The 54,598-nt window shown below is 59.7% G+C and carries 57 protein-coding genes and 1 pseudogene; 29 read left to right on the top strand and 29 right to left on the bottom strand.

Annotation, left to right across the window (positions count from 1 at the left end):
* Positions 1 to 12: 12 nt before the first annotated feature.
* The 4 genes from ACIOMO_RS00290 to ACIOMO_RS00275 all read left to right on the top strand — a co-directional run bounded on the left by ACIOMO_RS00290 (position 13) and on the right by ACIOMO_RS00275 (position 4,900).
* Complete coding sequence (locus ACIOMO_RS00290) at positions 13 to 615, top strand: LemA family protein (RefSeq protein WP_256218868.1); 603 nt, start codon at positions 13 to 15, stop codon at positions 613 to 615.
* A gap of 24 nt (positions 616 to 639) precedes the next feature.
* The gene (locus ACIOMO_RS00285) at positions 640 to 2,502 is read left to right on the top strand and encodes a M48 family metallopeptidase (RefSeq protein ID WP_053121468.1); all 1,863 of its coding nucleotides are present in this window, start codon (positions 640 to 642) and stop codon (positions 2,500 to 2,502) included.
* A 325-nt stretch (positions 2,503 to 2,827) separates the two neighbouring features.
* On the top strand, positions 2,828 to 4,120 hold the full coding sequence (locus ACIOMO_RS00280; protein ID WP_053121470.1) for an MFS transporter: 1,293 nt from the start codon (positions 2,828 to 2,830) through the stop codon (positions 4,118 to 4,120).
* Between the two features lie 12 nt (positions 4,121 to 4,132).
* Positions 4,133 to 4,900, top strand: a complete 768-nt coding sequence (locus ACIOMO_RS00275; protein ID WP_053121472.1) for a substrate-binding domain-containing protein — start codon at positions 4,133 to 4,135, stop codon at positions 4,898 to 4,900.
* Here ACIOMO_RS00275 and ACIOMO_RS00270 read toward each other — a convergent pair.
* Positions 4,890 to 5,804 (bottom strand): LysR family transcriptional regulator, encoded by a 915-nt coding sequence (locus ACIOMO_RS00270; RefSeq protein ID WP_212544650.1) that lies wholly within the window; start codon positions 5,802 to 5,804, stop codon positions 4,890 to 4,892. The genes ACIOMO_RS00275 and ACIOMO_RS00270 overlap by 11 nt on opposite strands.
* Before the next feature lie 285 nt (positions 5,805 to 6,089).
* On the opposite strand from ACIOMO_RS00270, the gene ACIOMO_RS00265 reads away from it, so the two are divergent.
* Positions 6,090 to 7,898, top strand: coding sequence for a monovalent cation:proton antiporter-2 (CPA2) family protein (locus ACIOMO_RS00265; protein ID WP_401237411.1), 1,809 nt, complete (start codon positions 6,090 to 6,092; stop codon positions 7,896 to 7,898).
* A gap of 135 nt (positions 7,899 to 8,033) precedes the next feature.
* Here ACIOMO_RS00265 and hcnC read toward each other — a convergent pair whose 3' ends face one another.
* From hcnC to ACIOMO_RS00245, 4 genes are all read right to left on the bottom strand, one after another.
* Positions 8,034 to 9,293 carry a cyanide-forming glycine dehydrogenase subunit HcnC gene (hcnC, locus tag ACIOMO_RS00260; RefSeq protein WP_401237409.1) on the bottom strand — a complete coding sequence of 420 codons (1,260 nt, stop codon included), beginning with the start codon at positions 9,291 to 9,293 and terminating at the stop codon, positions 8,034 to 8,036.
* Positions 9,286 to 10,695, bottom strand: a complete 1,410-nt coding sequence (hcnB, locus tag ACIOMO_RS00255) for a cyanide-forming glycine dehydrogenase subunit HcnB (protein ID WP_401237407.1) — start codon at positions 10,693 to 10,695, stop codon at positions 9,286 to 9,288. Before hcnB ends, hcnC begins: the two co-directional genes overlap by 8 nt.
* Positions 10,692 to 11,006 carry a cyanide-forming glycine dehydrogenase subunit HcnA gene (hcnA, locus tag ACIOMO_RS00250; protein ID WP_053121483.1) on the bottom strand — a complete coding sequence of 105 codons (315 nt, stop codon included), beginning with the start codon at positions 11,004 to 11,006 and terminating at the stop codon, positions 10,692 to 10,694. The genes hcnB and hcnA overlap by 4 nt, the downstream gene beginning before the upstream one ends.
* A 381-nt stretch (positions 11,007 to 11,387) precedes the next feature.
* Positions 11,388 to 12,320 carry a hypothetical protein gene (locus tag ACIOMO_RS00245; protein WP_053121485.1) on the bottom strand — a complete coding sequence of 311 codons (933 nt, stop codon included), beginning with the start codon at positions 12,318 to 12,320 and terminating at the stop codon, positions 11,388 to 11,390.
* A 309-nt stretch (positions 12,321 to 12,629) separates the two neighbouring features.
* Here ACIOMO_RS00245 and ACIOMO_RS00240 point away from each other — a divergent pair, with 309 nt between their 5' ends.
* Complete coding sequence (locus ACIOMO_RS00240; RefSeq protein ID WP_212544654.1) at positions 12,630 to 13,313, top strand: response regulator transcription factor; 684 nt, start codon at positions 12,630 to 12,632, stop codon at positions 13,311 to 13,313.
* Positions 13,291 to 14,685 (top strand): sensor histidine kinase, encoded by a 1,395-nt coding sequence (locus tag ACIOMO_RS00235; RefSeq protein ID WP_401237405.1) that lies wholly within the window; start codon positions 13,291 to 13,293, stop codon positions 14,683 to 14,685. Before ACIOMO_RS00240 ends, ACIOMO_RS00235 begins: the two co-directional genes overlap by 23 nt.
* 610 nt (positions 14,686 to 15,295) lie before the next feature.
* On the opposite strand, the gene ACIOMO_RS00230 is transcribed toward ACIOMO_RS00235, so the two are convergent.
* The 3 genes from ACIOMO_RS00230 to ACIOMO_RS00220 are packed head-to-tail and all read right to left on the bottom strand — an operon-like array spanning position 15,296 to position 17,546.
* Positions 15,296 to 15,706 (bottom strand): SRPBCC family protein, encoded by a 411-nt coding sequence (locus ACIOMO_RS00230; RefSeq protein ID WP_159814704.1) that lies wholly within the window; start codon positions 15,704 to 15,706, stop codon positions 15,296 to 15,298.
* A 23-nt stretch (positions 15,707 to 15,729) separates the two neighbouring features.
* On the bottom strand, positions 15,730 to 16,527 hold the full coding sequence (locus ACIOMO_RS00225; protein WP_053121494.1) for an SDR family NAD(P)-dependent oxidoreductase: 798 nt from the start codon (positions 16,525 to 16,527) through the stop codon (positions 15,730 to 15,732).
* Positions 16,524 to 17,546 carry an aldo/keto reductase gene (locus tag ACIOMO_RS00220; protein WP_159814705.1) on the bottom strand — a complete coding sequence of 341 codons (1,023 nt, stop codon included), beginning with the start codon at positions 17,544 to 17,546 and terminating at the stop codon, positions 16,524 to 16,526. The genes ACIOMO_RS00225 and ACIOMO_RS00220 overlap by 4 nt, the downstream gene beginning before the upstream one ends.
* 112 nt (positions 17,547 to 17,658) lie before the next feature.
* Between ACIOMO_RS00220 and ACIOMO_RS00215 the strand changes: the two genes are divergently transcribed.
* Positions 17,659 to 18,606 carry a LysR substrate-binding domain-containing protein gene (locus tag ACIOMO_RS00215; RefSeq protein ID WP_401237403.1) on the top strand — a complete coding sequence of 316 codons (948 nt, stop codon included), beginning with the start codon at positions 17,659 to 17,661 and terminating at the stop codon, positions 18,604 to 18,606.
* Positions 18,607 to 18,811: 205 nt separating this feature from the next.
* On the top strand, positions 18,812 to 19,471 hold the full coding sequence (locus tag ACIOMO_RS00210) for an isoprenylcysteine carboxylmethyltransferase family protein (RefSeq protein WP_053121509.1): 660 nt from the start codon (positions 18,812 to 18,814) through the stop codon (positions 19,469 to 19,471).
* Between the two features lie 111 nt (positions 19,472 to 19,582).
* Here the strand turns inward: ACIOMO_RS00210 and ACIOMO_RS00205 are convergent, their stop codons facing one another.
* Positions 19,583 to 20,248 carry an HAD family hydrolase gene (locus ACIOMO_RS00205; RefSeq protein ID WP_401237401.1) on the bottom strand — a complete coding sequence of 222 codons (666 nt, stop codon included), beginning with the start codon at positions 20,246 to 20,248 and terminating at the stop codon, positions 19,583 to 19,585.
* A gap of 55 nt (positions 20,249 to 20,303) precedes the next feature.
* On the bottom strand, positions 20,304 to 20,717 hold the full coding sequence (locus tag ACIOMO_RS00200) for a response regulator (RefSeq protein ID WP_053121513.1): 414 nt from the start codon (positions 20,715 to 20,717) through the stop codon (positions 20,304 to 20,306).
* Between the two features lie 199 nt (positions 20,718 to 20,916).
* Between ACIOMO_RS00200 and ACIOMO_RS00195 the strand changes: the two genes are divergently transcribed.
* The gene (locus ACIOMO_RS00195; RefSeq protein ID WP_053121515.1) at positions 20,917 to 21,858 is read left to right on the top strand and encodes a class I SAM-dependent methyltransferase; all 942 of its coding nucleotides are present in this window, start codon (positions 20,917 to 20,919) and stop codon (positions 21,856 to 21,858) included.
* Positions 21,859 to 21,972: 114 nt separating this feature from the next.
* Here the strand turns inward: ACIOMO_RS00195 and ACIOMO_RS00190 are convergent, their stop codons facing one another.
* Positions 21,973 to 22,746, bottom strand: coding sequence for a LuxR C-terminal-related transcriptional regulator (locus tag ACIOMO_RS00190; protein WP_401237399.1), 774 nt, complete (start codon positions 22,744 to 22,746; stop codon positions 21,973 to 21,975).
* 294 nt (positions 22,747 to 23,040) lie between these two features.
* Here ACIOMO_RS00190 and ACIOMO_RS00185 point away from each other — a divergent pair, with 294 nt between their 5' ends.
* The gene (locus ACIOMO_RS00185) at positions 23,041 to 24,159 is read left to right on the top strand and encodes a P1 family peptidase (RefSeq protein ID WP_401237398.1); all 1,119 of its coding nucleotides are present in this window, start codon (positions 23,041 to 23,043) and stop codon (positions 24,157 to 24,159) included.
* Positions 24,160 to 24,261: 102 nt separating this feature from the next.
* Here ACIOMO_RS00185 and ACIOMO_RS00180 read toward each other — a convergent pair whose 3' ends face one another.
* Positions 24,262 to 24,849, bottom strand: a complete 588-nt coding sequence (locus tag ACIOMO_RS00180; protein ID WP_401237396.1) for an NAD(P)H-dependent oxidoreductase — start codon at positions 24,847 to 24,849, stop codon at positions 24,262 to 24,264.
* Positions 24,850 to 24,934: 85 nt separating this feature from the next.
* Here ACIOMO_RS00180 and ACIOMO_RS00175 point away from each other — a divergent pair, with 85 nt between their 5' ends.
* On the top strand, positions 24,935 to 25,561 hold the full coding sequence (locus ACIOMO_RS00175; protein ID WP_401237394.1) for a TetR/AcrR family transcriptional regulator: 627 nt from the start codon (positions 24,935 to 24,937) through the stop codon (positions 25,559 to 25,561).
* On the opposite strand, the gene ACIOMO_RS00170 is transcribed toward ACIOMO_RS00175, so the two are convergent.
* From ACIOMO_RS00170 to ACIOMO_RS00160, 3 genes are all read right to left on the bottom strand, one after another.
* A complete protein-coding gene (locus ACIOMO_RS00170; RefSeq protein WP_053121525.1) occupies positions 25,558 to 26,244 on the bottom strand; it encodes a GNAT family N-acetyltransferase in 687 nt (228 codons plus the stop codon). The two genes, ACIOMO_RS00175 and ACIOMO_RS00170, sit on opposite strands and share 4 nt — an antisense overlap.
* Before the next feature lie 159 nt (positions 26,245 to 26,403).
* A complete protein-coding gene (locus ACIOMO_RS00165) occupies positions 26,404 to 26,961 on the bottom strand; it encodes a YceI family protein (RefSeq protein WP_401237392.1) in 558 nt (185 codons plus the stop codon).
* A 92-nt stretch (positions 26,962 to 27,053) separates the two neighbouring features.
* A complete protein-coding gene (locus ACIOMO_RS00160; RefSeq protein ID WP_053121529.1) occupies positions 27,054 to 28,412 on the bottom strand; it encodes an MATE family efflux transporter in 1,359 nt (452 codons plus the stop codon).
* Positions 28,413 to 28,582: 170 nt separating this feature from the next.
* Between ACIOMO_RS00160 and ACIOMO_RS00155 the strand changes: the two genes are divergently transcribed.
* Positions 28,583 to 29,149 carry a chorismate mutase gene (locus ACIOMO_RS00155; protein ID WP_401237390.1) on the top strand — a complete coding sequence of 189 codons (567 nt, stop codon included), beginning with the start codon at positions 28,583 to 28,585 and terminating at the stop codon, positions 29,147 to 29,149.
* A 144-nt stretch (positions 29,150 to 29,293) separates the two neighbouring features.
* Positions 29,294 to 30,938: pseudogene (locus ACIOMO_RS00150) on the top strand (diguanylate cyclase).
* Here ACIOMO_RS00150 and ACIOMO_RS00145 read toward each other — a convergent pair.
* The 3 genes from ACIOMO_RS00145 to ACIOMO_RS00135 form a co-directional block, all read right to left on the bottom strand.
* Complete coding sequence (locus tag ACIOMO_RS00145; protein ID WP_053121533.1) at positions 30,939 to 31,232, bottom strand: hypothetical protein; 294 nt, start codon at positions 31,230 to 31,232, stop codon at positions 30,939 to 30,941.
* An 89-nt stretch (positions 31,233 to 31,321) separates the two neighbouring features.
* Positions 31,322 to 32,410: a polyamine ABC transporter substrate-binding protein gene (locus ACIOMO_RS00140; protein WP_401237388.1), complete on the bottom strand. Its 1,089-nt coding sequence runs from the start codon at positions 32,408 to 32,410 to the stop codon at positions 31,322 to 31,324.
* A 52-nt stretch (positions 32,411 to 32,462) separates the two neighbouring features.
* Entirely contained in the window at positions 32,463 to 33,764 is a 1,302-nt protein-coding gene (locus ACIOMO_RS00135; RefSeq protein WP_212544671.1) for an FAD-binding oxidoreductase, read from the bottom strand.
* A gap of 160 nt (positions 33,765 to 33,924) precedes the next feature.
* Here ACIOMO_RS00135 and ACIOMO_RS00130 point away from each other — a divergent pair, with 160 nt between their 5' ends.
* Positions 33,925 to 34,815, top strand: a complete 891-nt coding sequence (locus ACIOMO_RS00130) for a LysR family transcriptional regulator (protein ID WP_401237386.1) — start codon at positions 33,925 to 33,927, stop codon at positions 34,813 to 34,815.
* 75 nt (positions 34,816 to 34,890) lie between these two features.
* Here ACIOMO_RS00130 and ACIOMO_RS00125 read toward each other — a convergent pair whose 3' ends face one another.
* Together ACIOMO_RS00125 and ACIOMO_RS00120 are read right to left on the bottom strand one after the other, a co-directional pair.
* Positions 34,891 to 35,277 carry a cytochrome c family protein gene (locus ACIOMO_RS00125; protein ID WP_159815215.1) on the bottom strand — a complete coding sequence of 129 codons (387 nt, stop codon included), beginning with the start codon at positions 35,275 to 35,277 and terminating at the stop codon, positions 34,891 to 34,893.
* 65 nt (positions 35,278 to 35,342) lie between these two features.
* A complete protein-coding gene (locus ACIOMO_RS00120; RefSeq protein WP_401237384.1) occupies positions 35,343 to 36,674 on the bottom strand; it encodes a PLP-dependent aminotransferase family protein in 1,332 nt (443 codons plus the stop codon).
* A 90-nt stretch (positions 36,675 to 36,764) separates the two neighbouring features.
* Between ACIOMO_RS00120 and ACIOMO_RS00115 the strand changes: the two genes are divergently transcribed.
* Positions 36,765 to 37,658, top strand: a complete 894-nt coding sequence (locus ACIOMO_RS00115) for a DMT family transporter (protein WP_401237382.1) — start codon at positions 36,765 to 36,767, stop codon at positions 37,656 to 37,658.
* Positions 37,659 to 37,661: 3 nt separating this feature from the next.
* Here the strand turns inward: ACIOMO_RS00115 and ACIOMO_RS00110 are convergent, their stop codons facing one another.
* On the bottom strand, positions 37,662 to 38,477 hold the full coding sequence (locus ACIOMO_RS00110) for an AraC family transcriptional regulator (protein ID WP_159815212.1): 816 nt from the start codon (positions 38,475 to 38,477) through the stop codon (positions 37,662 to 37,664).
* A 133-nt stretch (positions 38,478 to 38,610) separates the two neighbouring features.
* Between ACIOMO_RS00110 and ACIOMO_RS00105 the strand changes: the two genes are divergently transcribed.
* Positions 38,611 to 39,129: a carboxymuconolactone decarboxylase family protein gene (locus ACIOMO_RS00105; RefSeq protein ID WP_401237380.1), complete on the top strand. Its 519-nt coding sequence runs from the start codon at positions 38,611 to 38,613 to the stop codon at positions 39,127 to 39,129.
* A 178-nt stretch (positions 39,130 to 39,307) separates the two neighbouring features.
* On the opposite strand, the gene ACIOMO_RS00100 is transcribed toward ACIOMO_RS00105, so the two are convergent.
* The gene (locus ACIOMO_RS00100) at positions 39,308 to 40,753 is read right to left on the bottom strand and encodes a SulP family inorganic anion transporter (protein WP_401237378.1); all 1,446 of its coding nucleotides are present in this window, start codon (positions 40,751 to 40,753) and stop codon (positions 39,308 to 39,310) included.
* A 157-nt stretch (positions 40,754 to 40,910) separates the two neighbouring features.
* On the opposite strand from ACIOMO_RS00100, the gene ACIOMO_RS00095 reads away from it, so the two are divergent.
* Complete coding sequence (locus ACIOMO_RS00095; protein WP_401237376.1) at positions 40,911 to 41,219, top strand: hypothetical protein; 309 nt, start codon at positions 40,911 to 40,913, stop codon at positions 41,217 to 41,219.
* Here the strand turns inward: ACIOMO_RS00095 and ACIOMO_RS00090 are convergent.
* Entirely contained in the window at positions 41,210 to 41,668 is a 459-nt protein-coding gene (locus tag ACIOMO_RS00090) for a GNAT family N-acetyltransferase (RefSeq protein WP_401237375.1), read from the bottom strand. The genes ACIOMO_RS00095 and ACIOMO_RS00090 overlap by 10 nt on opposite strands.
* A 142-nt stretch (positions 41,669 to 41,810) precedes the next feature.
* Here ACIOMO_RS00090 and ACIOMO_RS00085 point away from each other — a divergent pair, with 142 nt between their 5' ends.
* Positions 41,811 to 42,452 carry a TetR/AcrR family transcriptional regulator gene (locus tag ACIOMO_RS00085; protein ID WP_401237373.1) on the top strand — a complete coding sequence of 214 codons (642 nt, stop codon included), beginning with the start codon at positions 41,811 to 41,813 and terminating at the stop codon, positions 42,450 to 42,452.
* Between the two features lie 140 nt (positions 42,453 to 42,592).
* Here ACIOMO_RS00085 and ACIOMO_RS00080 read toward each other — a convergent pair whose 3' ends face one another.
* Together ACIOMO_RS00080 and ggt are read right to left on the bottom strand one after the other, a co-directional pair.
* Entirely contained in the window at positions 42,593 to 43,126 is a 534-nt protein-coding gene (locus ACIOMO_RS00080; protein WP_401237371.1) for a cysteine hydrolase family protein, read from the bottom strand.
* A gap of 66 nt (positions 43,127 to 43,192) precedes the next feature.
* Complete coding sequence (ggt, locus tag ACIOMO_RS00075; protein ID WP_401237369.1) at positions 43,193 to 44,920, bottom strand: gamma-glutamyltransferase; 1,728 nt, start codon at positions 44,918 to 44,920, stop codon at positions 43,193 to 43,195.
* A 151-nt stretch (positions 44,921 to 45,071) separates the two neighbouring features.
* Here ggt and ACIOMO_RS00070 point away from each other — a divergent pair, with 151 nt between their 5' ends.
* On the top strand, positions 45,072 to 45,608 hold the full coding sequence (locus tag ACIOMO_RS00070; protein ID WP_053121563.1) for a methylated-DNA--[protein]-cysteine S-methyltransferase: 537 nt from the start codon (positions 45,072 to 45,074) through the stop codon (positions 45,606 to 45,608).
* 28 nt (positions 45,609 to 45,636) lie between these two features.
* Here ACIOMO_RS00070 and ACIOMO_RS00065 read toward each other — a convergent pair whose 3' ends face one another.
* A complete protein-coding gene (locus ACIOMO_RS00065) occupies positions 45,637 to 46,080 on the bottom strand; it encodes a hemerythrin domain-containing protein (protein WP_401237367.1) in 444 nt (147 codons plus the stop codon).
* Between the two features lie 149 nt (positions 46,081 to 46,229).
* On the opposite strand from ACIOMO_RS00065, the gene ACIOMO_RS00060 reads away from it, so the two are divergent.
* Positions 46,230 to 46,655, top strand: a complete 426-nt coding sequence (locus ACIOMO_RS00060; protein ID WP_212551472.1) for an N-acetyltransferase — start codon at positions 46,230 to 46,232, stop codon at positions 46,653 to 46,655.
* Positions 46,656 to 46,758: 103 nt separating this feature from the next.
* On the opposite strand, the gene ACIOMO_RS00055 is transcribed toward ACIOMO_RS00060, so the two are convergent.
* A complete protein-coding gene (locus ACIOMO_RS00055) occupies positions 46,759 to 47,109 on the bottom strand; it encodes a hypothetical protein (RefSeq protein ID WP_053121569.1) in 351 nt (116 codons plus the stop codon).
* 135 nt (positions 47,110 to 47,244) lie between these two features.
* Here ACIOMO_RS00055 and ACIOMO_RS00050 point away from each other — a divergent pair, with 135 nt between their 5' ends.
* The 8 genes from ACIOMO_RS00050 (at position 47,245) to ACIOMO_RS00015 (ending at position 51,952) form a co-directional block, all read left to right on the top strand.
* Complete coding sequence (locus tag ACIOMO_RS00050) at positions 47,245 to 47,574, top strand: DUF6388 family protein (RefSeq protein ID WP_401237365.1); 330 nt, start codon at positions 47,245 to 47,247, stop codon at positions 47,572 to 47,574.
* A 26-nt stretch (positions 47,575 to 47,600) separates the two neighbouring features.
* A complete protein-coding gene (locus ACIOMO_RS00045) occupies positions 47,601 to 48,305 on the top strand; it encodes a YoaK family protein (RefSeq protein ID WP_282358711.1) in 705 nt (234 codons plus the stop codon).
* A 180-nt stretch (positions 48,306 to 48,485) separates the two neighbouring features.
* Positions 48,486 to 48,878, top strand: coding sequence for a sulfurtransferase complex subunit TusD (gene tusD / locus ACIOMO_RS00040; protein WP_400647482.1), 393 nt, complete (start codon positions 48,486 to 48,488; stop codon positions 48,876 to 48,878).
* A gap of 1 nt (position 48,879) precedes the next feature.
* Positions 48,880 to 49,236 (top strand): sulfurtransferase complex subunit TusC, encoded by a 357-nt coding sequence (gene tusC / locus ACIOMO_RS00035; protein WP_212544686.1) that lies wholly within the window; start codon positions 48,880 to 48,882, stop codon positions 49,234 to 49,236.
* On the top strand, positions 49,236 to 49,529 hold the full coding sequence (tusB, locus tag ACIOMO_RS00030) for a sulfurtransferase complex subunit TusB (RefSeq protein WP_401237362.1): 294 nt from the start codon (positions 49,236 to 49,238) through the stop codon (positions 49,527 to 49,529). Before tusC ends, tusB begins: the two co-directional genes overlap by 1 nt.
* Entirely contained in the window at positions 49,526 to 49,861 is a 336-nt protein-coding gene (locus ACIOMO_RS00025; protein WP_401237360.1) for a TusE/DsrC/DsvC family sulfur relay protein, read from the top strand. Before tusB ends, ACIOMO_RS00025 begins: the two co-directional genes overlap by 4 nt.
* On the top strand, positions 49,858 to 50,859 hold the full coding sequence (locus ACIOMO_RS00020) for a glycosyl transferase family protein (protein ID WP_401237358.1): 1,002 nt from the start codon (positions 49,858 to 49,860) through the stop codon (positions 50,857 to 50,859). The genes ACIOMO_RS00025 and ACIOMO_RS00020 overlap by 4 nt, the downstream gene beginning before the upstream one ends.
* A gap of 91 nt (positions 50,860 to 50,950) precedes the next feature.
* On the top strand, positions 50,951 to 51,952 hold the full coding sequence (locus ACIOMO_RS00015) for a glutathione S-transferase family protein (protein ID WP_401237357.1): 1,002 nt from the start codon (positions 50,951 to 50,953) through the stop codon (positions 51,950 to 51,952).
* 94 nt (positions 51,953 to 52,046) lie between these two features.
* Here the strand turns inward: ACIOMO_RS00015 and cysG are convergent, their stop codons facing one another.
* Both cysG and serS read right to left on the bottom strand, forming a co-directional pair.
* Positions 52,047 to 53,441 carry a siroheme synthase CysG gene (gene cysG / locus ACIOMO_RS00010; protein ID WP_212551465.1) on the bottom strand — a complete coding sequence of 465 codons (1,395 nt, stop codon included), beginning with the start codon at positions 53,439 to 53,441 and terminating at the stop codon, positions 52,047 to 52,049.
* A partial coding sequence (serS, locus tag ACIOMO_RS00005; RefSeq protein WP_401237355.1) for a serine--tRNA ligase occupies positions 53,442 to 54,598 on the bottom strand: 1,157 nt, incomplete at its 5' end.

Genomic DNA, 54,598 nt, shown 5'->3' with positions numbered 1-54,598 from the left:
AGTGAAAAGGACATCACCGTGAACACCTATCTCGTCGTCAATCTGGTTTTGCTGGCGCTGTGCGCCCTCTACGCCATGCGCGTGTTCAACTCGCTGGTGGCGCGGCGCAACGAAATCAAGAACGCCTTCGCGCAAGTCGAAGTGCAGCTCAAACGTCGTTATGACCTGATCCCCAATCTGGTGGTCATCGCCAAAGGTGCGATGGCCAACGAACGCGAAACCCTCGAAGCCGTGATCGTCGCGCGCAATGCCGCAGTGGCGGTGCTTGCAGCCGCACAGTCGCAACCGGGCAAGGCGCAAAACATCGAACAATTGGGTCAGGCCGACAGCGCGCTCAACGGCGCCGTGGATCGTTTGACCGTGACGCTCGAGGCTTATCCGGATCTGAAAGCTTCGCAGAACATGCTGCAACTGAGTGAAGAGTTGAGCAGCACCGAGAACAGAGTGAGTTTCGCGCGCCAGGCTTACAACGATGCGGTGATGGCTTACAACACGCTCAAACAGAGTTTTCCGGCGGTGCTGCTGGCGACCAGTTTTGGCCACGGCACCGATGCCGCTCCCCTTAAATTCGCTGACACATTGGCCATCAAGGTCGCTCCAAAAGTGTCGTTCTGATCCTCTTTGCCAACGGATGGCTTCATGAATTTTTTTGAACAACAGCGTCAGGCTCGACATCAGACTGCGCGGCTGATCTTGCTGATGGTCATGGCAGTTGCCTGCCTGATTCTGCTCACCAGCCTGCCCTTCGTCATCGGCGCCTTTGATCGCCGACACAACAGCGACATGGGCGCCGCCTGGCGTGCGTTGGCGTTCACCGCAACATGGGTGTCGGGCATTGTGCTGGCGGGCAGTCTGTACAAATTCTTTCAACTGCGCGGTGGCGGCAAAGTCGTTGCGCAGACGCTTGGCGGGCGCTCTGTTAACGAAGACGTGCGCACGCTGGAAGAGCGCCAGTTAATGAACGTAGTCGAGGAAATGGCGCTGGCCTCTGGTGTCCCTGTACCGGCGGTTTACCTGCTGCCGGATGAGAGCATCAACGCTTTCGCCGCCGGATTCACGACCGAAGATGCAGCGATCGGTGTGACTCAGGGTGCAATAACACTGCTGACTCGCGATGAGTTGCAAGGCGTCATCGCTCATGAGTTCAGCCATATCTACAACGGCGATATGCGCCTCAACACGCGGTTGGTGGCAGTGGTTCACGGAATACTGGTGCTGGGTTTGGCAGGCGCTTCCTTACTCGCAGGGCTAGCCAATACCGGCAAGGGTGAAAAGCGTGATGGCCGGTTGGTTTTCGTACTGGCTTGTCTCGGACTGATACTGTGCGCGGCCGGTTTTGCCGGTAGTTACTTTGGCAATCTGATCAAGGCAGCGGTCAGTCGCCAACGCGAGTTTTTGGCGGATGCCAGTGCCGTGCAATTTACGCGCAACCCCCAGGGCCTTGCCGGTGCGCTGAAAAAGATTGCCAGTCAAGGTTCGTCCTTGAGTTCACCACGAGCCCAGCAGTTCAGTCATCTGTACTTCAGCGACGGCTCAGCAAAGCCGTTGAAAAACCAGCTAGCCACTCACCCTGATATTGGCGAGCGCATTCGGCGGATTGATCCTCTTTGGGATGGCAGTTTTACCAATATCCCGGGATCAATCCAAGCGCGAACCGAGCCTCGAACCTTTCCGCATCTGTCTGACGTCTTCAGCATGGTTCCTGATTCAGCCATGGCTGTGCTTTACGAGATGAATGCGGATCAGGCTCCCATTTCTACCATCGGCGTCATCCCCCAAACTCTTAAAGATGCCGCTCACAGCACCGGTGGCGCACAGGCCATCGTCTATGGATTGCTAATTTCCCGCTCGCCTTCACTCTCGGCAATTCAACTCGATGCACTGCGAGATGATATCGACACCACAATATTCGACACCCTCAACCAGCTACATGAACCGTTATCGACGCTCAATCCCGGACTGCGCGTACCGCTTCTGGATCTCGCTATCTCCAGCCTCAAGCACCTAGACAAGAAGCCCTTCGCGGCGATGAAGCAAACCATGAACCGGCTGATAAATGCCGACAACGAAACCGAGCTACTGGAGTGGACACTGCTGCGCATCGTCGAACGCAATGTCGAGGGCGCGCCTGCGGTTCAGTTCAAGTTCGGTTTGTTCCAATGCGCGGAACAATTGCTGGTTTTGCTCAACGCCATGGCCCGCGCCGGGCAGCAGAATCAACAGGCAGCCTTGCAGGCGCTGCATTTTGCCTGGGAAGGACTGACGTTCGAACCGCCGGAAGAACTGCCGATTGAACTGGAAGAACTGGCAGGACTGGAAGCGGCGATCAAGCGTCTGCGCCATCTTATGCCGGAAGAGCGGCCCGCCCTGCTCAACGCGATGACTCGTTGTGTGATGCATGACGGCGTAATCACCGTGGCTGAGGCGGAAATTTTCCGCGCGGTGGCTGATTTGCTCGATTGTCCGTTGCCACCGTTTCTGGTCGCAACTGCTGACGCGTAGACCGCCATCGCTGGCAAGCCAGACTCCCACAGGATTGCGGGGTGCTCGCAAAATCTGTGGTCACCCCGATCAACTGTGGGAGCGGGCTTGCTCGCGAATGCGGTAGCCCAGGCAATATATCTAGCGACTGACACACCGCTTTCGCGAGCAAGCCCGCTCCCACAGGGTTGTGCGATGTCGTTAAGGGTATTGATCCGCTTTACACATCAATGCATGCCAACAATGCAATTAACATATTGTTACACCTGCGCCACCATCCGCCCCAATAACATCCGTGCGCAGACTCTCCGTGGCGCACGTCATAAAAGCGGTGGAGTACTTTGCTATGACAGCCACAATCCCTCACGGCGGCTCGCGGGCCGGCGCCATTTTCCGGGTGACCTCGGGCAACTTCCTCGAACAGTTCGACTTCTTTCTGTTCGGCTTCTATGCCACACAAATCGCGTCGGTGTTTTTCCCGGCGAGCAGTGAATTCGCGTCCCTGATGATGACCTTCGCGGTGTTCGGCGCAGGCTTTTTGATGCGTCCGCTGGGGGCAATCGTGCTCGGTGCGTACATCGATGACGTCGGTCGCCGTAAGGGTTTGATCGTCACGTTGTCGATCATGGCCAGCGGCACGATATTGATTGTGTTGGTGCCCGGATACGAAACCATCGGCCTGTTTGCGCCGGCGCTGGTGCTGATCGGGCGTCTGTTACAAGGCTTCTCCGCCGGTGCGGAATTGGGCGGGGTTTCGGTGTATTTGTCCGAAATCGCTACGCCGGGCCGCAAGGGCTTTTTCACCGCGTGGCAGTCGGCCAGTCAGCAAGTGGCGATCATCGTTGCCGCTGCGTTGGGCTTCGCGCTGAACGCGTGGATGGCGCCGGACGTGATTGCCGATTGGGGCTGGCGCATTCCGTTTTTCGTCGGTTGCATGATCGTGCCGTTCATCTTTCTGTTGCGTCGTAATCTGGCGGAAACCGAAGAGTTTGCCGCGCGCAAACACCGTCCAAAGATGGGCGAAGTGTTCCGCACCCTTGGCCAGAACTGGGTGGTGGTGCTCGGCGGGATGTTGATGGTCGCCCTGACCACCACCGCGTTTTACCTGATCACCGTTTATGCGCCGACGTTCGGCAAAACCGTGCTGCACCTGAGTACCTCGGATGCGCTGCTGGTGACTTTGCTGGTCGGCGTGTCGAACTTCTTCTGGCTGCCAATCGGCGGCATGTTGTCGGATCGCATCGGCCGTCGCCCGGTGCTGATCGCGATGTCACTGCTGGCACTGGCTACGACTTATCCGGCGCTGTCGTATCTGGTGCAGGCGCCAAGCTTCAGCCACATGTTGCTGTCGCTGTTGTGGCTGTCGTTTATCTACGGCATGTACAACGGCGCGATGATTCCGGCGCTGACCGAGATCATGCCGGTCGAAGTGCGTGTGGCCGGTTTCTCCCTCGCGTATAGCCTGGCGACCGCAATTTTCGGCGGTTTCACCCCGGCCATGTCGACCTTCCTGATTCAGTACACCGGCGACAAAGCCGCGCCGGGTTACTGGATGAGCATCGGCGCGCTGTGCGCATTGTGCGCGACGCTGTACCTCTATCGCCGCGCGGGCGGCCGTCTGCAACCGGTTGCCGCATAAGGAATAATGACCATGAAAAAACTCTTCAACCTCACCGCCCTCGCCCTCTTCGCGTTCAGCGCTCTGGCACATGCCGAACAACTGAACGTGATGACGTCGGGGGGCTTCACCGCTGCCTACAAAATCCTCGGCCCGAAATTCGCTGCCGCCACCGGCAACACCCTCGACACCCAACTCGGCCCGTCGATGGGCAAGGCGCCGGAAGCGATCCCCAATCGCCTCGCGCGCGGTGAACACGCCGACGTGGTGATCATGGTCGGCTATGCCCTCGATGACTTGATCAAACAAGGCAAGGTCGACGCGGCTTCCCGCGTTGAACTGGCAGACTCGCGGATCGGCCTGGTGGTACGCGAAGGCGCGGCGAAACCGGACATCAGCAACGTCGACAACCTGAAGAAAACCCTGCTCGACGCACAGTCGGTGGCTTACTCCGACAGCGCCAGCGGCGTGTACATCGAGCAGCAGTTGTTCAAGAAACTCGGCATCGAAGATCAACTGAAACCGAAAGCGAAGATGATCCCGAAAGTCCCGGTGGGCTCGGTGGTTGCCACTGGCGACTATCAACTGGGCTTCCAGCAAGTCAGCGAATTGCTGCCGGTGCCGGGGGTGAGTTTTGTCGCGAAGATTCCGGAATCGGTGCAGTCGGTGACGCGTTTTGCTGCCGGTATTCCGGTGAACGCAGAACACCCGGCCGAGGCGAAAGCCTTGCTCGCTTATCTCGCCGCGCCCGCCGCCCAGGCTGACGTGCAAGCGACCGGGCTGGATTCGGTCAAGCGCTGACGGTCGGCGACACGACTTTCATTTCCACCACCAGCCGCTCCAGTTCCAATGCTGCCGGGGTCAACGTACGATCCCGGCGCTTGATGATGCCGACGCTGCGCATCACCTGCGGATCGGTCAGCGGCACCCGCGTCAGAATCGGATGATCCGGCCCCGGCATCGCCATCAACGGCACCGCCGCCACGCCCAACCCGGCCTCCACCAAACCGATCATCGTCGTCACATGCAGGGTTTCGCAGATACTTTGACGCTGCGGCACCACCCGGCTCAACGCTTGATCTAGCAAAAAGCGATTGCCCGAGGTCTTGTCCAGCGAGATGTAATCCTGCTGATAAAACTCGTCCCACGTCACGCTGCTGCGCCCGGCCAACGGGTGATCGCGGCGACAAGCGACCACGTAGCACTCCTGCACAAGCGGTTCGAAATCAACTTTGGCATCCTGCGTGCCCATAAAACTCAAACCGAAATCCGCCTCGCCGTTGACCACGGCGGTTAGGACATCGTGGGCGCTGGAGTCGAGGACTTTGACCTTGATTCGCGGAAATTGCTGGTGATAGCGGGCGACCACGCGCGGCATGAAGAAGTACGCGGCAGACGGCACGCAGGCGACGGTGACGTGGCCCAATCGGGTCGAGGCGACTTCGCTGATGCCGAGCAGCGCAACATCCAGATCATCCAGCAAACGCTCGACGCTGGGCAGAAACCCGCGTCCGGCCTGAGTCAGGCTGACTTTGCGAGTGGTGCGCTCGAACAGCTTTACCCCGAGGGCGTCTTCGAGCTTTTCGATGCGCCGGCTCAGGGCTGGTTGCGACAGTCGCACGGTGTCGGCGGCCTTGCGAAAACTGCCCTGCTCGACCACCGCGCGAAAGGCTTGCAGGTCGTTGAGGTCGAAGTTGATGGCCATGGCGGACTCGCAGGGATTGATACGCAGGGGTTATAAATGTAACCAATTGAAGCAAATTATTACAGAGCACATCTGGATCCCTGTAGGAGCTGCCGAAGGCTGCGATCTTTTGATCTTTCATTTTTGGAGGCGAAACAAAGATCAAAAGATCGTCCGATCGCGGCCCGAGCCTTCGGCAGCTCCTACAGGGTGTGTCCAAGGGATGCGATGCTCGGTTTTGTGGTGCGTCGAGCAGCCAGCCCTTATCCTTGCCGCATTCGCCGTACCGTTGTCAGGAGTAAACCCATGCCCCATGAAGGCAATTTGTTACAAGCCATCGTCGTCTTTCTATTGGCGGCGGTGCTTATCGTGCCTTTGGCCAAACGTCTGCAATTGGGCGCTGTGCTCGGTTATCTGTTTGCCGGGGTGATCATCGGCCCGTCCGTGCTGGGGCTGATCGGTAACCCGCAAAGCGTCAGCCATATTTCTGAATTGGGCGTGGTGTTGTTGCTGTTCATCATCGGCCTTGAGCTGTCGCCGCGACGGTTGTGGGTGATGCGTAAATCGGTGTTCGGCGTTGGCCTGGCGCAGGTGCTGCTGACGGCCTCGGTGATCGGTGTGTTGGCGTTGTTCGCCTTCGGCCAACCGCTCAACAGCGCGATTGTGCTCGGCCTCGGTCTGGCCTTGTCGTCAACGGCGTTCGGCCTGCAAAGCCTGGCCGAACGCAAGGAGCTGACCAGCCCTCACGGTCGGCTGGCGTTTGCGATTTTGCTGTTTCAGGACATTGCGGCGATCCCGTTGATTGCGCTGGTGCCAATGCTGGCCGGCGGCGATCACACCACCAGCGCCGCTCAAGACTTGAACCACGGTTTACAGGTGCTGGGCAGTATTGCCGTGGTCGTGGTCGGCGGCCGTTATCTGTTGCGCCCGGTGTTTCGTATTGTCGCGAAAACCGGACTGCCGGAAGTCTCGACCGCCACCGCGTTGCTGGTGGTGATCGGCACGGCGTGGCTGATGGATCTGGTCGGCGTGTCGATGGCACTGGGCGCGTTTCTCGCCGGCCTGCTGTTGGCGGATTCGGAATATCGCCATGAGCTGGAAGCGCAGATCGAACCGTTCAAAGGCTTGCTGCTCGGTCTGTTTTTCATCAGCGTCGGCATGGGCGCCAACCTCAGTTTGCTGCTCAGTGCGCCAATTACTGTACTGGGGCTGACGCTGCTGTTGATTGGTCTGAAACTGCCACTGTTGTTTATCGTGGGACGCTTGGCCGGCGGACTGAACAAGGTCAGTGCGATTCGTCTCGGTATCGTGTTGGCGGCTGGCGGTGAGTTTGCCTTTGTGGTGTTCAAGATCGGACGCGATCAGAACCTGTTCGATCCGCGCCTGTATGATTTGCTGGTACTGACCATCACCCTGTCGATGGCGGTGACCCCGCTGCTGTTGTTGATCTGCGCAAAAATGGTCAGCCCGAAAGTGCAGCCGGTGGAAGTACCGGAGAAATTCCGCGAGATTGATACCGACAGCCCGCGCGTGGTGATCGCTGGCATGGGACGGATGGGTCAGATAGTCGCGCGGATTTTGCGTGCGCAGAACATCAAGTTTGTCGCCCTCGACACGTCGGTGGAAACCATCGAACTGTCGCGCAGCTTCGGCGGTGTGCCGGTGTTCTACGGCGACCCGATGCGCGCGGAAATTCTCAACGCGGCGAAGGTTGGCGAGGCGGAATATTTCGTGATTGCCACGGACGATCCGGAGACCAACATCAAGACCGCCGAAGTGGTGCGCAAGCTGTATCCGCACATGAAAATCATCGCCCGGGCGCGTAACCGTCAGCATGTTCACCGCTTGGTGGATGTCGGCGCTGAGGCGATTCGTGAAACGTACTACTCAAGTCTGGAAATGAGCCGGCGCACGTTGGTGGGGCTTGGGTTGACGCAAGCGCAGGCTGATGCGCGGATCAAACGCTTCAAGCATCACGACGAACAGGTACTGGAAGCGCAACATGCGGTTTACGACGACATGGCCAAGGTGCTGCAAACCGCCCAGGAAGCCAGAGCGGAGCTGGCGCGGCTGTTTGAGTCGGATCAGTTGGAAGAGGAATCGCGTAAGCCCTGAGCCCGTGTTCAATACCGAAATAATGTGATCACCCAACCCTGTAGGAGCTGCCGAAGGCTGCGATCTTTTGACTCTGATTTTAAAGATCTAGATCAAAAGATCGCAGCCTTCGGCAGCTCCTACAGGAGGATTGTGTCAGGCCAGTTCGAGTTCCAGGGCTTGCTTGACCGGCACTGCTTCAAACCGATCAGCCAGAAACGGCGTGATGTCCAACGGCAACGGTTCATCATTGACCAGTTTGTCCAGCAACACGCCGGTGATCGCCGAGGTCAGAATGCCGGTGCGGAAGTGCCCGCAGGCATTCAAATACCCTTGCACGCCGCGCATCGGCCCCAGAATCGGCAACTCATCCGGCGAACCCGGGCGCAATCCCGCCCATGTGCGTTTCAGGTTCACATCCTTGAGCTCTGGCAAACAGCGCACCGCGCCCTGCACCAGCCCGGCTATTTCCGGATAGGTGGTGGTGACGTCGAAGCCTTTGTCTTCGGTGGTGCTGCCAATCAGGATTTCACCGTTGTCCTTTTGCACCACGTAGCAATCGCTGGTGGTCAGGCAGCCGTTGAGGATTTTCGGCAGGCGTTCGGTCAGCAGAATCTGGCCCTTCACCGGTTTTACCGGAATACGGATGCCGGTCGCCCACTCGCTCAAATCTGCCGCCCAGGCACCGCCCGCGTTGATCAGGGTTTTGCAGTGGAACACGCCTTCTTCCGCCGTTTGCACGCCGGTCACCCGCGAACCGTGATGCAACACGCCGGTCACGTTAGTGTTGACGTAGATATCGACGCCGTTCTGCCGCGCGCCTTCGGTGTAGGCATCGGCGAGACGGAACGGGCTGACCTGATGGTCGCAGAGAAACTCCAGCGCCCCGCGTGCTTCGTGACTGACGCTCGGTTCAGCTGCGCGCAACTCGGCCCGATCCAGCCAGCGCACTTGATCGGCCAGATGCGGAATGCAGCCGACGATATGCTCGGCGTACAACCGATCCTCATCGTCATAAATAACGAATTTCAGCCCGGTTTTTTCGAACTTGAAATCCATTCCGTGGTTGTCCTTCAACTCACGGTGCAGCGCCGGGTACAGCGCGTTGGATTGCAGGGCAAAGTCGAAGAATGACGGCGGCAGAATGTGCGGCGTGCTCGAGTCGACTGCAACAGCGGCGCCTTGGGTTTCGCGCTTGCGGTTGGCCGACATCATGCGAAAAAAGATCACCCCGCAACCGAGGCCGACCGACTCGCCGATCGCCCACAAACCGCCGGCCGAAGCACGCGTCGCATTACCCGGGCGCTTGGCGTCGATCAGCGCGACTTTAAGATTTTTGCGTTTTGATAATTGATAGGCGCAGGACGCGCCGATCACGCCACCGCCGGCGATGATCACGTCGTAGAACTTACTCATGGGAAACGGCCTCCGTGCCGACGGACTGAAACGCGGAAAAGGGAATCGGATCAATCGGGAAACGCGGGCGCAGCCAACCGACGTCCTTGCGCCCGGTGGCTTGGCGCAGCCTGTCGCTGCAATAGCCGACGCACATGCGCCCCTGACAATCGCCCATGCTCACGCGGGTGCGCATTTTCAGACTGGCGATGTCTTGCACGCCTTGCTCCAGCGCCAGATCGATGTCGGCACGGGTGGCGTGTTCGCAGCGGCAGATAACCGTGTCGGCCGCGGGCAATGCCGTTTGGCCAACCCCGCGTTCGGTGTAGCGATCGACCGCCGCGCGAAACCGCACAATGGCTTTGAGTTTGCTCAGAAAGCGGTCGCGGCGAATCTGCGCCAGTTCCTCTTCGAAGACGCCGCGTTGCAAGAGGATCGACGTGGCGGCAATTTTGCCGGCGAGCATCGCCGCTTCACCGCCGCGAATCCCGCCCATGTCACCGGCCAGATGCACGTGGGGCTGATTGCTTTGCTGCCAGATATTCGAATGGGCACGCAGATAACCGTCGTCACTGAAACCGTGATCCAGGCCCATTTGCTGACTGAGCTGCGTACGCGGGATAAAGCCGTAACCGACGGCCAATGTCTGCGCTTCAAAACGCTCGACGCTGGCCATGTCCGGCTCCCAAGTGGCCGAGTACGGCGCGACGCTGACGCTTTTCAGCCCGCCCTCGCCGTGGGCTTCGACCACGCCCCAGCCGTAGTGCATCGGAATGCCATGCAGTTTCAGATAGGCCAGCATGCTCAACCCGTCGAGAAAAAGCTGTGGTTTGTTCAGCAGCGCCAGACTCTCCCGGGCGATCTTGCCGAACGCACAGGCCTCATAAACGCCAGACACCTTGACGCCGGACGCATGCAGTTGCGTCGCCACCAACGGCAGCAGGGGCCCGGTGCCGGCAATGATCACGGGGCTTTGGGGTTTGACCACGCCACTTTTAATCTGCAACTGCAGGCCGCCGAGCATGATCACGCCCGGTAGCGTCCAGCCAGGAAACGGCACGCTGCGTTCGTGGCAACCGGCCGCGAGCAACAATTGTGGGTATTGGATTTCGTGCAACTGTTCGTCGCCATCAAGCACTACCAATGCTCGTGTACCCTCAGCGCCGACCACGCGGTGGTTGAGACGAACGTCGATCAACCCGGCATGCTGCTGAAATTCACCGTGCAATTTGCCCAGCGCTTCCGCGTACTGCGGCCCGAGGTAATCCAGTTGCACGCCGTCGCGCAATGGCCCGCGATAGACCACACCGCCCAGACGCGAAGCCTCTTCCAGCACCGTGCAGCGCACGCCGTGGCGAGCCAGTTCAATGGCCGCGGCCATGCCCGCCGGCCCACCGCCAACAATCACCGGATGCAGGTTCATACGACCTCCTGCGCAGTGATGCGGTTGACTTGAGTTTCAATTTGCATACCGTCGCGCACTACCGTCTGGCAGGCGCGGCGCTTGTGCCGGCCATCGATTTTCACCAGACAGCACTGGCACACGCCCATGCCGCAGTAGGCACCGCTGATCTGCTCATGGTCGTTGCGTGCGATCTGGCGCATGCCGAGGGCTTGAATGACGCTGAGGACGGTTTCGCCGATGGCGGCATCGACCGCCTGGCCGTTGATATGGACAGTCATATCCGCCTGCGCCAAGGGCTGGATATCGAAGGTTCTTACTAGGCAGTGCATTGCAATTCATCCGTGAAAAGTTCAGGGGAGTTGTGCGTCCGCTCCTTGCTGTACTACAGCGTGTCGACGTGTTCACTTCATTTGATTCGTGCGTCGCTTCGGCTACTACGTCAGCGCAGTACTTGCGCCTGTTGCACTGTAGCTCACGCCCAGCCAAGGTCTGGATCAAATACGTTAGTGAATATTCCAGAGGGAAATATTGACCCAGATCGGTAGCCGGTCATTCAGGCAGAAACGAAAAAGCCGCTTGCACCCGAAGGTGCAAGCGGCCGAGGCATAAGCCCCAATAGATCAGTGTACGAACAGCGCAATCAGGATGATGATCGGGATCGGTACGCCGAGAAAAAACAGTAGAAGTGAGCGCATGGTGATGCTCCTTGTTTAACGGACTGGAGTGGTCGTGGTGTAGGTATCGACTTCAACGTACTCGACTGCATCGCGACGACGACCGCCAAAGGTGGCCGCGAGGCTGGCGAAGAAGGCACCGGCCAGCAGCGCGATGAACATCCACAGCGAAGTCCAGGCAGCGACTTTCGCAGCGGTGTCAGCCGCTTGTTGAGCTTTGACTTTGGCGTCGGCGATGGCTTTCTGAGTGCGGGCATAGACTTCATCTACACGGCGCTCGGCATCAGCCTGCGACAAGTTAGTACGTTGAGCGACCAACTGCGCCAGGTAGGTACGGTCCTCGGCACTCAGCTGACCGTTGGCCAGGCTTTGCGCGAAGATGCGGGCCACGGCGCCGTGGGCAGCGTCATCGCTGACCGAAGCCGGGCGATCATCACGGAACAGGCTGTCGATGAAGTAACCGTACTGGTTGCTGTCGGTGTTCGCCGCAGCGGTACCGGCCGCCTGGGTCATGGCACTGGCTGCACCGCCCGCCACGCTGGCACCGGCCTGCACACCGCCGCTGACAATGCTGCTGACCGAGCCGACCACTAATGTTGCGGTGACCAACGTTGCCACACACCAGGCGAGGAAACCGTGCGCGGTGTCGCGGAAGTACACCTCGTCACCGTGCATGTTCGCCCACTTGACGCGCAGACGCCCGGCCACATAACCGCCCATGCCGGAAGCGATAATCTGCGTCGCCGCCAGCCACACGATTGTTGAAATACCCAGGCCCTTGGCACTCACGCCCTCCCCGGCCCACGGTGAAACAGCGGAGAAACCCAGACCGAAACCGAGCAGTACAAGGATCAACGACAATGCCGCAGCCGCCGCCGCGCCAGCGAAGATCGCGCCCCAGGACACCCCTGAGACGTTGCTCGAATCTCCTTCAAAGGCAGGATAAAACCCATCAGAGGATCTATTCATTGTTGTTCTGCTCCAGGCATGAAAAATGGTGTTACAACTCGTTCGAGAGAGGAATTGCAGCGACCGTGCCAGATGCAGATATTAAATAAATCGTTTATTTTCAATCGGTTACAAAGAATGAACTTCCTAAGACCATGCAAATTGCAACAAGCTGTGAATTACAGCGGGTTTTATGCATTAGTCTGCATTGATCCGCAGCAAGCGAATCTGCGTTTCTGACAGCCCCTACATGAAAGTTAATTTAAAGCGTCAGGCAAAAATCTTGGCAAAATGCTGCCATTCCGTTTCAACCGATCAGCAGGCCTGCCCATGACTCGCATTTTGACCATCGAAGACGACGCCGTGACCGCCCGGGAAATCGTTGCCGAACTGAGCAGCCATGGCCTCGACGTGGATTGGGTCGACAATGGCCGAGAAGGCCTGGACCGTGCCGTCAGCGGCAACTACGACCTGATCACACTTGATCGCATGCTGCCCGAACTGGATGGCCTGGCCATCGTCACAACGCTGCGCACCATGGGCGTGTCCACGCCGATTCTGATGATCAGCGCCCTCTCCGATGTCGATGAACGCGTGCGCGGTTTGCGCGCCGGTGGTGATGACTACCTGACCAAACCGTTCGCCACCGATGAGATGGCCGCGCGGGTTGAAGTGCTGTTGCGCCGCCAAAGCAGCGCCGATACGCCACCGACCACGTTGCAAGTCGCCGACCTTGAGCTGGATTTGATCAGCCACGAAGCACGCCGCGCCGAACAAGTGCTGACGCTGCTGCCGACCGAATATAAATTGCTCGAATTTCTGATGCGCAACAGCGGCCAGATTCTGTCGCGGATGATGATTTTCGAAGAGGTCTGGGGCTATCACTTCGACCCGGGCACCAACCTGATCGACGTGCACATCGGCCGCTTGCGCAAGAAAATCGACGCGGTGGGCAATGTTCCACTGATCCGCACGGTACGGGGCTCCGGTTATGTCATTGCCGAACCCGTCTGACGGCTGGCGCTCTTCCAGCAGCCGCTTGCTGGCGCTGTACAGTTCGTTGTTCGTGGCCTGGAGCGCGATCCTCATGGGGGTCATGTATTACGAGGTGTCCAGCTACCTCGATAACCTCGCCAAGCATTCGCTGATGCAACGTCAGCATCTGTTCTCGCACTTTCGCGGCGAACAATTGGAAGACGCCCTCGCCGCGAGCATGACTTTCGACATTCGTGGCATCGACGCTTATGGCCTGTTCGACGTCGAAGGCCGCTACCTTGGCGGCGCCCTGCAACAAATCCCCGAAGGTCTGCCGCTGGACGGCAAGATTCACATGCTCGCCGACTGCGCGGGCTCCGATGATCCGACCCTGCCCAACGACAGTTGCGATGCCGTCGCCACGCAGACCCGCGACGGCCGCTGGCTGGTGCTACTGCGCGACAACGGTTCGCTGTTCGCGGTGACGCGGATCATTTTGCATGCGTTGTTCTGGGGGGTGTCATTCACGATTCTGCCGGGGATCGCCGGTTGGCACTTGCTGCGACGCCGACCTTTGCGGCGGATCAGAGCGATTCAGGACAGCGCTCAGGCGATCGTCGCGGGCGACTTGACCCATCGCCTGCCACTGTCCAACCGCCGCGATGAACTGGACATGCTCGCCGCCATCGTCAACGCCATGCTTGAGCGCATCGAGCGTTTGATGAACGAGGTCAAGGGGGTTTGCGACAACATCGCCCATGACTTGCGCACACCGTTGACCCGCTTGCGCGCGCAGTTGTATCGCATGCAGCAACAGGCGGGTGAAGGCTCGCAGGAAGCAGCGCAACTGGATTTGGTACTGGCCGAAGCGGATACGCTGATGGCGCGGTTTCGTGGTTTGTTGCGGATTTCCGAACTGGAAGATCGCCAGCGCCGCTCCGGTTTTGTCGAGCTGGATCCGGTGCAATTGCTGCAGGAACTGCATGAGTTTTATCTGCCGCTGGCTGAAGAAGATGAGCTGCATTTCGAACTGAACATGCCGGAAACATTGCCGGCGCTGAATGGCGACCGGGCGTTGTTGTTTGAGGCGCTGGCGAACCTGTTGAGCAACTCGATCAAATTCACCCCGGCGGGTGGCACGGTGATTTTGCGCGGTGTGAATGACGCAGGGCATACGCGCATCGAAGTGCACGATTCGGGGCCGGGGATTGCCGAGTCAGAGCGTGAGGCGGTGTTCCAGCGTTTCTATCGCACCGAGGGTGGGCAGCCGCAGAGCGGGTTCGGATTAGGGCTTTCGATCGTTGCGGCGATTGTCAGCTTGCACGGCTTCAACCTTGAAGTCGGCACCAGCGACCTCGGCGGCGCGAAACTGGTGCTCGACTGCCGGCAGAGCCTGATCACCCATTCCTGAAGTTCATTTGGAATGCAATCAATGTGGGAGTGAGCCTGCTCGCGAAAGCGGTGTGTCAGGCAACAAATGTATCGTCTGATCCTCCGCTTTCGCGAGCAAGCTCGGCTCCTACAGGGTTCTTAGTCGCACAAAAAATCCCGTGCACACCACAAATCAATGTAGGAGCTGAGCTTGCTCGCGAAGGCGGTGTGTCAGGCAACAAATGTATCGTTTGATCCTCCGCTTTCGCGAGCAAGCTCGGCTCCTACAGGGTTCTTAGTCGCACAAAAAATCCCGGGCACAGCACAAATCAGTGTAGGAGCTGAGCTTGCTCGCGAAGGCGGTGTGTCAGGCAACAAATGTATCGTCTGACCCTCCGCTTTCGCGAGCAAGCTCGGCTCCTACAGGGTTCTTAGTCGCACAAAAAATCCCGTGCACACCACAAATCAGTGTAGGAGCTGAGCTTGCTCGCGATGGCGGTGTGTCAGGCAACAAATGTATCGTCTGACTCACCCCTATCGCGAGCAGGCTCACTCCTACAGGGATCTCGGCTGTACACATAATCCGGGGCGCACATGCGATCCATGTGGGAGCGGGCTTGCCCGCTCCCACAGGTTTTTATGGTGGATGATCAGGTTGGGTAGTTGGCCCGCAGGGCTTCGAGGCCGCCCTGGTAGATGCCGGTGAACAGCGCCACCACTTCTTCATCGCTCACGCCTTTGGCGGTGAAGCGCCCTGACCACGTGACCCGTGCGCCCTGCCCCTGAGCTTCAACCTTGATCGTCGCCAGATAATCCGTTGCCGGAAACGGTGCCTGTTCAATCGAGTAACTGTAGGTCTTGGCGGCGTTATCGAACGCTTGCAGGCGTTCGATCACCACGGCGCCGTCAGCGGTTTGCAAGGTGCGAACACGGCCGCCGTCGCTCAGTTCACTTTTGGGAATGAACGGCAGCCAGTCCGGCAGCGTGTTGAAGCCGCCGATCAATTGCCAGACCTGATCGGCCGAGGCCGGGATGTCGATATGTGCAGATGCAGATGCCATGGATAAACGTCTCTCTCAAGAATTCAAATAGTCAGGCTGTCGACCACGCCGCCATCGACGCGCAACGCAGCGCCCGTGGTAGCCGAGGACAACGGCGAAGCAATGTAAGTCACCAGGTGCGCGACTTCTTCAACATCCGCAACACGCTGAATGATCGAGGTCGGGCGAGCCTTGAGCACAAAGGCGTCGGCCTCATCGCGCAAGTTGCGGCCAGACTCGGCGGCGGCATCCTTGAGCATGTCTTGCAGGCCATCGGTGAACGTCGGCCCCGGCAAAATCGCGTTCACCGTGACACCAGTGCCCGCCAAGCGCTTGGCCAAACCGTGGGACACCGCGAGGTTGGCGCTTTTCGTCACGCCATAATTGATCATGTCGGCCGGCGTCGCCACCCCGGATTCCGAGGACAGAAAGATCACCCGCCCCCAGCCCTGCTCGACCATTGCCGGCACGTAATGCCGCGCCAGGCGCACGCCGGAAATCACGTTGACTTCATAGAAACGGGTCCACTCGCTGTCCGGCGCTTCGAAGAAATCGACGGCGTCGAAGATGCCAAGATTATTCACCAGAATGTCCGCGCGCGGTTCGGCGGCGAACAGTGTCTGCGCGCCCTCCGCCGTGCCGAGGTCGGCCGCCAGACCGCGTAATTGCGCGCCCGGCACTTTCTCGCGAATGCTCGCCAACGCCTGCTCGACCTTGCCGTTGTCGCGGCCGATCACCACCACCGTGGCGCCGGCTTCGGCCAGCGACTGGCTGATGCCCAGACCGATCCCAGCGGTGCTGCCGCTGACGATGGCCAGTTTTCCACTCAGATCAATCTTCATGCTTTCACCTCATCGATGGGTAATGGTGCGCGTTCAGAAACCAGTTTTGCCTCACGCATGGCCTGCCAGAAACCGGCAGGAATCACCGCCGACAACGCCGCGACATCTTCAGCGATGCGGCCGGGTTTGCTCGCGCCGGGAATCACCGCAGCAACGGCAGGATTGGCCAACGAAAATTGCAGCGCGGCGGCTTTCACATCAACGTTGTAAGCGGCGGCGATGCGTTTGATCTGTTCAACTTTAGCGATCACTTCCGGGCTGGCTTTCTGGTATTCAAAGTGCGAACCACCGGCCAGAATGCCCGAGCTGTATGGGCCGCCGACGACGATTTCGACATTCTGCGCCAGCGCCGAGTCCATCAAACGTTGCAACGGACGTTCGTGATCGAGCAGCGTGTAGCGCCCGGCCAGCAGGAAGCCATCAGGCTGCGCTTCGGTCAGATCAAGGGTCAACTCGCACGGTTCGACTTTGTTCACGCCCAGGCCCCAGCCCTTGATCACGCCTTCTTCGCGCAAACGGGTCAGCACTTTGAACGCGCCAGTACGAGCCTGATTGAAGTATTCCAGCCATTGATCGCCGTAAAAGTCCTGAGCGATGTCGTGTACCCAGACGATGTCGAGGCGATCGGTTTGCAGACGCTTGAGGCTGTCTTCAATCGAGCGCAGGGTCGCGTCGGCGCTGTAGTCATTGACGATTTTGTTCGGGCGACCGTGTTCGAACACGCCGCTTTTTTCGCCGAGATCGCGGGCTGCAGCGTCTTCGACTTCATCGAGAATCACCCGGCCAACCTTGCTGCTCAGCACATAGTCGTCGCGCTTGTATTGCTTCAAGGCTTCGCCGAGGCGAATTTCCGACAGGCCCGAGCCGTAAAACGGTGCGGTGTCGAAGTAACGCACGCCGGCATCCCACGCAGCATGCACAGTGGCCTGCGCTTCTGCTTCGGGAATGGCGCGGAACATGTTGCCCAGTGGTGCGGTGCCGAAGCCCAGTTGGCCGGGCAGTTTGTCTTTCAAACTCATCGGATTGTCCTCATTCGTTGGTGGTCTGCGTGACCGTTGAGCAGATCCTAGATTGCGACACCGAGACCGTCCAAGACATAATGCGCAGCACTTGAGTCCCTATAGGTCTGACATGATCGACATCCGCCAATTGCGCTACTTCGTCGCCGTCGCCGAGGAAGAACACGTCGGCCGCGCCGCCGAACGGCTGCATATTTCCCAGTCGCCACTGAGCCGGCAGATCGCTCAGCTTGAAGAGCGCCTCGGCCTGACGCTGTTCGAACGCAGCCAGCAGCGCATTCGCCTGACCCGCGATGGCCAGACCTTTCTCGCCGAAACCCGCGCACTGCTCACGCACGCCAATCGCCTCGAATCCCTCGGTAAACGCTTGGGTCGTGGCGAAGAAGGCGGTTTGTGCATCGGCTATATCGAGAACGCCATGCACGCCGGGGTTTTGCCCAATGCCTTGCGTGTGTTGCGGGTCGATCGGCCGAATGTCCACGTCGCGCTGTACAACTTGAGTTCCGCCGAGCAACTCGAAGGCCTGCGTCAGCGTAGTCTCGATATCGCATTGGTGAGTGAGCCGCCGACCGATGACGACGCGGATCTACTGGGTTTTCAGGTGCTGGATGATCCGATGCTGCTGGCGCTGCCGGAACAGCATCCGCTGGCGCAGCAGGCGGTGTTGAGCCCGCAGGATCTGGCGGATCAGGAATGGATCGGCGTGCAGCCACGTCAGGATGCGAGTGATGAGTTTGTCAGCGCCTGCATCCGCGCAGGGTTTACGCCGGATGTGCGCATGCAGGCGACTGAGCCATTTACCGCGCTGGGGCTGGTGGCATCGGGGCTGGGAATTGCGATGATTCAGAAAGGCCTGAGCCATAACGCGCCGCCGGGAGTGGTGCTGCGCGAGGTGCCGTGGCTGGCGTTTACCACACCGTTGTGGGCGGCTTGGCACCGGATCAATTTGCGGCCGTTGGTGGAAACTTTCCGCAAAGTCCTCACCGCCGCACAACCTGTCCCTTGTGGGAGCGAGCCTGCTCGCGAAAGCGGTCTGCCCGTTACCGGCAATATTGACTGAGCCACCGCATTCGCGAGCAGGCTCGCTCCCACAGGAATTGCCGGCATACGCAAATTCTGTGTGCACCGCCAATGACTGTAGGAGCTGCCGAAGGCTGCGATCTTTTGATCCTGTTCTTCTAAAAACAAGATCAAAAGATCGCAGCCTTCGGCAGCTCCTACGGGGATCTACACTGCAAGAGTGTGTATGCCGCCGTGAGAACGCCATGAGAATGTCAGCGCAAATGACCGTGGTCGCCGTGCTCGCCACCCTCGCCTATCTGGGCCTGGCGGTGTGGGGCATTGGTGGCGTGGGGATGTTCTTTTCCCACGGCTCGCTGGTGGTGGTCGCGCTGGCCACTGTGGCGATGGTGATCGCGTCGATGTTTACCGAGGTCAACCTGAGTTCCGGCGAACGCGAGGATCGCGCCAATCGCTGGGTGCTTCCGGCGTTTGGCGTGATTGGTTTGCTCAGCGGTTTTCTGCCGGCTTACTGCGATCGGCTGAATTTCTGGACGTTTGGCGGCGAAGGTGTGCGCTGGCTTGGCGCGTTGTTGTTCATCATTGGCGGGGCGCTGCGCTTGTGGCCGGTGTTTGTCTTGGGCCACCGGTTCAGTGGGTTGGTGGCGATTCAGCCGGGGCATCGGTTGGTGACCGATGGGATTTATCAACACCTGCGCAACCCGAGTTATCTGGGGTTGGTGGTGAATGCGCTGGGATGGGCGTTGGCGTTTCGTTCAACCGTCGGGTTGCTGCTGGCGGCGCTGACGTTGATCCCGTTGATCGCGCGTATTCATTCAGAAGAGGCGCTGCTGCGCGGGCAGTTTGGCGCCGAGTATGACGCCTACTGCGCCCGGAGCTGGCGCTTGTTACCGGGTGTCTACTAACGCCGCACCCCCTGTAGGAGCTGCCGAAGGCTGCGATCTTTTGATCTTGGTCTTTTAAAAAAACAAGATCAAAAGATCGCAGCCTTCGGCAGCTCCTACAGGGGGACAGCTTCAGGCAGGCTGTAGGTGCAGGCCGTCGTTGTCGATTTGGACGCGGATCGCGTCGTAACTGGCCAGTGTCGCGTGCTCGGTTTCAAGCTGATGCTGATGCGTCGTGGTGATGATCATCAACGACGCGCCCGCCGCTTCAGCGGCTTGAATCCCAACGGCAGCATCCTCAAAAATCAGACAATCCGCCGGTTCCAGCCCCAAGCGTTTAGCCGCCAGCAGATAACCCGCCGGATCCGGCTTGCCCGCCTTCACATCCTCAGCCGTAATCATCACCGCCGGCTCGGGAATCCCCGCCGCCGCCATCCGCCGCAATGCCAGATCGCGCGGCGCCGACGTCACCATGGCCCAACGATCCTTTGGCAATTGATTGAGAAACGCCGCCGCCCCCGGAATCTCGACAATGCCTTCAACATCCTCGATCTCCGCTGCGGTAATAAACGCCGCTTGTGCCTCCGCGTCCACGCCCGGCAGGTTCAGGCGATTGATCGTGTCGATCGCCCGTGCGCCATGAATGGTCGGCAGAAACGCCTCGACATCGACGCCATGGCGCACGGCCCAGGCTGACCAGATCCGCTCGGCGGCGGCGATGGAGTTGAGGACGGTACCGTCCATGTCGAACAGGAACGCGCCAAACGCGCGGTCGAAAAGATCATTGTGAGCAGACAAAGGGTCGCATCCTCTGGCAAGGGCCGGGCAAATTTGCCCGGCAATGTAGCACTTGTCAGTGCAGACGCGGAGCCTTGGACTTGAAGGCACTCTCGACGCAATCGAGCAACTGGCCGATCGCCCAGGGTTTCTTGATGAACGCGACCGAGTGCTTGACCCCAGACGTCTCCGGCGTTTCATAACCGGACATGACCATCACCGGTTTGTCCGGCCAGCGATCGCCGACCAGGTTGGCCAGATCGGCGCCGTTGAGGGTGCCGGGCATGGTGATGTCGGTCAGCAATAGATTCACTTCCGGCGCGTGCTCGTCCAGATATAACTTGGCTGCGTCGGCGCTGCTATGCGGCTCGACCTTGAAACCTTCCTCCTGAAGAATTTCGCAAAGAAACTCCAGAATCAACGGATCATCCTCAACTACCAGAATCAACCCGCCAGGAAGGTGCGCGTCCGCCGTTGGTGATGGGCACATGAAACTGCACTCCCTGAATAGCATTAACGATTTAGCGGCTTGAATCCGCTGCTTATCTGGTATGAGCAGCGCGTTCTGTAGAAATTCATTTTTGATACAGGAGTTTTCCAAATGGTCGGATTGGCAATCCTGAGACAAACGTTCGAAGTGGCGTAATTGTGGTTAAAATGCCGGCCCATTTGCTTGCCGACCGTGACCGATGAACCCTGAAGCCCTCGCCACCCTCCACGCCCATTTGCTGCCGGCACTCGCCAGCGCACCGGGCGAAACCCGTCGCTTGTTTCATGGGCGCGGGCGTTGCTGGCCGGGGCTGGAACAGGTCACGGTGGACTGGCTGCAAGGCGTGGTGCTGGTGTCGCTGTTCAAGGAGCCGGCGCCGGAGCAACTGCAAGATCTCAAGCGCGTGTTGCTCGACATCACTTCTTCGGCCGAATGGCAGCAGTCCAAAGCGCACACGTTGCTGATCCAGCACCGTTATCTGCCGCAGAGCACCGCCGAATGGCTGTTGGGCGATGAGATCGATGAAATGACCATCGTCGAGGGCGGTCTGCAATACCGCGTCGACCTGGGCCGAAAGCAGAACGCCGGGCTGTTTCTCGACATGCGTTACGGGCGCAACTGGGTGCGCGAACAGTCCGACGGCAAGCGCGTGCTGAACCTGTTCGCCTACACCTGCGGTTTCTCCGTGGCGGCCATTGAGGGTGGCGCCAGCCATGTGGTCAATCTGGACATGTCCCGCGCCGCGCTCAGCCGTGGTCGCGACAATCACCGTTTGAATGGCCATGACACCGGCAAAGTCAGCTTCCTCGGCCACGACCTGTTCAAGTCCTGGGGCAAGGTGATCAACAGCGGCCCGTACGATTTGGTGATCATCGACCCGCCGTCGTTTCAGAAAGGCAGTTTTTTGCTGACCAAGGATTATCAGCGCGTGTTGCGCCGTCTGCCGGAGTTGCTGACGGCGGACGGCACGGTGCTGGCCTGCATGAATGACCCCGCGTTTGGTTCGGACTTTTTGATTGATGGCGTGACGCAGGAAGCGCCGAGTTTGCGCTTTGAACAGCGGCTGGAAAACCCGCCGGAATTTCCCGACATCGATCCCGAAAGCGGCCTTAAAGCCCTGGTCTTCAAACGCACTTCCTGACACAACCAAAATCCCTGTAGGAGCTGCCGAAGGCTGCGATCTTTTGATCCTGATCTCTTAAAAACAAGATCAAAAGATCGCAGCCTTCGGCAGCTCCTACAGGGGGGTGGAGAGTCAGTTCGGGCGCAGCACCAGGGCGAACAGCTCACCATGTCCGGTGACATTGAGCTTTTGATAGAGATTGCGCCGATGCACTTTCACCGTTTCCGGCGAAATCCCCATCTGCTGGGCGATCGCCTTACTCGAGAAACCCTGCAAGATCAGCCGCGCCGTGTCGTTTTCACGCACCGTCAGCCGCGCATCAAAACGATCCAGCAACGTCGCCAGATCGCCGACCAGCACTTCAGCAACCGCTCCTTGCGGCGGCATTAGCTGAAGATGCCGGCGCATCGCTGCCAGCACCCAGTCGCGCACACACAGCAGCCGGCCCTGCTCGGCCATTTCGAACGGCGTCGAACGGCCCATCGATAAGCCCAACACGCTGCCATCAACGTTAATCATGAACTGCAACTCATCCGCGCCTACCACCGAGTGGAAGTAGCTCTGGTAGTACTCGCTCTGCAAAAACTGGTCAGGCGCCACCGACGCCAGGCTGTGCAAGCCATCAGCGAGCCCCGCCGAAGCGGCCTGATAAAACGGATCGAGCAGGTACATGCCGGCGGTGTAATCGGCGAGGTTTTCCTGCTCCTCGACAGCGCCCTTGCTGTCGATATCAATCAGCAATTGCGGCGCCTGGCCCGCCTTCATCACCGCGACCAAGGCGTTATCCATCGGCACCAGCAGGCGCAAGGTATCGACCAGCGCCCGCCAGAATCCGTCCTGCCCGACACAGGTGAAGACCCGCGCCAGACTTTGATGCACAGGCAATTCCTGCAACAACGCGTCCACGCTCTACCCCTTTTGTGTAACCCATGATGGGAATGGGTCAGGCGCGATCGGATCGATAGGCTGACCGCACTTGATCAACACCGGCCGCAGCGGCCGGAAGTGCCGAATCATGCGGGGTCATCGAGGGGATATCAACCGGTGACCACTGATCAGCAAGACCAACGCATTTCCTGTAGGAGCTGCCGCAGGCTGCGATCTTTTGACGTTGTTTTTGCAGATCAAAAGATCGCAGCCTGCGGCAGCTCCTACAGAGATCGCGACACATGTAAGATTTTTATGGAGAGACAGAAATCAATGAAACCTCGTGCCCGTGACCTCAACATCCGCATTGGCCAGATGCAGCCCGGCCCGCTCAATGCGATCACCGACGTGCCCGGTGTGCGTGTCGGCCACAGCAACGTGCGCGGTAAAAGCACGGCCGGTCGTGACATTTTCACTGGCGTCACCCTGATCGAACCGCGTCAGGGTTCGACCAACCAGCAACCGTGTTTCGCTGGCGTGCATGTGCTCAATGGCAACGGTGACGCCAGCGGTCTTGAGTGGATTCGCGAGGCGGGCTTGTTGACCAGTCCGATCGCCTTCACCAATACCCACAGCCTCGGCGTGGTGCGCGATGCGCTGATTGTGCTGGATCGTCAGCAGCAACCGGACGATGGCCGTCTCTACTGGAACATGCCGGTGGTGCTGGAGACTTACGACGGGTTGCTCAATGACATCAACGGCTTCCACGTCAAACCTGAACATGTCGCCGAAGCCCTGCACAACGCGGTCGACGGCCCGGTTGTGGAAGGCGCGGTCGGCGGTGGCAGCGGCATGATCTGCCATGAATTCAAGGGCGGCATCGGCACTTCGTCGCGGCGATTGAGCGCTACGCAGGGCGGCTGGACAGTGGGCGCGATCGTCCAGGCCAACTATGGCATTCGCAACCAGTTACGGGTTGACGGCTACCCGGTCGGGCGCTACATGGAACAGAAGGATTCACCGTTTTTGCGCGCCGCATTGCCGCATCCTGGCATGGGTTCGATCGTGGTTTGCCTGGCCACCGATGCGCCGTTGTTGCCGCATCAGTGCACACGCCTGGCGCAACGGGCGAGCGTCGGTCTGGCACGCACCGGTGGCGGCAATGAAGATCAAAGCGGCGACATCTTTATCGCCTTCGCCACGGGTAATGATCACGTGCCGCCGGCGGCCTATGAAAGCAAAGGTGCGCCGACGTGTGACGGCTTGCGGATGGTCAATAACGATCACATCAGCGAGCTGTTTCTGGCCGCCACCGAGGCGGTTGAGGAAGCGATCATCAATGCCTTGCTGGCCAGCGAGAGCACTGAAGGCAATGGCCATTCGGTTCAGGGGCTGGATGCACAAACCTTGCTAGCCGCCCTCGAAAAGGCAGGCTGGCCTGGCTCGCGATAACCCCACAAATCCCTGTAGGAGCTGCCGAAGGCTGCGATCTTTTGATTTTGCTTTTAAAAAACAAGATCAAAAGATCGCAGCCTTCGGCAGCTCCTACAGGGGTTATGTGAACATCTGATAACCGAGTTTCCGGGCCACTTGCAGCTGCAACTGCGGCTCGCGCAACTCCGACTCCGGCAGCAACGTCGAGCTCAGCACCGTCGCCCCGCTGTAATCGAAAATCCCGTGTTCAATCTGCGCCTTCATCGCCGCACCATATCCGTGGCGTTCATAGGTGCGTTCGTCCGCCCCGGCGAGTTGTACAAGGTGCACGCGCAAACGCTGCAGCAACTTCACATGCTTCAAGTCACCCGCAAAATCGAACGCCCAGCCATTGCTGAACACCCGATCAATCCAGCCCTTGAGCAGCGCCGGCATCGACCACCAGTAAACCGGGTAAACCAGCACCAACGCATCGGCGCGATCAATGCGTGCCTGTTCCGCCAGCACCTCCTCCGGCGGCGAGGCCTCGCGATGATGCACGGCAAAATCCGCAGCGCCGAAACGCGGTTCGAAGCCTTCAGCGTAGAGATCGGCGATCTCAAAGGTGTTGGCCGGATCGGCTTCGGTCAGGCCGGCAGCAATTTGTGTGGCAACGCTGTGGGTCAGTGAGCGCGGATCGTGATGAGCAACAACAATCAATGCGTGCATGGCAATTCTCCGGTTGGTGGGGCTGACCAAGGCTTATATACTCTTGGTAAGTTACGAAGCTTAAGTTACCTTTGGTATATAAACCATGTCAACTGATCAACTGACCAAACAGAATTCCCCTGCGCAACCGCGCAAACGCCTTTCCCGTGAGGATCGCCTGCGCCAGTTGCTTGATGTCGCTTGGCAGATCATCCGCGCTGAGGGCACCGATGCGCTGACCCTCGGCTATCTCGCCGAAAAGGCCGGCGTGACCAAACCGGTGGTCTACGACCATTTCATCACCCGCGCCGGTTTGCTTGCGGCGTTGTACCGCGATTTCGATGCACGCCAGACCGTGGTGATGGACGCCGCGATCGCCGAATGCGAGCCGACACTCGTCGGCACCGCTTCAGTGATTGCCGAGGCGTATGTCGATTGTGTGATGTTTCAGGGAACGGAAATTCCGGGGATCATCGCCGCGCTGGCGAGCACCCCGGAACTGGAGAAAATCAAGCGGGAGTACGAGGCGATCTTCCTCGAAAAGTGCCGCCGCGACCTGGCGCCTTACGCCAATGGCGGGACGATCACTGCTGCCGGACTACGTGCAATGCTCGGCGCCGCCGAAGCGCTGTCGCACGCTGCCGCCAACGGTGAAATCAGCGCCGAGGACGCGATCAACGAGTTGTTCGCAACCATCATCGCAATGGTCGAACGCGCCACTGTCAGGCTCTAGTGCAGGGTCAGTCGCTGACGGACAAATTCTTCCGTGTGGCGAGTGGTTTGATCCAGATGGCGATCGCGCTGCTTCTCGGCATCGAGCATCGCGCGCTTGCTGTTTTTCTGTAGCAGATACGTGTGAATCTGCTGCACTTCCAGTGAGCGGTAAATCGGCGTGGTGTCGATGAAACCGCGCAAGCCGTTGCTGCGGTAATGCCGGGTGCTCATCAGCACTTGAGTTTCACGCGAGCCGATCACCTCAAAGCCCAGCGCTTCGAAATACGGGACTTTGCCGACGGTGCAGCCCAGCTCCGCATGCGGATAACGCCCAAGCATTTCACCGATCATCGCCCGCGCCACGCCTTGCCGCCGGTGCCCTTCGCGCACCGCCATGTAGGCGACGCTGCACGCTTCCCAGTCGCCCTGCACCGGCAGGTACAAAAGGAAACCGATCACCTGTTCCGGATCTTCATCGGCGGTCGCCACCAGCAACTCGACTTCGGTGCCCTTGTCGCCATTCAACGCTTCCAGATACAAATGCACCTCGTAGCCCACCGCGTACTGATACACGTTGTACAGCAGGTTGCTCGGGCCCAGGCCAACCGCGCTGATGTCGGTCAGGTAGTCGACGACCATTTGCAGAATCTGGCTGTTGACGCCCTCGGGGCATGGGGATTTGTAGTGGGTGATGCGAGGCATGGCAGCTGAACTCCGGCAGAAAACCGCGACATCATACCTTGTCCCTGCGCCAACCCCTGTAGGAGCTGCCGAAGGCTGCGATCTTTTGATCTTGTCTTTTAAAAACAGGATCAAAAGATCGCAGCCTTCGGCAGCTCCTACATTGGGAAAATCGGGGTATTACTGCTGCGGCGCCACCACTTTGATTTTGATCGCGATGTCCTTCGACACCACCGTGTCCGCCCACTCCCCCGCGCCGAGCCCAAACTCGTCGCGCTTGAGCAGCAGCTCACCGTCAAAAATGCCGATGGCGTTCTCCGGCTTCAATTCAACCGGCACCTGCACGTCGCGGGTGATGCCTTTGAGGGTGAGCTGGCCGGCGATCAGGTAGCGGTTTTCGGCCACTTGCGTGAAATGGCTCGATTCGAATACCGCCACAGGAAATTTTTCCGTGTCGAACCACGCCGGTTTCACCAGTTCGGTGTTGGCGTCTTCGCTGCCGGCATCGATGCTGGTGAGGTCGATGTGCAGCGTGGTGTGGGCGTTGGCGAGATTGTCGGAGTCGAAGTTCAGCGTCGCCTCGAACTTGCCGAACGTGCCGTACATCCGCGAGCCCATCTGGTTATAGGTGAAGCTGATCTGACTGGCGGTCGTGTTGACCCGGTTGTATTCGACCGCCTGGGCAATCGGCACGGCGCACAGGCAAAGCGCGGCAGCGAGCAGCAATCGGATCGACATGGGATTCTCCGGGCAGCGCTTACCGTCGAGGGCCTCGATTGACTAAAGCAAACAACCGACGGTTACGCCACTTCGGGATCAGGGTTTGAAGTTCAAACCATCCGCTCGATCTTCTGATGCTTCCACACCAGTTTGTAATACAGCGTCTGCAACACCAGCATCCCCAGATACGCCACCGGAAACGCCATCCACACACCCTGCAAACCGTACTGGCCATCAAGCCAGTACGCCGCCGGCAACTGCACGCCGACCACACAAATAATCGCAATGATCACCGGCACCAGCACTGTGCCACTGGCGCGCATGATCCCGCCGATGATCGCCTGGAAGCCGAACACCAACAGGCTCCAGAGCATGATGTGCAGCAGATGCTCGGCCATCGCCCGGGTTGAGTCTTCGGTCAGGAACAAGCCAAGCAACCAGTGCGACAGCAGGTAACCCAGCACAATCAACCCACCGGTCAGGCACACGTTGATCAGCAAACCCGTGCGCAGAATCGGCGCCATGCGCTCCAGACGCCCGGCACCAATCGCCTGTGCGCCCAGAATCGACGCAGTGATGGCAATCGACAACGCCGGAAACTGCACGTAGTTGACGATCTGCGTCACCGCGCCATATGCCGCCGTCGCCTGCGAACCGTGCTGATTCACCAGCGCCAGAATCACCAGTTCCGACAACGACAGAACAATCATCTGCACGCCGGTCGGCAGGCCGATGCGCAGCACCTTGCCGAGGATTGCACCGTTGAGCCGCAGCGCTGCAAAAAACTCTCGATCCGGCGCCAGCGGATGGCCCTTGCGGATCAAGCGCCACGCTAGCCACGCCATCGCCGCGAGGTTACCGGCGAGGCCCGCGTACGCCGCACTTTGAATGCCCAGTTGCGGCAGGCCAAACCAGCCGCGAATCAACGCCGGGGTCAGCGCCAGACCCACACTGGTCGAGACGATCAGCGCCAGCAGCGGCGACAGTGTGTCGCTCACGCCGCGCAGCAATTGCGTGAATAGCACAAACACCAGCATCGACGGCAGAATCCACATCATCACGTGCGCGTAGGCCACCGCATCGTCCAGCACATCCGCCGGCGTGCCCAATCCGGTCAACGCCTGCCGCGCGAACACACTGCCGAGCACCGCCGCGATCAAACCAATCAGCACACCCAGCAACAACGTTGCGCCGGCGATGGCTTTAACCATGTGCGGCTCGCGCGCGCCCCACGCCTGACCGATCAACACGCCCGCGCCCGCGCCAAGGCCGATGACCAGCGCGATAAAGAAGAAGATGATCGGAAACATCCCCGACACCGCCGCCAGCGCCTGAGTGCCGAGCATCTGGCCGATGTAAATGCTGTTCACCGTGCCCGACATCGACTGCAGAAAATTCGACAACACCATCGGGGCGAGGAACAACAAATACGTTTGCCAGAGGGGTTTGGTGACGGCTGGGGTTTGCATGGGGCAGGAGGTCCATCTCGACGGCAGGAAGGCTTAAGGAGGATAGCTTCGATGAGTTGTCGGCGGGGCGCAATTAACATTTAAGCTTCGTGTTTAATTTCGCCCTGAAGCGATGCCGGAGTCTGTGGTAAACAACACTCCACCCATTGTTCGTGATTGAGATTTTGCTCATGCCGCACGTTACAAATCTGCTGACCAGCGCCCTCCTTGTTCTCCTCGCCGGCAGCGCTTGCGCCGCCACCCCCAGCGCTGCTCCCGAAGCCTTGAAGCCGTTGTTGATGACATTGAACGAGCGCCTGAACATCGGCGATCTGGTAGCGCTGACCAAGTGGGACAGCGGCAAGCCGATTCAGGACAGCGCGCGTGAAGCGCAGGTGATTGCCAATGCGCGCACGCTGGCCGCCGAGCGCAAACTTGATGCTGAAGACGTGGCGCAATTGATTGCTGCGCAAATGGAGGCCAATAAACTGGTGCAGTACGGTTTGCTCGCACAATGGCAAGCGGCGGGTGTGGCGCCGAACACTGCACGCCCGGATCTGGGCAAGCAGATTCGGCCGCGACTGGATGAGCTGCAGAGCCGATTGTTGCAGCAGTACGCTGATTTCGCGCCTTACCGTCGGGATCCGAATTGTTCGAGCTGGCTGGCGGAGGCGCGCAAGGGGTTGGCGCAGGATGCGCTGCACGAGTTGGCGTTGATGCGGAGCACCGGTGAATTGTGTGTGCGGGCGGCGAGGTAATAAAGTCAAAAGATCGCAACCTGCGGCAGCTCCTACAAGGGTCAGCGACGGGTCTGACAAATCCTGGCGCAAGTGACGACTGGCGGTCGGTCGATCATTGCGCATACCATCCGGCCACAACTTCAAAACAGAATCCGCTCGCCCATGCTCAAAGCCAGTCTGCGTAGCCATCTCACTCTTTGGTTTGCCGGTTTATCCCTGCTGACGCTGCTGAGCGTGGGTTTCTACGTCGGTCATATCGCCACCGAGCAGATGAAACAGGCCAGTGGCAATGCGCTGCTGAGCACCGCGCGCTCGGCGGCGGCATTGCTCGGCGAACAGTTGCGCGAGCGGCAACTTGAGGTTTATTTGCTCAGTCGAGCGCCGCATCTGGAGCGCGGCGATCTGGACAACCCGGCGATTCTCAAGTCGATGCAGTTGCGCACCCAGGCCCGCGCCGAATATGCGTGGATGGGCGTGGCCGATGCCGACGGTCTCGTGCATCAGGCCGTAAAACGGTTTGCTCGTCGGTCAATCGGTGCAGCAACGGCCGTGGTTCCAGGCTGGTCTGCGCAATGAGTACACCGGTGATCCGCACGAAGCCGTGTTACTCGCCAAATTGCTGCCGGGATTGCCGAATGGCGAACCGTTGCGCTTCATTGACTTCGCCGCGCCCATTCACAACGCCGACGGTCAGGTGATTGGTGTGCTGGGGGCTCACGCACACTGGAGCTGGGTGACGCGGATTGTCGAATCGGCGGCGGTGTCGCACAAGGATTCGGCGCCGGATCTCGAAGCGCTGATCATCGATCATGACGGTAAAGTGCTGTACCCGGAGGCGTTGATGGGCCAACAGGTCGCGGCCAACGATCCGAACTCGCCGGGCTGGACGGTCGGCGATGGTTATCTGACCAGCCGTGTGACCGTACCGACACCGTCGAGCACTGCATTGTCGTGGTCGATTGCTGTGCGCCAACCGCTGGACACTGCCCTGCAACCGGCTCGCCTGCTGCTCTACAAACTGTTGCTGTTGGGCGTGTTCGCGGCAATCGGTTGTGGCTTGGTGGCGTACTACCTGGCGCTGTACCTCAGCCGCCCGATTGAACAACTCGCTCGCTCGGCCAAACGCGTACAGAACAATCAGCCCGGCGCACACTTCCCGCTGCAACATCCGGTGCAGGAGATTGCCCAACTCGGCCAGTCGATCGATGCGATGACGCAATCACTGCTCGGCAAAGAACGTCAGTTGCAGGAGGCCAATGCCTCACTGGAAGCCACCGTCGCGCAACGCACGGCGGCCCTCACCCAAGCCAACGCCGAACTGCTCAGTCTGGCGACCCACGATTCCCTGACCGGCGTTTTCAACCGTCGTCGCTTCGACGAAAAGCTTACCGAGTACAACCTGCTGTTCCGCCGTACCGGCCGCCCGTTTGCCTTGCTGCTGATCGACGCCGATCATTTCAAACGGATCAACGACACCTACGGCCACGCCATCGGCGATGACGTGCTGGTGCAACTGGCGCAACTGATTCGCGAGAGCACCCGCAGCACCGATTTCGTGGCGCGCTACGGTGGTGAAGAGTTTGCGGTGTTGTTGCCGGAAGTCGCGCAACCGGATACCCCTGAAGTGGTCGCCGAGAAAATCCGCACAGCCATCGCCAACGCGCATTTCCCTCATGTCGGCAACATGACCGTCAGCATCGGCATCGGCCTGGCGGATCCGGCTGACAACAGCCAGACCCTGCTGATCAAACGCGCTGACCAACAGCTGTACCGGGCAAAAGCCGCCGGGCGTAACCAGATCGCCTGATCAGCCCTGCTTCACTTCGCAGATCCCGTTGGCCTTGTTCTTCCCGGTGTACGACACCCCCGGTGAACCATCGGGATTGATGCTCAGCGAAATGGTCACGCTCGCGCCTTTGGCCTCGAAATAGTTGTCGTTGAATTTCTTCAGCTTGGCTTCCTTGCCATTGATGTAGATCGGCCCGCCCTCATCGGCGTGAACTTCGATCTTGCCCGGGCAAGTGGCATTGAGCATCGGGATGCCAGCGTGGGCCACTGATGCGATGAGCAACAAAGGTGCTGCCAGCAACAAAGATTTCATGGAAAGCTCCTTGGTTTCGGCGACATGCCGCGCTGTCAGCAATAACCCAAAATCGCCCATCCCACCAGTGTCACCGTTGTCGCGGGGGGTCAGGTATTGGTCTTCAACTTCGTCCACAACCGCGTCGTCAGCCGCGCAATCGCTGCCGGCAGTTCTTCGACGGTGAACAATTTGTCCATCACTTCTTTTGGCGGATAAATCGCCGGATCGCCGATCACGTCCTGATTGAGAAACTCATTGGCCGCCGCATTCGGATTGGCGTAATGGATGCTGTTGCTGATATTGGCAATCACCTTCGGTTCGAGCAGGTGGTTCATGTAGGCGTAGCCGTTCTTTTCATGCGGCGCGCTTTTCGGCATGACCATCATGTCGAACCACAATGTCGTGCCTTCGGTCGGGATCGAATAGGCGATGTCGATGCCGTTCTTGGCTTCCTTGGCGCTCGCCGCCGCTTGAACGATGTCGCCGTTGAAACCGATCACCGCGCAGACGTTGCCGTTGGCCAGGTCGCTGATGTATTTCGAGGCGTGGAAATACTGAATGTACGGGCGGATTTTCAGCAAGGCCTGCTCAGCTTGTTTGTAGTCGGCCGGTTCGTGGCTGTGCGGCGGCAAGCCGAGGTAGTTGAGGGTGATCGGCAGCACCTGTGTCGGGTTGTCGATGATCGCCACACCGCACTGGCTCAGTTTCTTGATGTTCTCTTCGTCGAAAAACATCTTCCACGAGCGGGTGATGTCGGTGCTGCCGAAGATCGCTTTGATTTTTTCGACGTTGTAGCCGATGCCAGCCGTACCCCACATGTACGGGTAGCCGTACTGATTACCTGGATCATTGACTTCGAGTTTCTTCATCAGCACCGGGTCGAGGTTTTTCCAGTTCGGCAGTTGCGACTTGTCGAGTTTCTGGATCGCCCCGGCCTTGATCAGGCGCGAGAGAAAGTGGTTCGACGGGCTGACCACGTCATAACCGGTGTTGCCGGTCATCAACTTCGACTCCAGCACTTCGTTGCTGTCGTGGATGTCGTAAGTGGTCTTGATGCCGCTGGTCTGGGTGAAATTGGCCAGCGTGTCCGGGGCGATGTAGCTGTTCCAGTTGGAAATATTGACGGTTTCGTCGGCACAAGCGGCCGCCGACGTTGCAGCGAGGGCGATCGCCAGGGTGAGCGTATTGATGCGCATGTTCTATCACCTGAAAGGAAGTGGCTTTTGTTCTTCTGCGGTACGCGGATTTTCAGATTTCTGTTCTGGCCCTGACCGCCTCCACGCGCATGCGAAGCATGGCACCGATGTCGAAGAAAGGACGCGGCGGCAACCAGCCGGGTTCGGCGCGCTGCATCACTGATTGCAACAGTGGCGAGTCAACGCCCGAGGCCAGTTCTGCCAGCAGTCGGCCCCACAAGGTTCCGCGCGCAACGCCGGAACCGTTGCAGCCCGCCACGGCGTACACGCCCTCTTCCACCCGGTCGAAATACGCCTGACCGCTGCGGGTAGCGCTCAAATGACCGGTCCAGGTGAATTGAATGTCGCGCTCGTCGAGGAAGGGAAAACGCCGCTGCAATCCAAGTACATGATGCTGGCGACGTTGCGCTAGTGCGCCGTTGGACAGGTCGCGCGTGCGGTATTCGGCGGTGTTGCGGATCATCACGCGGCGATCCGGGGTCAGGCGCACGGTGGCGCCGAGCGGCCGGGTCGAGAGCACGCCCCACGGCTCGACCGCGCCAATCGCCTGAAACTCGTGATCGGTCAGCGGCCGCGTCAGACTGGCGCTGAGCTCCATCGGGAATGTGCCGCTGTCGTTGATGCCGACCCGAGGAATAAACGCGTTCAGGCACACCAGCACTTTCTTCGCTTCAACGCTGCCGTTAGCCGCGTTGGCGCGCAGCCCGCCCTGACTCAGACGCTCGACACTGGCGATGTCGGTGTCCTCATACACGGTGATGTTGCCCGGCAGTGCGTTGAGCAAACCTTTCACATACTTGGCCGGTTGCAGCAGCGCATTGCCGTGGCCACACCAGATCGCGGCGGCGTAGTGACGGGTACCGAGCTTTTGCGCCAACTGTTCGCCCTGCAGAAATTCGGCCCGGGCACCGAGCGCGCGCAACGTCGCCAGTTTGGCCTCGACATGATCAAGCTTGGCCGCGTCGTTGACCGCAAAGTAATAACCGCTGTCGCGAAAGTCGCACTCGATCGCGTGCTGGCCGATGCGCTGACGGACTTCTTCGCTGGCCGCCCGGGAAATCATCGTGTCGGTTTCAAATCCGGCAAACCCGGCGGTGCCGATCAATTCACTGTGCGCCGGGTGTTCATGAGCAACGACGAACCCCGAGTTACGCGCCGACGCGCCTTGCGCCGCGCGCTGCCGGTCGACCACGACGATGCGCGCCTGCGGGTGCATGTCGGCGAGCGTGTGTGCAGCGCTGAGCCCGGTAATTCCAGCGCCAATCACCAGCCAATCGGCCTTCTGCGCGCCGCTCAGGCGACCGCGCTCCGGCGAATGGCCAGCCTGCGCGATCCAGCCGCATATGTTTTCCATGCATCACCTCATAGGACTGTCGTTCAACGGCTTGCCTCTGTGTAAAGTGCATGCGTGAATCGCATGGACACCTTGAGAAGATCGCCGCCAGAGCTAGAATCTATAAGGTCTACGTCAGACCGACCAACGTTATAAAATCATCGAGTCATTCTGAAATCGCATGGATAAAATTCGCCACGTACCGTCCCTTCAAGCCATGCAGGCACTGGTCGAAGTCGCCGATTGCGGCAGCTTCACTCTGGCGGCGCAGAAGCTGTGCCTGACCCAAAGCGCGGTCAGTCGGCAGATCCAGCAATTGGAGGGTCACTTCAATGTCGCGCTGTTTATCCGCACCAGCCGCAGCCTGCGCCTCACCGCAGAAGGCGAGCAGGTGCTGGCCAGCGCGCGCAGCATTCTCGAACAACTGAAAAATCTCGAAGAGCGCCTCGCCCCACAGGAGCGGCCATTCCGCATCCGCATGCACGTGTCGCTGGCGGTGCGCTGGCTGCTGCCCAAACTCAGCGACTTTTACTTCAGCCATCCCGAGGTTTCCTTGGCGATTGAGACGGTCGCCACCGAAGTGGTTGAGCCGGCCAGCGACAGCGACGCGTACATTCTGTATCTGCCGCAAGCGGCCAGCGACCCGACGTATCTGACGCTGTTTGAAGAAACGCTGGTGCCGGTGTGCGCGCCCAATCTGCCGGGCGCACCGCGATCAGTGGACGAGTTGCAGCGTTTTCCCTTGCTGCATCGCTCGGCTGATCGTCAGGCGTGGTTCGAATGGCTGGCGGCGAATAATGGAAAACCGCTGGAGGATTACCGACACATCCCGTTCAACCTTGATGAGTTGGCACTGGATGCGGCGGCGCGCGGGTTGGGCGTAGCGGTCACGGACATGACGCTGGCCGCGGAGTCGCTGGAGCGCGGTGTGTTGGTGGTGCCGTTCGGCCCACCGCTGAAAACCGGCGGCATTTATTCGCTGTGCTTGCAGCCGTCAGCGGCGACGCACCCGGCGTGTGCATCGGTGATGCAATGGTTCACCAAACAGACCGACACCCCACAATCCCCGTAGGAGCTGCCGAAGGCTGCGATCTTTTGATCTTGCCCTTAAAAAACCAGATCAAAAGATCGCAGCCTTCGGCATCTCCTACAGGTGTTCCGAGAACGTCTGCAGGTAGGCGAGCAGGTTGTCGAGTTTCTCTTCATCGCTCAGGCCCCAGAAAATCATCCGCGTGCCTGGCACCACGCCTTTCGGGTCTTTGAGATACGCCCTCAACGTGTCGGCATCCCAGGTCACGCCGGAGTTTTTCATCGCGTCGGAATAGACGTAATTGGCCGAAGTACCGGCAGGCCGACCGACGATGCCGTTGAGTTCCGGGCCGAAACCGGGGCGGGCCGACTCACCGACCTGATGGCAACCACCACACAAACGCGGGAAGATTTTTGCCCCTGCTTCAGGGTCGCCGGCGGCTTGGGCAGTTGAACAGGTGGCGATAAGGCTCAAGGCCAGGGACAGTAAAGCAGTGGTTTTCATCGAACGATCCAAAAACAGGCGCTACACAATTGCGGCAAGCCTAACATTTTGTGCAAGGCAGTTTTTTACAGGTAAGCGCCGATGATCTTTCTGACGGTGATCAATGCCTGACGCAAAACGGCCATGTCCACCGAGCCCAGCGCCAGCCGAATCGCATGCGGCACATGGGCGGACACGGCAAATGGTTCGGCCGTGGTGACGGAGATCTGTTGCTGCTGCAGTTCCACGACGATCTGATCGGCGCGCACATCTTCCGGCAGCGGCAGCCATAAAAAGTACGAAGACGGATGGCCGATCCACGAAAGTCCTTTGAGCAACTCGGCGGCCAATGTTTGCCGTGCCTTGGCGTCGGTACGTTTCTGTTTCTCAAGCTCAATGACCGTGCCATCGTCGAGCCAGCCGCAGGCAATTGCAGTCATCACGCCGGGCGTGTTCCAGGTCGTGGCGCGAATGACGCGTTCCAGCGCCGGCACCATCCCCACGGGCGCGGCGATAAATCCGACGCGCAAACCGGTGGCGATGTTTTTCGACAGTCCCGACACGTACACCGTGCGCTCCGGCGCCAGATCAATCAGCGGGCGCGGTGGGTTTTCCACCAGAAAGGCGTAGGCCGCATCCTCGAGGATTGTCAGATCATGTCGTCGGGCGATCGCCACCAGTTGTTCACGTTGATCAATCGGCATTACCCAACCCAGCGGATTGTGCAACGTCGGCATGCTGTAAACGGCGCGCACCGCACGCTGCCGGCAGAGCTTGTCCAGCGCAGGCAGATCCGGGCCGTGTTCGGTCGTGGGGAACGCCACCACTTCCAGATGCAGCGCTTCGGCCAGCACTTTGAACCCGGAATAGGTCAACGCGTCGGCGGCGATCACATCACCCGGTTTAAGCAGCGCCATCAGCGTCACGGCCAACCCTTGCTGCGCACCGTTGACGATCAGCACTTGCTCGGCCTCGACCTGCACGCCACGGCTTAGCAGATGTTGCGCAACCGACGCGCGCTCATGAGCGCGACCGGCGTGCGGCTGATAACGCAGCAGCGCTTCGAGATCGCCCGACAACGCCAACTGCCGCAGCGCCGTGCGCAGCAGATCGGCCTGACCGGGCAACGACGGGTAGTTGAAATTGAGGTCAATCATGCCGACCGCGACGTCCTTCTGATCGATGCCCTGCCCCGGCGACAACGAGGTTTCCCGCACAAAAGTGCCGCGCCCGGCCTCGCCACTGACCAGGCCCATCGCCTCCAGTTCGGCATAAACCCGTGAAGCGGTGACCAGCGCCAGCCCTTCGCTCGCCGCCAATTGCCGGTGCGTCGGCAGGCGCGTGCCCGGCGACAGGCGACCCGAGCGAATGTCATCGGCGTAAGTATCAACCAGCGTCTTGTATCGGGAGCGCGGCATGTCGGCTGTATCCATGACAATTCTTTGATTGTCCTGATTCTCAGCCATAGGATTGAAATGACACAACCCCACTTTTGAGCGCGACCTGGCATGGAACGAACCTCGAATCTGACAAACCCGGCACTGGAAAAAACCAGCGGCTGGATCAACGGCTTTATTGGCGTGGTGATTTTCAGCGGCTCACTGCCCGCCACGCGATTGGCGGTGCTTGAATTCGACCCGGTGTTTCTCACGGTATTGCGTGCCGCCATCGCTGGGGTATTGGCCGTGGCACTGCTGTGGCTGTTTCGCGAACGGCGCCCCACACGCGATCAATGGCTGTCGTTGTTCATCGTGGCGATGGGCGTGGTGCTCGGATTTCCGCTGCTGACTGCGTTGGCTTTGCAACACGTGACGTCAGCACATTCGATTGTCTTTGTAGGATTGCTGCCACTGGCGACAGCGATTTTCGGCGTGTTGCGCGGTGGTGAACGGCCGCGTCCGGTGTTCTGGATTTTCTCGGTACTCGGCAGTGCGCTGGTGGTGGGGTTTGCGATCTCTCAAGGCCTGACCGCTTCGCCCACCGGCGACTTGCTGATGCTGGCCGCCATCGTCGCCTGCGGTCTGGGCTACGCCGAAGGGGCGAAACTGTCGCGCAGCCTCGGCGGCTGGCAGGTGATTTGCTGGGCGCTGGTGCTGTCGCTGCCGCTGATGGCTGTACTCAGTCTGTGGCTGGCGCCCGCCTCGTTCAGCACCATCAGCCTGTCGGCGTGGTTGTGCCTGGGCTATGTGTCGCTGTTCAGCATGTTGATCGGTTTTGTGTTCTGGTATCGCGGCCTGGCGCAGGGCGGGATTGCGGCGGTGGGTCAGTTGCAGTTGTTGCAGCCGTTTTTTGGCCTGGCGCTGGCGGCGAGGTTGCTGCATGAACACGTCAGCGTCGGCATGCTCGCGGTGACGTTGGGCGTCATTCTGTGTGTCGCCGGGGCGAAGAAGTTCGCCAAATAATCCCTAAGCGCCAGCCTTCCACTCGCGCGGGCTGAGCCCGGTCTTGCGGCGAAACGCGCGAGCCAGCGCCGAAGGGCTTTCGTAACCGACCTCTGCGGCGATCAGCGCAATTGGCTTGCCCTCGCGCAAACGTTTCTGCGCCAGGCTGACCCGCCAGCTCAGCAGATAATCGGCCGGCGTCTGCCCGACCACGCGGCGAAACTGCTCGGCAAAACTGGCGCGCGAGAGGTTGGCGACGCTGGCCAGCTCGGCCACGCTCCACGGTTTATGCGGTTGCTCGTGCATCTGGATCAAGGCCCGCGACAAACGCGGATCGGCGAGTCCGGCCATCATCCCCGGTTGTTGATCGCGACTGCTGATGAGGTGGCGCAACAGCAGAATCACCAGCAGTTCAAACAACCGATCCATCACCGCAACCCGCCCGCAATGTCCTTCGAAGGCTTCCTTGAACAACCACTCCAGCGTGCTGCCGAGTTCGGGAATGTCGCTGAGTTTCAGCACCAGATAATCCGGCAACGCGGTGGCGAGTGCATTGCCCGAACCGCCGTCGAACGTCAGCGTGGCACAGACCACGCGGGTGTCCATGGACTCGTCGGCAGACATTCGATGGGGAAACGGTCGCGGAAAGAAAATCAGCGAGGGTTCACTCAGCCTGAGCTCGCGTTCGTTACCCGGCCTGAGCAGCAACTCGCCCGCCTGCAACAGATGCACATGCCCGCACGGCTCGCCCTCATGCACGCTGATGCCGCAAAACGCGCCGCTGTGAAAGGTGCCGGCATTCACACCGAAGTGGCTGAGCAAAGTAGAAAGGCGATCCATTGGGCGACTCCTGCGGGCGAATCTGGACGATCTGCCGCATATCGTCGACGATTTGCCGCCAAAGCACCAGCCGTGATCCCTACCATTCACTCCATCGCCGACGCAGTTCGCGCCGGACTTTCGGAGAATCACCATGAGCCGCATCAACGCCATCAGCCTCGAAACCGCCACCGACGCCACCCGCCCCGTGCTGGAAGGTGTGAAGAAGAAAATCGGTTTCCTGCCAAACCTGTTCGCCACACTGGCCAAGGCGCCGGTCGCGCTCGACACCTACGTGCAGGCATCGGCGACACTGGGCAAATCGTCGCTTAGCGCCAAGGAAAAAGAAGCGGTGTACCTGGCGACCTCGCAGGTTAACGGCTGCGATTATTGCCTGGCGGCGCACACCTTTTTCGGCAGCAAGGCCGGGTTGTCGGCCGAGGACATTGTCGCGGCGCGCCAAGGTGAACTGAACGCCTACGCCGCCCTCGCCTATCAATTGACGGAAAGCCGTGGCCACTTGAGTGACGAGCAGATTGCCGCCGCTCGCGCTGCGGGGATTGATGACAGCAAGATCATCGAAGTGATTGCCGTGGTCGCGGTGCAGACCCTGACCAACTACCTGAACAACGTGGCGCTGACCGAGATCGACTTCCCGGCCATCGACGCCTGATCAAAGACCAATGCAAGACCTGTGGTGAGGGGATTTAGCGAAACGTCGCACCGCCCCGTTGGACTGCGCAGCAGGCCCCTGTTTTCTAGTTAAAAGAGGGATCGCTTCGCAATCCATCGGGGATAAATCCCCTCGCCACAAGTCAACATTCATCTCAAAGTCGTGTAAGCGCCGTGTGTCACTCGTGATCGACGCCGGCGCGCTTGAGCAGTTTTTTGCAGCGCTCGGACAAGTGGAACACCTGCAGATCCTTACCTGCTTTGGCGTAACGCTCACGCAAGGTTTTTAGCGCGGCAATCGCCGAGTAATCAACAAAGCTCAGATGCCGGCAGTCGAGGGTGACTTTTTGCGGATCGGTCGCCGGGTCGAACTGGTTGAGGAACGGCGTGGTCGAGGCAAAGAACAGCGTGCCGTGCAGGCGATAGAGTTTGCTGCCATCCGCTTCCAAATGCTCATCGGCGTACAACTCGCGCGCCTGCTGCCAGGCGAAATTCAGCGCAGCGATGATGATGCCGCACAGCACAGCGGTGGCCAGATCGGTGAACACGGTGATGGTGGTCACGGCGATGATCACCAGCACATCGTTGAGCGGGACTTTGTTGATGACGCGCAACGAAGCCCAGGCGAAGGTCTGCTGCGAGACCACGAACATCACCCCGACCAGCGCCGCCAGCGGGATACGCTCGATCAGCGGTGATAGAAACAGAATGAACAACAAAATCAGCACGCCCGCGACCACACCGGACAAACGTCCGCGCCCGCCGGAGCTGAGATTGATCACGGTCTGGCCGATCATCGCGCAACCGCCCATGCCGCCGAATGCGCCCGAGACCATGTTCGCCGCGCCCAACGCCACGCATTCACGATCCGGGTAGCCACGGGTTTCGGTGATTTCGTCGGTGAGGTTCAGCGTCAGCAGGGTTTCCAGCAGCCCGACCAGTGCCATCAGAATCGCGTAGGGGGCGATGATGCGCAGGGTTTCGAGAGTCCACGGGATGTCCGGCAAGGCGAAAGTCGGCAGACCACCGGCGATGTGCGCCATGTCGCCGAGGGTGCGGGTCGGCAGGCCGAACAGATAGACCAGCAGGCCGACGCCGAGAATCGCCACCAGCGCCGGCGGCACCGCTTTGGTCAGGCGCGGCAGGATGTAAACGATCGCCATGGTCAGCGCCACCAGCCCTGCCATCAGGTACAACGGCGTGCCGCTGAGCCATTCCTCACCGTTCTTGAAATGCTCCAGTTGCGCCAGGGCAATGATGATCGCCAGACCGTTAACGAAGCCGAGCATCACCGGGTGCGGCACCATGCGCACCAGTTTGCCCAAGCGCAGCAAACCGAACGCCATCATGATCAAACCGCCGAGCAGCACGGTCGCCAGCAGGTATTGCACGCCGTGTTGCACCACCAGCGCAACAATCACCACCGCCATCGAACCCGCCGCGCCGGAGACCATGCCCGGCCGACCGCCGAACAAAGCGGTCAGCGTGCAGATGATGAAAGCACCGTACAGGCCCATCAGCGGATTGAGGTGTGCCACCAGCGCGAAGGCGATGCATTCGGGCAACAGGGCAAACGAGGTGGTGAGTCCGGCCAGGACATCGGCGCGCAGACGAATCGGTTTCATGGCTTACCTGACTGAGCGGCCGACGTCGGCGACCGCAGGTGTTCGGGGAAAAGTGGGTTGCGGATGTTACGGAATTGTCCCCGCAGCGGCCAGTGATCGCTGACAGTTATCGACCTGCGCTTTATGCTGGCGCGCTCAGTCTTCATCGAGTTCGAACATGTCTGCATTTTTAACCGCTCGCGAAGTTTGTCAGCGTTTGCGTGACGCGGCGCTGGAGGTGCTCGCCTTTAAAGTAGGCGAGGCGCCCTCCGCCTCCGGGCTGGTTGTCGTCGATATCGAAGGCTGGCGCTTGTTGCTGGATTTTGACGGCGGCCGGTTGCATCACTGTGAATACGCGCGCGATACCGATGGACGCGAAGGCGCGCTCGAGGGTTGGCAGCGTTACGGCACTGATCCGGTGAGTTTGCTCAGTACTTGGGAATTGGCGCAGATCGAACGGCTACTGGCGCAATCCCCTCAGCCCTGACGCAAGTCGAGCACGTAAGTGTAATAACCGGTATCGCGCACATACCCCAACGACTCGTACAAACCCTGCGCGGTGTAGTTGTCGGTGGCGGTTTCCAGCACCAACCCCTTCGCGCCGGTTTCCAGCGCAAACGCGCGGGCGGTGTTCATCAGCAATCGGCCAACGCCGCGACCCCGGGCGGCTGGCGTGGTGAACAGGTCGCTGAGCAGCCACGTGCGGTGGGCATCGATGGAGGAAAACGTCGGGTACAACTGCACAAATCCCAGCGCTTCACCGTGCTCCTCCTGCGCCAGAAAAATCGCTGACTCCCCCGCCGCCATGCGTTCGGCGATGAAGGCGCGCGACTGTGCCAGATTCGACGGTTGCTCGTAGAAACCCCGATAAGCGTCGAATAACTGCGCCACCGCCTCCAGCTGTGCGGTATCGGCGTGCAATGCCTTAATCGTCATGACCCCTTCCTCGTTTATTCAATGATCGAAGCAGCATAGCGCTGTCTGTCGAGTAAGCTGGCCTCACCGCTATATAGTTTTGTATATTGCGAAACCGAAATCGCCAGAATCTTTCCATGTTGTTTATTCAGACTGTTTTTCCATGAGTGCCATCCGCGTACGCAACGAGCAGTTGATCCTCAACGCTGCCAGTGAAGAATTCGCCGCCAACGGCTTCGACGCCACCCAGACCCGCGACATCGCCGCCCGCGCTGGCGTGCCCAAGGCGAACCTGTATTACTACTTCCAGACCAAGGAAAACCTCTACTCGAAAGTCTTGCTGGGGTTTGTCGAACCGTTGCTGGAGGCGTCGGCGGTGCTGCGTGAAAGCGATGATCCGCTGGTGGGCTTGCGCGCTTACGTCGCTGCGCGGATTCGTATTGCCCGCGAGCATCCGGCGATTGCCAAGGTGTTCAGTGGTGAGTTGCTGCTCGGCGGGCGGCAGTTGCCAGACGAGTGCCGCGATCTGCTGCAGGCTGAAGCGCGACGGAATGTCGAGTGTTTGCGCAGTTGGATTGAGCGCGGTTTGCTGGCACCGGTGGATCCGGAGCATTTGATGCTGTTCATCTGGTCGGCGACGCGCACCTACACCAACATCGGCTGGCAGATGGGCCGGATCATGGAACGCGAAGAGCCGCTGGATGAGGATTACGAACGGGCGGCGGAAACGATTACGCGGTTGGTGCTGGAGGGGGTTGTGGCGCCGAGGGTTGGGGAGATTCGCGGGGTGTTGTTTGCGACTTGAACCGCAGAATGACCGCAGTACATCTGCAAACACAACCCCTGTAGGAGCTGTCGAGTGAAACGAGGCTGCGATCTTTGATCATGATTTTCAAGATCAACAGATCGCAGCCTCCGGCAGCTCCTACAGGGGGTGTGGTGTTTTCAAAACATAATGGTGGCAGCGGGTTTCACGTCGATGCGGGCGACGGAGCCGGTCAAATGTGCGAGGTCTTTGTTGTGTTCGGCGATGATGTCGTCGGCGCTCATCGGGCCGTTGTCGACGGTGGAATGTGCGTCAGCGGCGAGCACTACGTCGTAGCCCAGTTGATGGGCCTGGCGCACGGTCGCGCTGATGCAATAGTCGGTTTGCAACCCGCAAATGACCAAGCGTTCGAAATCCTCGCTCGGCAGCAGTTTGCGTAAATCAGTCTGATAGAACGAATCGGGCGTGGTCTTGCGCACGCGTAAATCCTCGCTCGACGTTTCCAGCCCTTCGGCCAGTTGCCAGCCTTCCGCACCACGAGCCAACGGACTGTCCTTTTCTTCATGCTGAATCAGCACCACCGGTACCCCGGCCGTGCGCGCTCGGCGGCTGAGGCCGTTGATGGTGTCGATCACCCGGTGAATGTCGTGGCACTCATACTCGCCCGAGCAGAGAGCTTGCTGGACGTCGATGATCAGCAATGCGGTGGTCATGATGAGCCTTCCTTGATCAGTCCATGAAACAGGGGCGGACATGGGCCCGCCCCGTTTTTACGCGCCTTAGTAACCCAATGACAACCCGGTATTACGCCGTGGATCGTTGGCGCCGTAGAAGCGGTTTTTGCCAACCGGTTTACCACCCAGCGACGGTGCGCCGACCAGAATCGCGGCGATGTGGTTGGCATCCTGCGGGCCGGCAAACTTGTGGCCCCAGCTCTCGAGAATCTTCTTCGTGTCGGGACTCGCCGCGAAGTCTTCGAGGTTGGTTTCCTCCGGCATCCACTGCTGATGGAAGCGCGGCGCATCGACTGCTTCCTGCAGGCCCATGCCGTAGTCGATAACGTTGAGCATGGTCAGCAAGGTCGCGGTGATGATCCGGCTACCGCCCGGCGTGCCCACCACCATCACCACTTTGCCGTCCTTGGTGACGATGGTCGGGCTCATCGACGACAGCGGTGCCTTGCCCGGCGCGATCGCGTTGGCTTCGCCCTGCACCAGACCGTACATGTTCGGCACGCCGACCTTGGAGGTGAAGTCGTCCATTTCATCGTTGAGGATCACCCCGGTCTTGCTCGCCATCACGCCCGCGCCGAACCAGTCGTTGAGGGTGTAAGTGACCGAAACCGCGTTACCCCACTTGTCGACAATCGAATAGTGCGTGGTGTTGCTGCCTTCATGCGGTGCGGTACCCGGTTTCAGCTCGGCCGAGACTCCAGCCTTCTGCGGTTGAATCGCGTCGCGCAGTTTCGTTGCGTAGTTCTTGTCGAGCAGATGTTCGATCGGGTTTTTGACGAAATCCGGATCACCCAGATAGCTGTTGCGATCCACGTACGCGTGGCGCATCGCTTCGATCTGATAGTGCATGCCCTGGGCCGAATGGAAGCCCAGATCCTTCATCGGATAGCCTTCGAGGATGTTCATGATCTGGCAGATCACCACACCGCCGGAGCTTGGCGGTGGCGCGGAAACCACGTGGTAGCCACGGTAATCACACTCGACCGGCGCCAGTTCGCGGGTCTTGTATTTGTCGAGGTCGGCCTGGGTGATGATGCCCTTGTTGGCCTGACTCGACGTCACGATCGCATCGGCGACCCAGCCTTTATAGAAGCCGTCGGTGCCTTTTTCGGAAATGGTGCGCAGGGTTTTAGCCAGATCCTTCTGCACCAGTTTCTGCCCGACCTGCATCGGCTCGCCGTTGTGCAGGAAGATCGAGCCGGAATCGCGAATGTCCTTTTTGAACACATCGGTGGCGTATTCCAGCAACTCGACGTCGCCCTGCTCCAGTTCGAAACCGTCTTCAGCCAGTTTGATGGCCGGGGCGATCATGTCTTTGCGCGGCTTGGTGCCGTACTTGCTCAGCGCCAGTTCCATGCCGGAGACGGTGCCCGGTACGCCGACCGCCAAGTGGCAGCGTGTGCTCAGATCAGGAATGACGTTGCCTTCCTTGTCCAAGTACATATTGGCGGTCGCGGCCAACGGCGCTTTTTCGCGGAAATCGAGGAAGGTCTTGCGCCCGTCGGCCAGTTGAATGGTCATGAAACCGCCACCGCCGAGGTTGCCCGCTGCGGGGTAAACCACCGCCAGCGCATAACCCACCGCGACGGCGGCATCCACCGCGTTGCCGCCGCTTTTCAAAACATCGACGCCGACGTGGGTCGCCAGATGTTGCGCGGTGACCACCATGCCGTTTTCGGCAGCGACCGGTGCGACCGAGGCCGCGTGAGCCATCAGACAGCTGAGTGCCAATGAGGTCGCTATCAGCGATTTGGCCAAAGGTTCGTACTTCATGAGTCGATCTCTTTTTTGTTTTTAGGGTCTGTGCAAAACAGAGGCGAACGCTTCAAGAGCAACAAGCAGTATGGTCGCGATTGCGCATTGCGCCTCCCCACGCAGGCAGTATGCTGAGCGCCATTAATGCCCTGAACCGGAGCTGGCCTGCATGGCTTTTACCTTCATCACCCTGCCCTCACCCGTCGGCGAGTTGAAGCTGGTCGCGAACGGTTCACGACTGGCGGCCATCCTCTGGGAAAACGACAAACCGAACCGCGTGCGCCTCGGGCCGATGAGCGCAGCACCAGACAATCCGATCCTGATAAAAACCGCTCGGCAGCTGCAAGAATATTTTTCCGGCACCCGCGATCGCTTCGATCTGGAACTGGATTTTGTCGGCACTGATTTTCAGAAACAGGTGTGGGCGGCGTTGCTGACGATTCCGTTTGGCGAGACGCGCAGCTACAGCCAGATTGCCGCGCAGATCGGCAATCCTTCAGCGGTGCGGGCAGTGGGCGCAGCGAATGGGCGTAATCCGATTTCGATTGTGGCGCCGTGTCATCGGGTGATCGGTGCGTCGGGGAAACTCACCGGGTTTGCGGGCGGGCTGGAGGCCAAGGAGCATTTGCTGACGCTGGAGGGAGCTTTAACATCAAAAGATCGCAGCCCGCGGCAGCTCCTGCATTTGCAATTCGATCTCCTGTAGGAGCTGCCGCAGGCTGCGATCTTTTGATCTACTTGGCGTCGACCTGCTCCTGATACTCTTTTTCATACTGCCCGGCGAGCTGCACCTTCTGCTTCTCATTGAGCAATTTGCCGGCCATCTGGAAGAACTTCTGCTCTTCTTCCTCCAGGTGGTGATGCACCTTCTCCGACAACTTCTTCGCCGTCGCCAACCACGCCGGGCTCGACATCTCGGTCTCGTCAAGTTCTTCCATCATCTCGTCCATTTCATGGTGCTCGGAAATCGCGTGACGACTGAGGTCGACACCGGCATCGCACTCCATCAACGGAATGTAGAAGTGACGTTCTTCGGCGGTTTCGTGGGCTTGCAGTTCATCTTTAAGCAGTTTGTAAGCCTCAACCCGCTCCGGGGTGTCACCGCTGGTTTTGATCAGGCTTTTCGCGTAAGTGCGCTGGCGGTCGTGGCTTTCACGAAGGGCTTCAAAAATATTCATGGCGTGTCCTCATCAACCGCGTGCTGGAATGACGCTGTAAAAGCTAGACCGCGACGCGCGAGCGACGGTTCCACCGGTTTTGCGCAGGGACTTGGAAGCAGACCACCGGGCAGGATACGCTGGCGAATTATCCTACAAGGAAGTCCTGCATGAACTTGCGCATCGAGTTAACGCAAACACCCACGGAAGAACACCGCGCGGCGATTCTCGCGCCACTGCGCGCACATAACGTCTCCCAGGCCGGCCCATCGGCGTGGGAACCGATCGCGCTGTTGGTGCGCGACGAGCACGACGCTGTGCTCGGCGGCCTGTATGGCCACACGTTTTATCGCTGGTTGTTCATTGAATTGTTGGCCGTGCCGATTGAAGGGCGCGGTCAGGGCATCGGTTCGAAACTGATGCAGATGGCCGAAGATTTTGCGCGAGAGAAGGATTGCGTGGGGATCTGGCTCGACACCTTTTCGTTTCAGGCGCCGGAGTTTTACAAGAAGGTCGGGTATACCGAGTGCGGTGAGATTGTTGATTATCCGCTGGGGCATAAGCGGCATTTTTTCCAGAAGCGGCTTATAGGTTGAATGGACTGGCCCCTTCGCGAGCAGGCTCGCTCCCACATTGGAATGCATTCCAAATTGTGGGAGAGAGCCTGCTCGCGAAGGCGGCCGTCAATTCACCCAATAATCAGAGGCAAGTCGCCAACGCCGCCAACCGCCGCTTCGCGACAAAATCATCTTTCTGCGCGTAGTAATTCAGCGTCGTCCCCGACGGCTCCGTGCTCAGGTCAACGAACGACTCCGCCGAACGGGTGTACACCGTCGAACCGCCCTTCTTGCCCGGTTGCAGATAAGCCCCCGCGTCCACGCCAAATACCGCCTCGTCCTGCCAGGCGAATTGCACGCACTGCGCCACGAGCTTCTCGGCTTTGTCCGAGGTCATGACTTTATAAGGCGCCTGGGTGCGCGCATCGTCCATCGCCGAACCTGCGCAACCGGCCAGAACCGTCGCCGCCAGCGCTACCATCAGAATTCGCATTGCATTCGCTCATTCAGAAAAAAGCGGACTGTATCACCGCCGCAAGCGGAAATCGTTCTGCTTTACTGCATTTATAGCGAGACAGGCACTCGCCGCTGCGGCAACCTAAGGTCATCAGCCTCACAAGGAAAACCCATGGCGCCTACCGATCAGCGACATGAACACGCCCTGAAACTGTTCCTCGACGCGCGCCCTGAACTGCGCGACAGCCTCGACCACCTCAATCCTCTGTTGGCTCAGGCCAAGGGCGAAACCCAGGCGCAATACCGCGAAGAACGTCTCCATGAGGCGTTTGAAGAAGAAGCGGACAAACTGGGATTGTTCGCCTGGGAACTGACGTTGCAGCTGACCGCTGATTCGCCTGAGGAATATCAGGCGCAGCGCCTGGAAGTGCATCGCGAGGTGGCGGAAATGGCCGGCATGGACTGGCTGGAATACTGCGACCTGTACGGGATAGAACTTTAACCGCCACGCCAAGGATCCTTTCGCCGATGCTGCCTTCCGCCTCGACTCATCGCGCCAGCCCCGGCCATCTGCACACGCAGAAATGGCGTGGACGCGTGGGTCTGGCGCTGGTCGCCAGCCTGTCAGTACTGGCCGGCATGACCGACGCCATCGGCTTCATGGCCAGCGGCGATTTCGTCTCGTTCATGAGCGGGAACACGACACGCCTGGCGGTGGCGATCAGTGAAGGTGATCTCGGGTTGACCTTGCGCCTGGTGATTCTTGTCGCGACGTTCATCCTCGGTAATGCCTTGGGCGTGCTCGTTGCGCGCCTCGGTGGGCGACGCGCGCTGCCGCTGCTGCTGTGCATCGCCACCCTGCTCTGCACCTCGGCAGCGTGGCCGTTCGACGCGCAACTGCCGGCATTGCTCGCAGCGATCATTGCGATGGGCATGCTCAACGCGGCGGTCGAGGAAGTGAATGGCCTGCCGGTCGGGCTGACCTACGTGACCGGTGCGCTGTCGCGATTTGGCCGAGGACTGGGGCGCTGGATGCTCGGCGAACGGCGCAGCGGCTGGCGGGTGCAACTGGTGCCCTGGAGCGGGATGTTTATCGGCGCCATTCTCGGGGCGGTGCTGGAACAGCATCTGGGCCTCAAAGCCATGTTTGTCAGCGCTGTGCTGGCCGCGTTGATCGGCCTGCTTTCCCTCAGAATCCCGCGACGCTGGCAACTCGGCTACATGCCCCGCTAACCGCAAATCCCCTGTAGGAGCTGACGAGTGAAACGAGGCTGCGATCTTTTGATCTGGTTTTTTTAAAATCAAGATCAACAGATCGCAGCGTGCCGCAGCTCCTACAGGGATCGGGTTTGCGCGATCCTTTGGCGGCCGCAATGCTTTATCATGGCCGCAGTTTTGCTGATCGAGTCCGTCATGAAGTTCGCCATCGCGTTATTTTCCGCCGCCCATGCGCCCTCCTCGCGCCGTGCTCTGCTGTTTGCGCAGGCGGCACTGGCCGGTGGACATGAGGTTGTCCGGCTGTTTTTCTACCAGGACGGCGTCTACAACGCCTCCGACGCGGTGGTCACCCCGCAGGACGAACTCGACTTGCCCAAGCAATGGCGCGCGTTTATTACCGAGCAGAAGCTCGACGGCGTGGTCTGCATCGCCGCCGCCCTGCGCCGTGGCGCCCTGAACGCGGAAGAAGCCAAGCGTTACCAGCGCGAAGCGATTTCGGTCAGCACGCCGTGGGAATTGTCCGGCCTCGGTCAGTTGCATGATGCGGTGCAAGATGCCGATCGCCTGATCTGCTTTGGAGGTGCTTGAGATGGCCAAATCCCTGTTGATCATCAGCCGCCAGTCGCCATGGTCGGGCCCCGGCGCCCGCGAAGCGCTGGACATCGTGCTGGCCGGCGGCGCTTTCGATCTGCCGATCGGTTTGCTGTTCCTCGATGACGGCGTGCTGCAACTCAGCGCCGGGCAAAACGCGAAAGCGCTGCAGCAGAAAGACCTCAGCGCCAACCTGCAAGCGCTGCCGATGTTCGGTGTTGAAGAGCTGTTCTATTGCGCCGACAGCGCCAGCGCCCGCGGCCTCAGCACGTTGTCGCTGGACGAAGCCGCGCCGCTGGCCGCCGAGCAAATCACCGCCCTTATTGACCGCTACGACCAGGTGATCACCCTCTGATGTCGACTTTGCATGTGTTGTCTCATTCCCCGTTCGGCGACGATCGCCTGACCAGTTGCCTGCGCGTGATCGGCGGCGCTGATGCTTTATTGCTGTCCGGCGATGCGGTCTACGCGTTGCAACCGGGCACCGCGCCGTTCACCGCGCTGCACAACCGCCAGATCAAATTGTTCGTTCTGGCCGAAGATGCGCAGGCGCGCGCCATCCAAGTTCCAGACTGGGCCGAAGTGATCGATTACCCGGCCTTCGTCGAACTGTCGATCCATCACGACAAGGTCAACAGCTGGCTATGAATTCCATGACCGTCGGCGCCCGCGCCATCGAACTGGACAAGGATGGTTTCCTCGTTGACCTCAGCGATTGGTCCCACGATGTCGCCAGCGCCCTCGCCGCCGCCGAAGACATCGAGTTGACCGCCGAACACTGGGAAGTCCTCGAATTGCTGCGCAGCTTCTACGCCGAATTTCAGTTATCCCCGGCCACGCGCCCGCTAATCAAGTACACCGCGCTGAAACTCGGTGTGGAAAAAGGCAACAGCCTGCACCTGAACCGACTGTTCAAAGGCACCCCTGCCAAACTCGCCGCAAAACTGGCGGGCCTGCCCAAACCGACGAATTGCTTATGACCGACTTTCCAGCGCTGACCCTCGAAACGCCTGCCGAACATCCATTCGCCCAGTTCGTACGCATCCTCGGCAAGGGCAAACGCGGCGCCCGTGATCTGACGCGCGAAGAAGCGCGTAAAGCCATGGGCATGGTGCTCGACGACAAGGTCGAGGACACCCAGCTCGGTGCGTTCCTGATGTTGCTGCGCCACAAGGAAGAAAGCGCCGAGGAAATGGCCGGTTTCACCGAAGCCTTGCGTGAACGCTTGCAGGCGCCGGCGCTGAACGTCGATCTGGATTGGCCGACCTACGCCGGTAAAAAGCGCCATCTGCCGTGGTACCTGCTGGCCGCCAAGTGCCTGGCGCAGAACGGCGTGCGCATCTTCATGCACGGCGGCGGCGCGCACACCGCCGGGCGGCTGTACAGCGAGCAACTGCTCGGCGAGTTGAACATCCCGTTGTCCCGCACGTGGCAACAGGTCGGCACGGCACTGGACAACGGTGGCCTCGCGTTTATGCCGCTGGTGGACTGGGCGCCGCAGTTGCAGAACATGATCGATCTGCGCAACACCTTGGGTCTGCGCTCGCCGATTCATTCGCTGGCGCGGATTCTTAATCCGTTGGGCGCTCGCTGCGGGCTGCAAAGTATTTTCCACCCCGGCTACCAAGCGGTGCACCGCGATGCCAGCGGCCTGCTCGGCGACACAGCGATTGTGGTCAAGGGTGATGGCGGCGAAATCGAGATCAACCCGGATGCAAACAGCCACCTCTACGGCACCACTGGCGGCGAGAGCTGGGATGAGGAATGGCCGCAGATGTCGGCGCAACGCCACGTCAAACCATCGTCGCTGGATGTCGAGCACTTGAAAGCCGTGTGGCGCGGCGACGTGGTCGACAGCTATCCGCAAATGGCGCTGATTTCGACGATGGCGCTGGCCCTGCGCGGGCTTGGCCAACCGCGTGAACAAGCCTTCGAAACCGCCGAGCAATACTGGGCCGCGCGGGACAAATCGATTTAACCGATCATTCACGCCCGATCTTTGCGCTTTTTGTTCGAACTCACAGGAATAGACTCGACTCCAACGTTCACTGATTTACGGAGTCTTGATCATGGGTTTACTCGTCGATGGCCACTGGCAGGACAAGTGGTACGAAAGCAGCAAAGACGGCGCGTTCCAGCGCGAACAGGCACAACGCCGTAACTGGGTCACCGCCAACGGCGAGCCCGGCCCTAGCGGTGAAGGTGGTTTTGCCGCCGAGGCCGGTCGCTATCACCTCTACGTGTCACTCGCCTGTCCATGGGCACATCGCACGCTGATCCTGCGCAAACTCAAAGGTCTGGAAAGTCTGATCGACGTTTCGGTGGTCAGTTGGTTGATGCTGGAAAACGGCTGGACGTTCGACAAAGCGCTGGGCTCGACCGGCGACAAACTCGATGGCTTTGAATTCATGCATCAGCGCTACACCGCTGACACCGCCGACTACACCGGCCGCGTCACCGTGCCGGTGCTGTGGGACAAAAAGCTCAAACGCATCGTCAGTAATGAATCAGCGGAGATCATCCGCATGTTCAACAGCGCGTTTGATGGTCTGACCGGCAATGAGCTGGACTTTTATCCGGCGCCACTGCGTAGCGAGATCGATGCGCTCAATGATCGAATTTATCCAGCCGTGAACAACGGCGTGTACCGAGCCGGGTTTGCCACGTCGCAACAGGCCTATGAACAAGCGTTCGATGAGGTGTTTGCTGAGCTCGATCATCTGGAGCGGGTTTTAGGTGCGAATCGCTATCTGACCGGCGAGTACCTGACCGAAGCCGATGTGCGCCTGTTCACCACGATGATTCGTTTTGACGCGGTGTATCACGGGCACTTCAAGTGCAATTTGCGGCGGATTGCCGATTACCCGAACCTGTCGAACTGGCTGCGTGAGGTGTATCAGCTGCCGGGGATTGGCGAGACGGTGGATTTTCAGCACATCAAAAATCACTACTACGGCAGCCACAAGACCATCAACCCGACGGGGGTTGTGCCGAAGGGGCCGGAGCAGGATTTCACGGCGGCCCATGATCGGGCGCGGTTGGCTGGGAAAGGGGTTTGGTTGAAGGGCTAACAGCAAAAAGCAAAAGATCGCAGCCTTCGGCAGCTCCTACATGAGAATGCGTTCTCTGTAGGAGCTGCCGAAGGCTGCGATCTTTTGATCTGACTCAGACCTGCGCCTGAGCCCCTTCAAACCACGCCAGTTTCTCGCGCAGTTGCACCACTTCCCCGACGATCACCAATGTCGGCGCATGCACTTCATGCTCCGCCACCATGCGCGGCAGATCCGCCAGCGTGCCGGTAAAGACTCGCTGATTGACCGTGGTGCCCTGCTGAATCAACGCCGCCGGGGTGTCCGCCGCGCGACCGTGCTTGATCAACTGCTCGCAGATCACCGGCAAGCCCACCAGGCCCATGTAGAACACCAGCGTCTGCGCCGGGGCGACGAGGTCGGCCCAGGGCAGGTCGGTGGAACCGTCCTTCAAATGCCCGGTGACAAAGCGCACTGACTGCGCGTAATCACGATGGGTCAGCGGAATCCCGGCATACGCCGCGCAACCACTTGCTGCGGTAATCCCAGGCACCACCTGAAACGGAATCCCGTGGGCCGCCAGTTCTTCGATCTCTTCGCCGCCACGGCCGAAGATAAACGGATCACCGCCCTTCAAGCGCACCACGCGCTTGCCGGCCTTGGCCAGATCAACCAGTTGCTGGTTGATCTGATCCTGCGGCACTGCGTGATCTGAACGGCGCTTGCCGACATACACGCGCTCGGCATCGCGACGGCACAACTCAAGAATCGCTGGCGCGACCAAACGGTCGTACAACACCACGTCGGCTTGCTGCATCAGACGCAAAGCCTTGAACGTCAGCAGATCCGGATCACCCGGCCCTGCGCCGACCAAATACACTTCACCGGTGGTAACCGTTGCTTCGCCATCAATCTTGGCCTGCAACAGACGCTCGGCTTCGGCGCCCTGCCCGGCCAGTTGGCGGTCGGCAATCGGCCCTTGGAACACGTCCTCCCAGAATCCGCGACGCTGCTGTACATCCGGAAACAGGCTTTTCACCTGATTGCGGAAACGCGCGGCGAGCCCGGCCAACTGACCGTAAGTCGATGGAATCCAGGTTTCGATCTTGGCGCGAATCAGTCGCGCCAGCACCGGCGCGTCGCCACCGCTGGACACTGCGATGATCAGCGGCGAGCGATCGACGATCGCCGGGAAGATCACGCTGCACAAGGCAGGCGCGTCGACCACGTTGACCGGCACGCAGCGCTTGTGAGCATCGGTGGAGACTTGTGCGTTCAGCGTTTCATCGTCGGTGGCGGCGATAATCAGCCCGCAACCGTCCAGATCCGCCTCGACGTAACCGCGCAACAGGCATTCGCCGCCGGAAGCTGCGACCAGCTCACGCAGCTGCGATTCGATTTCAGGTGCGACCACCCGCAGCAGCGCACCGGCATCGGCCAGCAGGCGGGATTTGCGCAAGGCAATTTCCCCCCCACCGACGACCAACACACGACTGCCGCGCAGGTTGTGAAACAGCGGCAGATATTTCATTTAGCCGATGACCTCAAGGCCACCCATGTACGGCTTCAGCACGTCCGGCACACGGATCGAACCGTCAGCCTGCTGGTAGTTTTCCAGCACGGCAACCAGGGTACGGCCTACGGCCAGACCGGAACCGTTCAGCGTGTGCACCAGTTCAGGCTTGCCGGTTTCCGGATTGCGGAAACGCGCTTGCATACGACGCGCCTGGAAGTCGCCGCAGTTCGAGCACGACGAAATTTCGCGGTACTTGTCCTGGCTCGGAATCCACACTTCGAGGTCGTAAGTCTTGACCGCGCTGAAGCCCATGTCGCCGGTGCACAGCGCCAGGGTGCGGTAAGGCAGACCGAGCAGTTGCAGGACTTTTTCAGCGTTGGCGGTCAGGCCTTCCAGCGCTTCCATCGAGGTCGACGGCTCAACGATTTGCACCATTTCAACTTTGTCGAACTGGTGCTGACGGATCATGCCGCGGGTGTCGCGACCCGACGCACCGGCTTCGCTGCGGAAGCACGGGGTGTGGGCAACGAATTTGATCGGCAGCAGTTTCGAATCGACGATTTCGCCAGCGACGATGTTGGTCAGCGACACTTCGGCAGTCGGGATCAGGTACAGATCGGCTTCGCCTTCGCGGGCGATCTTGAATAGGTCTTCTTCGAATTTCGGCAGTTGACCGGTGCCTTGCAGCGCCGGGGCCTGAACCAGATAAGGCGTGTAAGCCTCTTCGTAGCCGTGCTCGTTGACGTGCAGATTGATCATGAACTGCGCGAGTGCGCGGTGCAGACGGGCGATCGGGCCACGCAGCAGAGCGAAACGCGCGCCGGACAGCTTGGCAGCGGTTTCAAAGTCAAGCCAGCCGAACTTCTCGCCGAGGGCAACATGGTCTTTCACTTCGAAATCGAAAGCGGTCGGCGTGCCCCAGCGGCGCACTTCGACGTTGTCGTCTTCGTCCTTGCCGACCGGCACGGATTCGTGCGGCAGGTTGGGAATGCCCAGCACGATCGAGTCCAGTTCGGTCTGGATCGCGTCCAGCTCGACTTTACCGGCACTCAATTCGCCCGCCATGCGCTCGACGTCCGCCATCAACGGCGCGATGTCTTCGCCGCGCTGCTTGGCCTGACCGATGGATTTGGAACGCGCGTTACGCTCAGCCTGCAGTGCTTCGGTGCGGG

This window comes from Pseudomonas sp. NPDC087804 (genome assembly GCF_044742965.1).
Classification (GTDB): domain Bacteria; phylum Pseudomonadota; class Gammaproteobacteria; order Pseudomonadales; family Pseudomonadaceae; genus Aquipseudomonas; species Aquipseudomonas rustica.
Note: the sequence above shows the minus strand (reverse complement) of the source record. Positions and strands in the feature narration are given on the sequence as shown.

Coding starts and splice junctions, on each gene's coding strand:
- ACIOMO_RS00285 (WP_053121468.1), top strand. CDS start 640: ATGAATTTTTTTGAACAACAGCGTCAGGCTCGACATCAGACTGCGCGG.
- ACIOMO_RS00280 (WP_053121470.1), top strand. CDS start 2,828: ATGACAGCCACAATCCCTCACGGCGGCTCGCGGGCCGGCGCCATTTTC.
- ACIOMO_RS00275 (WP_053121472.1), top strand. CDS start 4,133: ATGAAAAAACTCTTCAACCTCACCGCCCTCGCCCTCTTCGCGTTCAGC.
- ACIOMO_RS00270 (WP_212544650.1), bottom strand. CDS start 5,804: ATGGCCATCAACTTCGACCTCAACGACCTGCAAGCCTTTCGCGCGGTG.
- ACIOMO_RS00265 (WP_401237411.1), top strand. CDS start 6,090: ATGCCCCATGAAGGCAATTTGTTACAAGCCATCGTCGTCTTTCTATTG.
- hcnC (WP_401237409.1), bottom strand. CDS start 9,293: ATGAGTAAGTTCTACGACGTGATCATCGCCGGCGGTGGCGTGATCGGC.
- hcnB (WP_401237407.1), bottom strand. CDS start 10,695: ATGAACCTGCATCCGGTGATTGTTGGCGGTGGGCCGGCGGGCATGGCC.
- hcnA (WP_053121483.1), bottom strand. CDS start 11,006: ATGCACTGCCTAGTAAGAACCTTCGATATCCAGCCCTTGGCGCAGGCG.
- ACIOMO_RS00245 (WP_053121485.1), bottom strand. CDS start 12,320: ATGAATAGATCCTCTGATGGGTTTTATCCTGCCTTTGAAGGAGATTCG.
- ACIOMO_RS00240 (WP_212544654.1), top strand. CDS start 12,630: ATGACTCGCATTTTGACCATCGAAGACGACGCCGTGACCGCCCGGGAA.
- ACIOMO_RS00235 (WP_401237405.1), top strand. CDS start 13,291: ATGTCATTGCCGAACCCGTCTGACGGCTGGCGCTCTTCCAGCAGCCGC.
- ACIOMO_RS00230 (WP_159814704.1), bottom strand. CDS start 15,706: ATGGCATCTGCATCTGCACATATCGACATCCCGGCCTCGGCCGATCAG.
- ACIOMO_RS00225 (WP_053121494.1), bottom strand. CDS start 16,527: ATGAAGATTGATCTGAGTGGAAAACTGGCCATCGTCAGCGGCAGCACC.
- ACIOMO_RS00220 (WP_159814705.1), bottom strand. CDS start 17,546: ATGAGTTTGAAAGACAAACTGCCCGGCCAACTGGGCTTCGGCACCGCA.
- ACIOMO_RS00215 (WP_401237403.1), top strand. CDS start 17,659: ATGATCGACATCCGCCAATTGCGCTACTTCGTCGCCGTCGCCGAGGAA.
- ACIOMO_RS00210 (WP_053121509.1), top strand. CDS start 18,812: ATGAGAATGTCAGCGCAAATGACCGTGGTCGCCGTGCTCGCCACCCTC.
- ACIOMO_RS00200 (WP_053121513.1), bottom strand. CDS start 20,717: ATGTGCCCATCACCAACGGCGGACGCGCACCTTCCTGGCGGGTTGATT.
- ACIOMO_RS00195 (WP_053121515.1), top strand. CDS start 20,917: ATGAACCCTGAAGCCCTCGCCACCCTCCACGCCCATTTGCTGCCGGCA.
- ACIOMO_RS00185 (WP_401237398.1), top strand. CDS start 23,041: ATGAAACCTCGTGCCCGTGACCTCAACATCCGCATTGGCCAGATGCAG.
- ACIOMO_RS00180 (WP_401237396.1), bottom strand. CDS start 24,849: ATGCACGCATTGATTGTTGTTGCTCATCACGATCCGCGCTCACTGACC.
- ACIOMO_RS00175 (WP_401237394.1), top strand. CDS start 24,935: ATGTCAACTGATCAACTGACCAAACAGAATTCCCCTGCGCAACCGCGC.
- ACIOMO_RS00170 (WP_053121525.1), bottom strand. CDS start 26,244: ATGCCTCGCATCACCCACTACAAATCCCCATGCCCCGAGGGCGTCAAC.
- ACIOMO_RS00165 (WP_401237392.1), bottom strand. CDS start 26,961: ATGTCGATCCGATTGCTGCTCGCTGCCGCGCTTTGCCTGTGCGCCGTG.
- ACIOMO_RS00160 (WP_053121529.1), bottom strand. CDS start 28,412: ATGCAAACCCCAGCCGTCACCAAACCCCTCTGGCAAACGTATTTGTTG.
- ACIOMO_RS00155 (WP_401237390.1), top strand. CDS start 28,583: ATGCCGCACGTTACAAATCTGCTGACCAGCGCCCTCCTTGTTCTCCTC.
- ACIOMO_RS00145 (WP_053121533.1), bottom strand. CDS start 31,232: ATGAAATCTTTGTTGCTGGCAGCACCTTTGTTGCTCATCGCATCAGTG.
- ACIOMO_RS00140 (WP_401237388.1), bottom strand. CDS start 32,410: ATGCGCATCAATACGCTCACCCTGGCGATCGCCCTCGCTGCAACGTCG.
- ACIOMO_RS00135 (WP_212544671.1), bottom strand. CDS start 33,764: ATGGAAAACATATGCGGCTGGATCGCGCAGGCTGGCCATTCGCCGGAG.
- ACIOMO_RS00130 (WP_401237386.1), top strand. CDS start 33,925: ATGGATAAAATTCGCCACGTACCGTCCCTTCAAGCCATGCAGGCACTG.
- ACIOMO_RS00125 (WP_159815215.1), bottom strand. CDS start 35,277: ATGAAAACCACTGCTTTACTGTCCCTGGCCTTGAGCCTTATCGCCACC.
- ACIOMO_RS00120 (WP_401237384.1), bottom strand. CDS start 36,674: ATGCCGCGCTCCCGATACAAGACGCTGGTTGATACTTACGCCGATGAC.
- ACIOMO_RS00115 (WP_401237382.1), top strand. CDS start 36,765: ATGGAACGAACCTCGAATCTGACAAACCCGGCACTGGAAAAAACCAGC.
- ACIOMO_RS00110 (WP_159815212.1), bottom strand. CDS start 38,477: ATGGATCGCCTTTCTACTTTGCTCAGCCACTTCGGTGTGAATGCCGGC.
- ACIOMO_RS00105 (WP_401237380.1), top strand. CDS start 38,611: ATGAGCCGCATCAACGCCATCAGCCTCGAAACCGCCACCGACGCCACC.
- ACIOMO_RS00100 (WP_401237378.1), bottom strand. CDS start 40,753: ATGAAACCGATTCGTCTGCGCGCCGATGTCCTGGCCGGACTCACCACC.
- ACIOMO_RS00095 (WP_401237376.1), top strand. CDS start 40,911: ATGTCTGCATTTTTAACCGCTCGCGAAGTTTGTCAGCGTTTGCGTGAC.
- ACIOMO_RS00090 (WP_401237375.1), bottom strand. CDS start 41,668: ATGACGATTAAGGCATTGCACGCCGATACCGCACAGCTGGAGGCGGTG.
- ACIOMO_RS00085 (WP_401237373.1), top strand. CDS start 41,811: ATGAGTGCCATCCGCGTACGCAACGAGCAGTTGATCCTCAACGCTGCC.
- ACIOMO_RS00080 (WP_401237371.1), bottom strand. CDS start 43,126: ATGACCACCGCATTGCTGATCATCGACGTCCAGCAAGCTCTCTGCTCG.
- ggt (WP_401237369.1), bottom strand. CDS start 44,920: ATGAAGTACGAACCTTTGGCCAAATCGCTGATAGCGACCTCATTGGCA.
- ACIOMO_RS00070 (WP_053121563.1), top strand. CDS start 45,072: ATGGCTTTTACCTTCATCACCCTGCCCTCACCCGTCGGCGAGTTGAAG.
- ACIOMO_RS00065 (WP_401237367.1), bottom strand. CDS start 46,080: ATGAATATTTTTGAAGCCCTTCGTGAAAGCCACGACCGCCAGCGCACT.
- ACIOMO_RS00060 (WP_212551472.1), top strand. CDS start 46,230: ATGAACTTGCGCATCGAGTTAACGCAAACACCCACGGAAGAACACCGC.
- ACIOMO_RS00055 (WP_053121569.1), bottom strand. CDS start 47,109: ATGCGAATTCTGATGGTAGCGCTGGCGGCGACGGTTCTGGCCGGTTGC.
- ACIOMO_RS00050 (WP_401237365.1), top strand. CDS start 47,245: ATGGCGCCTACCGATCAGCGACATGAACACGCCCTGAAACTGTTCCTC.
- ACIOMO_RS00045 (WP_282358711.1), top strand. CDS start 47,601: ATGCTGCCTTCCGCCTCGACTCATCGCGCCAGCCCCGGCCATCTGCAC.
- tusD (WP_400647482.1), top strand. CDS start 48,486: ATGAAGTTCGCCATCGCGTTATTTTCCGCCGCCCATGCGCCCTCCTCG.
- tusC (WP_212544686.1), top strand. CDS start 48,880: ATGGCCAAATCCCTGTTGATCATCAGCCGCCAGTCGCCATGGTCGGGC.
- tusB (WP_401237362.1), top strand. CDS start 49,236: ATGTCGACTTTGCATGTGTTGTCTCATTCCCCGTTCGGCGACGATCGC.
- ACIOMO_RS00025 (WP_401237360.1), top strand. CDS start 49,526: ATGAATTCCATGACCGTCGGCGCCCGCGCCATCGAACTGGACAAGGAT.
- ACIOMO_RS00020 (WP_401237358.1), top strand. CDS start 49,858: ATGACCGACTTTCCAGCGCTGACCCTCGAAACGCCTGCCGAACATCCA.
- ACIOMO_RS00015 (WP_401237357.1), top strand. CDS start 50,951: ATGGGTTTACTCGTCGATGGCCACTGGCAGGACAAGTGGTACGAAAGC.
- cysG (WP_212551465.1), bottom strand. CDS start 53,441: ATGAAATATCTGCCGCTGTTTCACAACCTGCGCGGCAGTCGTGTGTTG.